A 57,671-nucleotide genomic window follows, 5' to 3' on the forward strand; every position below is an offset into this window, starting at 1 on the left:
CTCCCCCGGCGCTGGATCTTTGTCCCGCTACTTCCCCGGGGGGACGGGTTCCCCGGCGCGTGGTCAGGCGTGCCGGGTCACGGCTTGTTGATCGCGACAGCCTTGCGGCTCTCGAGGACCTGGTCCACGAGGCCGTACTCCTTCGCCTGCTCGGCGGTGAGGATCTTGTCGCGCTCGATGTCCTGGCGAACCTGCTCGACCGACTTGCCCGAGTGCAGCGCGAGGGTGTCCTCGAGCCACTCGCGCATGCGGATGAGCTCGTTCGCGTGGATCTCGATGTCGGACGCCTGCGCGTAGCCGCCGCCCTCCATCGCGGGCTGGTGGATGAGCACGCGCGCGTTCGGGAGCGCGAGCCGCTTGCCCGGCTGGCCCGCGGCGAGCAGCACGGCCGCGGCGGAGGCCGCCTGGCCGAGGCAGACCGTCTGGATCTGCGGCTTGATGTACTGCATCGTGTCGTAGAGCGCGGTCATCGCGGTGAACGACCCGCCCGGCGAGTTGATGTAGAGGATGACGTCGCGGTCCGGGTCCTGGCTCTCGAGCACGAGGAGCTGGGCCATGACGTCGTCCGCGGACGCGTCGTCGACCTGGACACCCAGGAAGATGATGCGGTCCTCGAACAGCTTGGTGTAGGGGTCCTGCCGCTTGAAGCCGTAGGCCGTGCGCTCCTCGAACTGCGGGAGCACGTAGCGGGCGGACGGCGCGCCGCCCGGCAGGGCGACGCCGCCGGGGCGGGCCGCGGGGCCGGCGAGGCGCTGGGCGGTGGACAGGTACTGGGACTCGGCGCTGAAGCTCACGGGTTCTCCTCGGTGAAGTCTGGTGTCCGGTGCGGGGTCAGGAACCCGTGGTGCCGCCGCCGCCGGTCACGGACGACGCGTTGGTGACGACGTGGTCGATGAAGCCGTACTCCAGCGCCTCCTGCGCGGTGAACCAGCTGTCCCGGTCGTTGTCCTTGAGGATCTGCTCGAGCGGCTTGCCGGTCTGCTCGGCCGTGAGCTCGGAGAGCACCTGCTTCATGTGCATGATGAGCTGCGCGTTGATGCGCACGTCCGTCGCGGTACCGCCGATGCCACCGGACGGCTGGTGCATCATGACGCGCGCGTGCGGCGTCGCGTACCGCTTGCCCTTGGTGCCGGACGACAGCAGGAACTGCCCCATCGAGGCCGCCATGCCCATGGCGATCGTCGCGACGTCGGGCTGGATGTACTGCATGGTGTCGTAGATCGCCATGCCCGCCGTGATCGAGCCGCCGGGCGAGTTGATGTACAGCCAGATGTCCTTGTCCGGGTCCTCCGCGGCGAGCAGCATCATCTGGGCGCAGATGGCGTTCGCGTTCTCGTCGCGCACCTCCGAGCCGAGCCAGATGATGCGCTCCTTGAGGAGCCGGTTGTAGATGGAGTCGTTGAGTCCGAGGCCCGGACCCTCGGCGCGGTTCACCGGGGCCGTCGCGTCGGACGGCAGGTACAGCTCGTTCACATCCATCTCCTTCGTCGCTCCCGCGGGTCGCCCCCGCCTGCGCTGCCCTGGCCGGCCGGGAGGGCGTCCCGGTCCAGCCGTGCTGCAGTGACCCTAACGCGGTCCGTGCCCGCCGTTCGTCCCGGCGGGCCGCGTTTTCGCTGACGGCGCACCAGGTGCGCCGACCCTCGCCGACGACGACGGCCCGCACCCTCGCGCGGAGGGTGCGGGCCGTCGTGGGGACCGTCCGGCCGGGGCCGTTGAGGCGTCAGGCCTTGGTCGCGTCCTTCTCGTCGTCCTCGACCGGGGCGTCGGCCGCAGGGGCGGCGGAGTCGTCCGCGAGCGCCTCCTCGACCGGCTCACCGGCGACGTCCCCGACGGGCTCGTCCGCGGCGGCGTCCTCGTCGTCCGAGCCGATGAACTCGGTCAGGTCCACCACGTTGCCGGCGGTGTCCTTGACCTCGATCTGGCGCAGCGCGACGGCGAGCGACTTGGAGCGCGCGACCTCGCCGACCATCGCGGGGATCTGCCCGCCCTGGTCGAGCGACTGGATGAACTGGTTCGGGTCCATCCCGTACTGGCGCGAGGCGCTCACGAGGTACTCGAGGAGCTCGTTCTGCGCGACCTTGATCTCGAGCTGCTCGGCGAGCGTGTCGAGCAGGATCTGGTTGCGCAGGGCGTCGGTCGCCTCGACCGTGACCTCGGCGCGGTGCGTGTCGTCCTCCAGGCGGCCCTCGGACTCGAGGTGGCGGTGCACCTCGGCCTCGACGGCGCCCGCGGGGACGGGGATCTCGACGGCGTCGTTGAGCGCCTTGAGCAGCTCGTCGCGCGCCGCGACGGCCTGGTTCGACGTCTTGATGCTCGCGACCTGCTCGCGCAGGTCCGCGGTGAGCTCCTCGAGCGTGTCGAACTCGGAGGCGAGCTGGGCGAAGTCGTCGTCGGCCTCGGGGAGGTCGCGCTGCTTCACGGAGGTGGCGGTGACGGTGACCGCGGCCTCCTTGCCCTCGTGCTCGCCGCCGGCCAGCGGCGCGTTGAACGTGGTCGTCTCCTCGGCGGACAGGCCGGTGAGCGCCTCGTCGAGGCCCTCGAGCATGTTGCCCGAGCCGATCTGGTAGCTGACGCCGGAGACGGAGTCGACCTCCTCGCCGTCGATCTCGGCCTTCAGGTCGAGCACGACGAAGTCGCCCTCGGCCGCGGGGCGGTCGACGCCGACGAGGGTGCCGAAGCGCTCGCGCAGCGCGTCGAGGCGCTCGGTGACGTCCTCGTCCGTGACCTCGGCAGGCTCGACGGTGATCGCGAGCGAGTCGAGCGCGGGCAGCGTGATCTCGGGGCGGACCTCGACCTCGGCGGTGAAGACCAGCTGACCCTCGCCGGCCTTCGCCGGGATCTCGGTGACCTCGACCTCGGGCTGGCCGAGGGGGCGCAGGTTCTCCTCGCTCGCGGCCTGGCGGTAGAAGCCGGAGAGCGCGTCGTTGACGGCGTGCTCGATCACGGCGCCCCAGCCGACGCGCTGGTCGATGACGCGGGGCGGGACCTTGCCCTTGCGGAAGCCGGGGATGTTCACCTGCTCCGCGATGTGCTTGTAGGCGTGGTCGATGCTCGGCTTGAGCTCGTCGTACTCCACCTCGACGGTCAGCTTGACCTTGGTGGGGTCCAGGGTCTCGACGGCGCTCTTCACTTCGATGATCTCCAACTGATCGGGGCGGGCCGGGGACGGCCGGGGACGGCACCGCACGCGGGCGTACGGGCAACCGTGCCATCGTACGCGAACGGTCAAGCGCGCTCGACGCGACGGCTCGGCCGTGGCGCCCGTCGCGGCACGGCGAGCAGCACCGCGAGCGCCACGACCGCCGTCGCCGCGACGGTCGGCCACCGCAGGCCGACCGCGCCGACCGCGTCGAGGAGCACCGCCATGACCATCTGCCCGCCGACGACGGTCAGCGTGAGGACGAACGTGCCGAGGTGCCGGACGGCGAACGCGGCCGCGACGGTGACGAGGGTCCCCAGGGGGCCGCCGAGGTAGAGCCACCACTGCGCCGGGAGGGTGACGCCGTCGAGCAGCCCGAGGGGGACGCCGAGCGTGCACACGAGCGTGATGCCGGCGAGGCCGCCGGTGACCGAGGTGAGGGTCGCCACGACGGGGTCGCCCGTGAGCTCCGTGACACGGCCGTTGCCGGCCTGCTGGCCGCACAGGACCGCCCCGCCGACGAAGAGCGCCGCACCGGCCGCGACCACCGCCCACCCGGGGCCGCCCGCGCTGCTGCCGAGCACCGCGATCCCGAGCCCCGCCACCGCGGCGAGGCCCGCTCCCGCGCGGCGCGGGGTGAGCCGCAGGGGCGCGGGCAGCCCGACGCCCCGCGCGTCGAGCGCGAGCCCGGCGACGGTCTGGCCGGCCACGGCGCAGACCGAGGCGACCGCGACCCCGACGAGCGGGATCCCCGCGGCCATCGCGACGACGATCGGCACGCTGCACAGCCCGACCGCGAACCACCACCACGAGGCGGTCGAGCGCACGACGGCGAGCGTCGACCGGGTACGGCGGCGGAGGACGATCACGAGCACGGTCCCCAGGAGGGTGCCCACGTAGGAGAGCCAGGCTGCGAGGACGGGTCCCGTGCCCGCGGCGCCGAGATCTCCGTTGAGGCGCCCCTGGAGCGAGAGCACCGCGCCGCTCCCGGCGGCGACGAGCGCGGCGGCGGTGACGCGGGCCGCCGGGCCGGCGGGCGCGAAGGCCTCGCTCAACGGGCACCTCCTGGGGACCGGGGCCGCCGCGACGGCCCGGACGTCGGCGACGTCCCGCGACGCCCCCGCAGGGCGCCGCGCGAAGGTCGGGGTGACAGGATTTGAACCTGCGACCTTCCGCTCCCAAAGCGGACGCGCTACCAACCTGCGCCACACCCCGTCGTCCGCCGCGGCGGGCGGACCAGGGGCAAGTGTACTGGCGGGACGGTGCGCCACCGACGGCGCCGGCCGCGCACGGACGCGCAGGGCGACGACGCGGGCACCGGCCGCCCGCCGACGTTTGCTAGGGTGGCGGCCGCAGGTCGGTGGCACGCCGTCCCGGGCGGCCGCACAGGCCGACCATCGGACGCATCGCACGGCCCGCGCGGGCGTAGCTCAATGGTAGAGCCCCAGTCTTCCAAACTGGCTACGCGGGTTCGATTCCCGTCGCCCGCTCCGATCGTCCTCGACACCACGGGCGCCCCGCCTCCACGGCCGGGCGCCCGTCGTCGTCCCGGGCCCCGCGGACGGCGTTGCAGGGCCGCGCCGCGGACCGATAGCCTCAGGGCACGCGCGCCGTCGGCACACCCGGAGCTCCGGGCGGCTCCCGGCGCGACCGACCAGGAGGAGCGAGGAATGACCGCGACGACCGCGCGTCCTGCATCGCTGCACCGCGCCACGCCGCGCACCTCCTGTTGTCGCTGTCTCGGCTGCCGCTGACGACGGCCGTCCCCGCGTGCCCTGCACGCCCGCGCACGTCCCTCGTCCCGCCCGAGCCCGTCCCGTCGTCCGCGCGCGCCCGCGCCGCCCCCGCGAGACGCTGGACCCCGGCCACCGGGCGCGCCCCGCTCCCCATCGGTACCCCCACCTGGCTCACCCCGAGCCGTCGACAGAAGAGGAAGACATGGCACGCATCTACGACGACGTCACGCAGCTCGTCGGCAACACCCCGCTGGTCCGGCTCAACAAGCTCACCGAGGGGCTCGGCGCCACCGTGGTGGGCAAGCTCGAGTTCTACAACCCCGCCAACTCGGTCAAGGACCGCATCGGCGTCGCGATCATCGACGCCGCCGAGGCGTCCGGCGAGCTGAAGCCCGGCGGGACGATCGTCGAGGCGACGTCGGGCAACACCGGCATCGCGCTCGCGATGGTGGGTGCGGCGCGCGGGTACGACGTCGTGCTGACGATGCCGGAGACGATGTCGAAGGAGCGCCGCGCGCTGCTGCGCGCGTTCGGTGCGGAGCTCATCCTCACGCCGGGCTCCGAGGGCATGAAGGGCGCCGTCAGCCGCGCCGACGAGATCGTCGCCGAGCGCGAGGGCGCGATCCTCGCCCGCCAGTTCGCCAACGAGGCGAACCCGGAGATCCACCGCCGCACGACGGCCGAGGAGATCTGGGCCGACACCGACGGCGCGGTGGACATCGTCGTCGCGGGCATCGGCACGGGCGGCACCATCACGGGCGTGGGTCAGGTGCTCAAGGAGCGCAAGCCCGACGTGCAGATCGTCGCGGTCGAGCCCGAGGAGTCGGCCATCCTCAACGGCGGCCAGCCCGGCCCGCACAAGATCCAGGGCATCGGCGCGAACTTCGTGCCGGAGATCCTCGACACCTCGGTCTACGACGAGGTGATCGACGTCAACGCCGAGACGGCCGTCGAGTACGCGCGCCGCGCCGCCAAGGAGGAGGGCCTGCTCGTCGGCATCTCGTCGGGCGCGGCGATCGCGGCGGCGCTGCAGCTCGCCGCGCGTCCCGAGAACGCGGGCAAGCTCATCGTGACGATCATCCCGTCGTTCGGCGAGCGCTACCTGTCCTCCGTCCTCTACGCCGACCTGCTGGACTGACGTGACCGACCCCCACCCCCGCGCACGGACGGCCGGCCACCGGCTGCGCCGGTTCGTGCGCGTGCTCGGCGAGGACCTCGAGGCGGCCCGACGGCGGGACCCCGCCGCGCGCAGCCGCCTCGAGGTCGCTCTCGCGTACCCCGGCGTGCACGCCGTGTGGGCCTACCGGCTCGCGCACCGCATGTGGCGCGAGCCGCTGCTGCGCCTGCCGGCACGCCTCGTGTCGCAGGCGGCGCGGGCGCTCACCGGCGTGGAGATCCACCCCGGGGCGCGCATCGGCCGACGGCTGTTCATCGACCACGGGATGGGCGTCGTCGTGGGCGAGACCGCCGTGGTCGGCGACGACGTCGTGCTGTTCCACACGTCGACGCTCGGCGGGCGCTCGATGAAGCGGGGCAAGCGCCACCCCACGCTCGGCGACCGCGTCGTCGTCGGAGCCGGGGCGAAGATCCTCGGCCCGGTGTGGGTCGGGGACGACGTCCAGGTCGGGGCCAACGCCGTCGTCGTCAAGGACGTGCCCGCGGGCGCCGTCGCCGTCGGCGTGCCGGCCACGGTCCGGATGCCGGCGGGCACGCCCGCCGCGCGCGAGACCGTCGAGGACCCGTCGCTCCTCATCGAGTACGTCATCTGAGGGGGCCGCGAGGGCGCGCCCGGATCGGCTAGTGTGGTCGCGGGCGGTACCTGAGACCGTGCGTACCGGATACCCCCCTGCCCGGTACGCCCTCGGGTGCCGCCCGCTCACCGCCGGCCGCGACCGCCCGTCCGCGGCAGCCCGGCCCGGCACCACGACCCTCGACGAGGAGGAGCGCGCATGCGCCTCGGCATCCACACCGGCTACTGGTCGGCCGGTCCCCCCGACGGCATCCAGGACGCGATCGTGGCGGCCGACCGCCTCGGCGTCGACTCGGTCTGGACCGCGGAGGCCTACGGCTCCGACGCGTTCACGCCGCTCGCGTGGTGGGGCTCGCGCACGTCCCGCATCCGTCTCGGGACGGCCGTCGCGCAGGTCTCCGCACGCACCCCGACCGCGACGGCGATGGCCGCGCTGACGATGGACCACCTCTCGGGCGGCCGGTTCGTCCTCGGCCTCGGCGTCTCCGGGCCGCAGGTGGTCGAGGGCTGGTACGGCCAGCCGTACGCGAAGCCGCTCGCGCGCACGCGCGAGTACGTGCAGGTCGTGCGCGACGTCCTGCGCCGGGAGTCGCCCGTGACGTCGTCCGGGCCGCACTACCCGCTCCCCCTGCCCGACGGCGTCGGGACGGGCCTGGGCAAGCCGCTGCGCTCGACCGTCCACCCGCTGCGCGCCGACCTCCCGATCCACCTCGCGGCCGAGGGGCCCAAGAACATCGCGCTCGCGGCCGAGATCGCGGACGGGTGGCTCCCGCTGTTCTACTCGCCGCGCATGGACGCCACGTTCCGCGAGCTCCTCGCCGACGGCTTCGCGCGGCGCGCGCCCGACCGCTCGCCCGAGTCGGCGTTCGAGGTGAGCGCGACCGTCCCCGTCGTCGTGCGCGAGCACGTCGAGCAGGCGGCGGACCAGGTGCGCCCGTTCCTCGCGCTGTACGTCGGCGGGATGGGCGCCAAGGGCGCGAACTTCCACCGCGACGCGCTCGACCGCCTCGGGTACGCCGAGGCGTGCGACGAGATCCAGGCGCACTACCTCGCGGGCCGCAAGGACCTCGCGGCCGCCGCGGTCCCGACGTCGATGGTCGAGGACGTCGCGCTCGTGGGGCCGCCCGAGAAGATCGCGCGCGACCTCGCGGCGTGGCGCGAGACGGCGGTGACGACGCTCCTCGTCCAGGGCGACGCGACGGCCGTGCAGACGCTCGCCCCGCTCCTCGCGGCCCCGACCCCGGGCTGATCCCGACCGCGGCGGTCAGTCGTCGGCGCCGGGGAACCAGACGGCGCGGCGCAGGTCCACACGACGCCCGTCGCGCGACAGCGGGCACCCCTCGGCGCGGAGCTCCGCGAGCGCCGCGTCGAGGTGGTGCGCGGGCGGCGACCCCGCCGCGTTGACGATCCGCCACCACGGGACCGGGGCGCCGTCGTCGTCCACCCCGGACGACCCGGCGAGCACCTGCCCGACCTGGCGCGGGCCGCCGCGCCCCAGCGACTCCGCGACGATCTCCGCGACGAGCCCGTAGGTCATGGCCCGCGCGGGCGGGACGCGCCGCACGAGGTCGAGCACCGCGGTCGCGTACTCCTGGGCGAGGGCCCGGGGGTCGGCGCGGTCGTCGTCGCCGCCGCGTCCGGGGGTGCGTCGTGCCATGGCGCCCGACCCTAGCCGTCGCGAATGTCCTGGCGCGCGCACGGCCCGGGACAGGAGGATCGGGGGCATGAACGACCACCGACCCGCCCGCCTCCCCGACGGCTACGAGATCGTCCCCCTCACGTCCGCCGACCTGCGCGACGTGCTCGACCTCGACACGACCACGTTCCCCTCCCCGGTCGAGGTCGACGAGCTCGTCGACCTCCCGTTCCCGCTCACGTGGGAGCGCGCGCTCGGCGTGACGGTCGAGCGCGAGGACGTCGACGCGCCGCCGGTCGACGGCGCGCGCCCCGTGCGGCACGAGCTCGTGGCGATGCACGCGTCGTACCCGTTCGCGCGCTTCCCGGTCCCCGGGGCGACCGCGCCGGTCGCGGGCCTCACCTGGGTGGGCGTCCACCCCGCGCACCGGCGGCGCGGCATCCTCAGCGCGATGATCGACACGCACCTCGCCCGGTGCCGCGAGCGGGGCGAGCCGGTCTCGGCGCTCTTCGCGGCGGAGGCGGCCATCTACGGCCGCTTCGGGTACGGCAAGGCGGCCGACGACGTGCGGCTCACCGTCCCGCGCGGCGTCGCGCTGCGCGACGTCCCGGGCGCGGAGCGGCACACCGTCCGGATCGAGCGCGCGGACCGCGCGCGGCACGGCGAGCTCGTCGCGACGATCCACGAGCGCGCGGGCGCCGACCCGACGGGCCAGGGCGCGGGCATCAACCGTCCGGGGTGGGCGACGCGCGAGACGCCCGAGCTCCAGGCGACGTTCTGGGACGACGCCAAGGTGTGGCGCAAGGACCGCGAGCCCACGCGCATCGCGGTCGTCGAGCTCGACGGCGAGCCGCGCGGGTACGCGCGCTTCCACCGCAAGCTCTCGTGGGAGGCGACGGGCCCGCGCGGCCCGGTGAGCACGGGCGAGGTCGTCGCGCTCGACGCCGCGGCCGCCCGCGCGCTGTGGGGCGTGCTCACCGACCTCGACCTCACGCACGAGGTGACGCCCTTCATGCTGCCCGTGGACGACGTCGTCACGAGCCTGCTCGTGGACCCGCGCTCCGCGTCGCCGCGCCTCGCGGACAACCTGTGGGTCCGGGTCGTGGACGTGCCCGGCGCGCTGGCCGCGCGCCGGTACGCCGCGGACGTCGACGTCGTCCTGCACGTGACCGACGCGCGCCTGCCCGACAACGCGGGACGCTGGCGCCTGCGGGCGGAGGCCTTCGGCGCGGTGGCGGCCGAGCGGACCGACGACGCGGCGGACGTCTCGCTCGACGTGCGCGAGCTCGGCGCGGCCTACCTGGGCGGGACGTCGCTCGCAGCCCTCGGCGCGGCGGGTCTCGTCACCGAGCACTCCCCCGGCGCGCTCGCACGCGCGAGCGCGGCCTTCGGCTGGCCCGTCGCGCCGGTGTGCAGCTGGGTGTTCTGACGCGGCGGGTGCACCCGGGTCCCGGGTGCACCCGCGGTCACGTCTGGCAGACGCCGCACCAGAAGAGGTTGCGCCCCGCGAGCTCCTTGAGCAGCACGGGCGTGCCGCACACCCGGCACGGCAGCCCGTCGCGGTGGTAGACGTAGAACGCCTCGTCCGCGGGCACGGCGCCCGGCGCGACGTCGGTGTTCTGCCGCACGCGCCGCCGCCCGGTCGCCGCGCCGTCGGGGGCGGCGCCGTCGGGGGCCAAGCCGTCGGGGGCCGTGCCGTCGTCGCGGTGCTCCGGGCGGGTCGAGACGATCGCGCCCGTGCGTGCGCCGTCGTGCATGAGCACGACGAGGTCGTCCCACAACCCGCGCAGGTCCTCCGCGGGCACGTCGCGGCCGGGCCGCATCGGGTCGAGCCCGGCCCGGAACAGCGCCTCCGCGCGGTAGATGTTCCCCACGCCCGCGACGACGTCCTGATTCATGAGGAGCAGCCCGACGGGGCTGCGCGAGCGCCGCACCGCGGCGACGAACGCGTCGCGCGCATCCGGCTCGCCGGGGCCCGGATCACGGATCGGGTCGGGCCCGAGCCGGTCCTCGACGGCACGCTTCTCGTCGGCCGTCACGACCTCGCACGCCGTCGGGCCCGTGAGGTCGGCGACCGCGTGCGCGCCGACGAGCCGGACGCGCACGGCGCCGCGCGGCGGCGGGGGCGACCAGGCGTCGTCGGGCGCGCCGGGTGCCTCCCCCGGGCCCGCCGGGACGGTCTCGCGCTCGCCGATCCGGCGCCGGGGCGCGCCGATCGCGTGCACGACGGCGGTGCTGCCGTCGCCCGCGAACGTCCACGCCCCGTAGAGACCGAGGTGCACGCGGAGCCAGCGGACGTCGTCGGACGCGGCACCCGGCGCGGCGAAGCCGAGGAACATCTGCTTGCCCCACGCCTCGCTCGCGACGAGCACGCGCCCGTCGAGCAGGGCCGCGCCGGGGGCGAACCGGCCCTGCGGGCTGCTCACCGCGAGCGGCTCGCCCGTGAAGAGCTCGCCGAAGGCGCGCGCGAGGCGGTGGACGGTGTGGCCCTCGGGCACGTCAGGCCGAGGTGCCGCGCGCCGCCTCGTACGCCGCGAGCTGGTCGATGCGGCGCTGGTGACGCGGGTCGCCGCTGAACGGCTCCGCGAGGAACGCGTCGACGAGCTCGACCGCCTCGTCCACCGAGTGCTGGCGCGCGCCCACCGCGACGACGTTCGCGTCGTTGTGCTGCCGCCCGAGGCGCGCGGTCTCCAGGTTCCAGGCGAGCGCGGCGCGCACGCCGACGACCTTGTTCGCCGCGATCTGCTCGCCGTTGCCGGAGCCGCCGATGACGACGCCCAGCGAACCGGGCTCCGCCGCCACCGCCTCGCCCGCCGCGAAGCAGAACGACGGGTAGTCGTCCTGCGCGTCGTACGTGTGGGCACCGTGGTCGACGACGTCGTGACCCGCCGCCCCCAGGTGCTCGACGAGATGGGTCTTGAGCTCGTAGCCGGCGTGGTCCGCGGCGATGTGAACGCGCATGGGCTCATCATGCCCCAGCGGGCCCCCTCGCCGCCGGGGTGAGGCCGTAGCCTGAGACGCATGACACAGACCTCCCCGACGTCCACGCCTCCGGCCTCGTCCGACACCCCCGACGCCGCGCGCTCCGGCATCGACCTCGACGCGCTGGACCCCGCCGTCCGCCCGCAGGACGACCTGTACCGCCACGTCAACGGCCGCTGGCTCGCGACGCACGAGATCCCCGCCGACCGCGCGATGGACGGCGCGTTCCGGGCGCTCTACGACCAGGCGGAGGTGCACGTCCGCGAGATCATCACGGACCTCGGGGAGCAGGTCGCGGCGGGCGGCGCGGACGTCGGGCCGGACGCCGCGAAGGTCGGGGCCCTCTACGCGAGCTTCATGGACACCGAGCGCATCGAGGCGCTCGGCACCACGCCGCTGCAGCCCGACCTCGCGCTGATCGCGTCCGCGACGACGCAGGCCGAGCTCACCGGCGCGCTCGGCGCCCTCCAGCGCACGGGCGGCGCCGGCGCCGTCGGGTTCTGGGTCGACAACGACGCGAAGGACCCCGAGCGCTACGTCGCCTACCTCTACCAGTCCGGGCTCGGCCTGCCGGACGAGGCGTACTACCGCGAGGACCAGTACGCGCCCGTGCGCGAGAAGTACGTGCCGCACGTCGCGCGCATGCTCGCGCTCGCGGGCGTGACGTCCGAGACGTGGGGCGCGACGCCCGAGGACGCCGCCGAGCGGATCATGGCGCTCGAGACGAGGCTCGCCGCGAAGCACTGGGACGTCGTGCGCGACCGCGACGCCGACCTCACCTACAACCCGCGCACGCTCACCGCGCTCGTGGAGGAGGCGCCCGGGTTCGACTGGCGTGCGTGGGTCCTCGCGCTCGGCGCGCCGCAGGGCTCGCTCGACGACGTCGTGGTGCGCGAGCCGGACTTCGCCGCCGGGTTCGCCGAGCTCTGGGCGAGCGAGCCGCTCGAGGACTGGAAGCTGTGGATGGTGTACCACCTCGTCACCGCCCGGGCGCCCTACCTCACCGACGACCTCGTCGAGGCGAACTTTGACTTCTACGGGCGCACGCTGTCGGGAGCGCAGGAGGTGCGCGAGCGCTGGAAGCGCGCCGTCTCCGTCGTCGAGGGCGCGCTCGGCGAGGCCGTCGGCGCCCAGTACGTCGCGCGGCACTTCCCGCCCGCGCACAAGGCGCGCATGGAGGAGCTCGTCGCGTCCCTCGTGGCCGCCTACCGCGAGTCGATCACGACGCTCGACTGGATGACCGACGAGACGAAGGAGAAGGCGCTCGCCAAGCTCGAGGCCTTCACGCCGAAGATCGGCTACCCCGTGCGGTGGCGCGACTACTCGGCGCTCGTCGTCGACGCGCACGACCTCGTCGGCAACGTGCGCCGCGCGCACGCGTTCGAGCAGGACCGCGAGCTCGGCAAGATCGGCCGGCCGCTCGACCGCGACGAGTGGTTCATGACGCCCCAGACGGTCAACGCCTACTACAACCCGGGCATGAACGAGATCGTCTTCCCCGCCGCGATTCTCCAGCCCCCGTTCTTCGACCCCGAGGCCGACGACGCCGTGAACTACGGCGGCATCGGCGCCGTGATCGGCCACGAGATCGGTCACGGGTTCGACGACCAGGGCTCCAAGTACGACGGCGCGGGCCGCCTCGAGGACTGGTGGACGGCGCGCGACCGCGAGGAGTTCGAGAAGCGCACGACGGCGCTCGTCGCCCAGTACGACGCGTACCGCCCCGCCCAGCTCGGCGAGGACGGCCCGCACGTCAACGGCGCGCTGACCATCGGCGAGAACATCGGCGACCTCGGCGGCCTGTCCATCGCGCTCAAGGCCTACCGCATCGCCCTCGGCCGCCCGCTGGACGAGGCGCCCGTCGTCGACGGGCTCACGGGCATCGAGCGCGTGTTCCTCGGCTGGGCCCAGGTGTGGCAGTCGAAGGGGCGGGACGAGGAGGTCGTGCGGCGCATCGCGACCGACCCGCACTCGCCCAACGAGTTCCGCTGCAACGGGGTCGTGCGCAACGTGGACGAGTTCTACCGCGCCTACGACGTGCAGCCGGGCGACGCGCTCTACCTCGCGCCCGAGGAGCGCGTGCGCATCTGGTGACGCCGGACGCACGAGGGCCCGCGGCGGGTCGTCCCGCCGCGGGCCCTCGTGCGTGGTGGTCGGTCCGGTCAGAGCGTCCGGATGCCCGCGCGCGCGATCGTGAAGCCCTTGCCCGTGGCGTCGTCGCGGCACGTCATGCCGGTCTCCGCGCTGTCGCACGTGAAGGGGCCGACCGTCTTGGACGTGCCGTAGTCGAGGATCGCGGTGTCCCCCGGCGCGGGCTGCGGCTGCTCGGCCGCGGGCACGCACGGCTGGTCGACGCTGCCGTCGGCGTCGAGGACGACCTTGTAGCCCACCGTGCCGTCGCACCCGTCCACCGGGGCGGGCTGCGCGCCGAGCTGGGCGATGACGCACGTCGCGCTGACGTCCGTCACCTCGCAGGTGATGTTCCGCGACTCGGACGCGAACGTCTCGGACACCGTGGGCTCGGCCGGCGCCGTCTCTCCCGCACCCTCCGTGGCGGACGCCGCCGGGGACGTGGGGGCCCCGCCGAGCGGTTCCTCGTCGCCGCCGCCGAGCAACGAGATCGCGAAGACGATCGCCCCGAGGACGAGCAGCGCGTCGACCACGATGAACGCGATCCACCCCGCACCCAGACGGTCCGAGCCGCGACCGCCGCCGCTCCCGCCGCGTCCGTCGCGCCCGCCGGTCGACGGGCCGGACGGCGCGCCCGTCGACGCCGCGCGCGGGGCGGCGGCGGGGGTCGCCGAGGCCGGGGGGTGGTACGCCGGCTGCTGCGACGGCGGCGTGGCCGCCGCGTAGGCGGGCTGGCCGGTCGGCTCGTACGCCGCGGGACCGCCCGCGTACGGGCCTGCCGCGGCGTACCCGGCCGACGTGTCGCCCGGCGCGTAGCCCGGACGGCCCGCGGCCGTCCCGACCGGGGCCGCGACGCCGAAGCCGTTCTGCTCGGTCGCGTAGCGCACGCGCTGCGGCGGCGCGGGGGACGGCGAGGGCACCGGGACCGCGGGCTGCGCCGCCGTCGGGAGCTGCGTGATCGGCGTGACGTGCTGGACCGTCGTCGCCTGGAAGGACGCCGCCGAGGCGACGACGGTCGGCTGGCCGTCCGCGGGCGTGGCGCGCGGTGCCTGGGCCGTGGGGCCGCTCGTCGCGGCGAAGGAGGGCAGCCCCGAGGACGCGTGCGCGGGCACGGGTGCGAACGCCGTGGTCGGCTGGGCGTCGTCACGACCGACCGCGGCCCCCGGGACGCCGCCGGGCGGCGGCGGCGGCGGTGGCACGGGTGCGTTCGGGGACATGCTCGGCTCCTCGCGGGCTTCCTCGGCGGACTCGCCCGGCGCGACCGGGCGGCGGGCGCTGCTCCTGACACCGCCCGCGAACTGACGAAGCATGGCACGAGCCACCCGCACCGGTCGAACCCCGGGAGCCCCGCGACGCCCCCGCCCCCGGGGTCTGCACGTCGTCGGCACGACGTCCGCACGAGGCGACGCCGTGCCCGTGCCGTCAGCCGAAGACCGGGCCCTGGGTGCGCGTGCGCTTGAGCTCGAAGAAGCCCGGCGTGCTCGCGACCAGCACGCACCCGTCCCACAGCCGCCCGGCGGCCTCGCCCTTCGGGGCGGGCGTCACCACGGGGCCGAAGAACGCCGTCCCGCCGAACGCGACGACGGGCGTCCCGACGTCCTCGCCGACGCGACCGATGCCCTCGGCGTGCGACGCGCGCAGCTGCTCGTCGTAGGCGTCGGAGCCCGCCGCCTCCGCGAGCGACGCGGGCAGGCCCACCTCGGCGAGCGCCTCGCGCACCACGGCGTCGTAGTCCGCGCGGCCGCCCGGGTGCAGGCGCGTCCCGATCGCGTCGTAGAGGGGCTTGACGACGTCCTCGCCGTGCTCGACGCGCGCGGCGGTGACCACGCGCACCGGGCCCCACGCCTTCTCCATGAGCTCGCGGTACTCCTCCGGCAGGTCCCGGCCCTCGTTGAGCACCGCGAGGCTCATCACGTGCCAGCGGACGGTGACGTCGCGCACCTGCTCGACCTCGCCCATCCAGCGGCTCGTCATCCACGCCCACGGGCACACGGGGTCGAACCAGAAGTCGGCGACGCGCAGGTCGTCCTCGGTCGCGGTCGGGTCGGTCGTCGCGGTGAGCGTCACGGGGCGGTCTCCTTCGTCGTGGGTCGCGCCCGGGGGTCCGGGTCGCCGGGGCGCGCGCGGCCGGGCCGACGGCGTCCCCACCCCGTTCCGACACCGCGCGACCGCAGCGTATTCCCGGGAGCGGGCGCGGGCACGCGTGGGATGATCGTCCGTGGCCCACAGGCCGCCGTCGAGGCCGACCGGCCCGACCACGAGACCGAGGAGATGCAGTGCCCGGAGAGAACCTCACCCGCGCCGAGGCGAGCGAGCGCGCGGCGATCGTCGACGTCCAGTCCTACGAGGTCGACCTCGACCTCACGACGGGGGCGACGACGTTCGCGTCGACGACCGTGGTGCGGTTCACCGCGACCGAGGGCGCGAGCACGTTCGTCGACCTCGTCGCGCCGACCTTGCGCGAGGTCGTGCTCAACGGCCGCCCGCTCGACCCGGCGCAGGTGTTCGCCGACTCGCGCATCGCGCTCGACGGCCTCGCGGCCGACAACGAGCTGCGCGTCGTCGCCGACTGCGCGTACACGAACACGGGCGAGGGCCTGCACCGGTTCGTCGACCCGGTCGACGGCGAGGTCTACCTCTACACGCAGTTCGAGGTCCCCGACTCGCGGCGCGTGTTCGCCGTGTTCGAGCAGCCCGACCTCAAGGCCACGTTCGCGTTCACGGTCACCGCGCCCGCGGCGTGGGAGGTCGTGAGCAACCAGCCGACGCCCGCACCCGAGGCGCTCGGCACGAAGGCCGACCCGACCGGCACCGGCGCCGGCGACGTCGAGGTCGCACGCTGGGCGTTCGAGCCGACGCCGCGCATCTCGTCGTACATCACCGCGCTCGTCGCGGGTCCCTACGTCGTGGAGCGCAGCGAGCTCACGTCGTCCGACGGCCGCACGATCCCGCTCGGGGTCTTCTGCCGCGCGTCGCTCGCCGACCACATGGACGCCGACTACGTGTTCGACAAGACGCGCGAGGGCTTCGCGTTCTTCGAGTCCGCGTTCGAGCACCCGTACCCGTTCGACAAGTACGACCAGCTCTTCGTGCCCGAGTACAACATGGGCGCGATGGAGAACGCCGGGTGCGTGACGTTCACCGAGACGTACGTCTTCCGGTCCAAGGTCACCGACGCGGTCAAGGAGCGTCGCGTCGTGACGATCCTCCACGAGCTCGCGCACATGTGGTTCGGCGACCTCGTGACCATGAAGTGGTGGAACGACCTGTGGCTCAACGAGTCGTTCGCGGAGTACGCGTCGACGCTCGCGACCGCCGAGGCGACCGAGTGGCGCGAGGCCTGGACGACGTTCGCCGCGATGGAGAAGTCCTGGGCCTACCGCCAGGACCAGCTGCCCTCGACGCACCCCATCGTCGCGACGATCAACGACCTCGAGGACGTGTTCGTCAACTTCGACGGCATCACCTACGCCAAGGGCGCGTCCGTGCTCAAGCAGCTCGTCGCGTGGGTCGGCAAGGAGCAGTTCCTCGCCGGCGTCGCGGCCTACTTCCGCAAGCACGCGTGGGGCAACACGGAGCTGCGCGACCTGCTCGTCGAGCTCGAGACCACGAGCGGCCGCGACCTCACCGCGTGGTCCGCGCTGTGGCTGGAGACCGCGGGCGTGAACACGCTGCGACCCGAGTTCGACCTCGACGCCCACGGCCGCTTCACCACCTTCTCCGTGGTGCAGACGGCGGCCGCCGACCACCCGACGCTGCGTCCGCACCGGCTCGGGATCGGCTTCTACGACGTGCAGGACGTCGACGGCGAACAGATCCTGACCCGCGTGCACCGCACCGAGGTCGACGTGGCCGGGCCGCGCACCGAGATCCCCGAGCTGCTCGGCCTCGACCGCCCGCAGCTGGTCCTGCTCAACGACGACGACCTCGCGTACGCGAAGATCCGTCTCGACCCCGCGTCGCTCCAGGTCGCGACCGAGCACCTCGCGGACCTCGCCGACCCGCTGGCCCGCTCGCTCGTCTGGGGCTCCGCGTGGGACGCGACGCGCGACGGCGAGACCCCGGCCAGCGACTACGTGCGCCTCGTGCTGGGCAACATCGCCCGCGAGACCGAGTCGACGACGATCCGTACGACGCTCAACCAGCTCGCGCTCGCCGCGAAGACGTACGTCGCGCCGGAGCGCCGCGAGGAGACGCTCGCGCACGTCGGCGACGTGCTCTGGTCGCTCGCGCAGGACGCCGCCCCGGGCTCGGACCTGCAGTTCCAGCTCGTGAAGTTCTTCGCGCACCTCGCGTCCACGCCCGCGCACGGCGAGGCGCTGCGGTCGCTGCTCGACGGCTCCGCGGCCCTCGACGGGCTCGAGATCGACACCGACCTGCGCTGGGAGATCCTCGAGGGGCTCGTCCTGCTCGACCTCGCGGACGACGCCGAGATCGAGGCGACGCTCGACGCCGACTCGACCGCGACGGGTCAGCAGTCCGCCGCGCGGGCCCGCGCGACCGTGCCCACCGCCGCGGCGAAGCGCGCCGCGTTCGACCGCCTCGTCGGCTCGGACGACGCCCCCAACGCGATCGTCCGCGCCACCACGCTCGGGTTCCAGCACGTCAACGACCCCGAGTCGCTCGCCCCGCTCGTCGGCGCGTACTTCGACGCGCTGCTCCCCCTGTGGGACCAGCGGTCGTACCACATCGCCGAGGCGCTCGTCACTGGCCTCTACCCCGCGCCGCTCGCGAGCACGGTGCTGCGCGACGCGACGCAGGAGTGGCTCGACGCGAACGCCGACGCCGCCCCCGCGCTGCGCCGGCTCGTCGTGGAGAACCTCGCCGGCGTCGAGCGCGCCCTCGCCGCCCAGGCCGCCGACGCCTGACCCGCCGGGCCGGCGCCCCTCACGATCCCGCGCCGGGTCGCTCCGTCCGACGGAGCGGCCCGGCGCTCGTCGTCCGGCGTGGGTCCGCGCGGGTCCTCGACCAGGCGGTACCGGCGCGTCGAGCAGGCGGTCCCGGCGCGTGCGGCGGCCAGGACGGGCCAGGACGGCCTGCTCGGGCGGCTCGGGCGGTCAGAGGGAGTCGTTCATCGCCTTGGCGAGCGAGCGCAGGCGGGCGGAGTCGAAGAGGTCCTCGAGCAGGACGAGGTTGCCCGACGAGTCGCCGAGCGGCACCTTCCAGTTCGGGTACTCCTGGTCCGTTCCGGGCTGGTTCTGCGAGCGGCGCTCCCCCACGGCGTCGGCCAGCGAGACGCCGAGCAGCACGGCGGGGGTGCTGCGGACGAGCCGGTGCAGAGCCTCGACGAGCTCGCGCTCGGACGGGTCCTCGCCCACGAGCGAGCGCTCGCGCAGGAACGCGATCATCGCATCCCGCTCGGCGCGCGCGGCACGCCGCACGTCGGCGACGTCCTCCGTGAGCACGCCCAGACGGTCACGCAGCTCGACGTGCTCGCCCGCGAGGTACCCGGCCGTGGGCGGCAGGTCGTGCGTCGTGACGGTCGCGAGCGCGAGGCGCCGGTAGTCCTCCGGGGGCAGCGGACGGCCGTCGTCGGTCTTCTCGAACCACAGGACGGACGTGCCGAGGACGCCGCGGTCCGCGAGGTAGTCGCGCACCCAGGGCTCGAACACGCCGAGGTCCTCGCCGATGACCATCGCGCCCGCGCGGTGCGCCTCGAGGCACAGGATGCCGACGAGGGCCTCGTGGTCGTAGCGGACGTACGCGCCCGCGTCGGCGCGCGCGCCGCCCGGTATCCACCACAGCCGGAACAGGCCGATGACGTGGTCGATCCGGATCGCGCCCGCGTGCCGCAGGACGGTGCGCAGCATGTCGCGGTACGGGGCGTACCCGGCCCGCGCGAGCGCGCGCGGGTGCCACGGCGGCTGGGACCAGTTCTGCCCCTGCTGGTTGTACATGTCCGGCGGCGCCCCGACGGACACCCCGGTGGCCAGCACGCCCCGGTGCGACCAGACGTCCGCGCCCTCGGGGTGCACGCCGACCGCGAGGTCGTGCATGATCCCCACCGACATCCCCGCCTCGCGCGCGGTGCGCTGGGCGACGCGCAGCTGCTCGTCGGCCACCCACTGGAGCCAGCAGTAGAACTCGACGCGGTCGGCGAGCTGCTCGCGCAGCGCCGCGACGGTCGGGCCGTTCGGGTCGGACGCGCCGGGCGGCCAGTCGCGGTCGCCGTAGTGGTCGGCGAGCGCGCACCACGTGGCGAAGTCCTCGAGCCCCTTGCCCTGCTCGGCGCGGAACGCGTCGAGCGACGCCTGCCGGGCGGTCGACCGGGGCGCGGTGAACACGACCTCGAGCGCCGCCTTCTTGGCCTCCCACGCGGCGTCGCGGTCGATGGGGCCGGGGTCGGTGTCGAGGTCGCGCACCGGGTCGAACGCCCACTCGACGAGCGAGCGGTCGGCCGCGGACAGGTACCCCGTCTCGCGGATGTCCTCGACCCGGATGTACAGCGGGTTGACGAAGCGCCGGCTCGTCGGGAGGTAGGGCGAGGGCGTCATGGGGGTGCGCGGCTCGGCGGCGTGCAGCGGGTTGACGAGGACGAAGTCCGCGCCGGCCTCGTGCGCGGCGAGCCAGGCGAGGTCCGCCAGGTCGGCCAGGTCGCCGACGCCCCAGGACGCGCGCGAGCGCACCGAGTACAGCTGGGCCATGAAGCCCCACGCGCGGCGTTCCGCGACGGCGGCGGGCAGCTCGAGCCGCTGCGGCGTCACGACGAGCGTCGCGCGCGCGTGGGCACCGTCGCTCTCGGCGTGGAGGTCGTGCCACCCGAGGGGCAGGTCGGCCGGGATCTCGAACGTCGCGCGGCCGACGCGCCGGCCGTCGACGGTGCGCGGCTCGACGAACAGGTCGAGCTGGCCGAGGTCGCGACGCTCGCGCGCAGGGCGGGCGGCGTGGTGGCCGCCCGCGCCGCCGGGGCGGCCCTGCTCGGCCTCGAGCTCGACCCAGACGTCGACGGCGGAGCCGTCCTGGACGTGCACGGGGACCGGCACCGCGTCCCCCTGCCGGACGACCACGGTCGGGGGCAGCATCTGCCGCCACGCGTCGTCGCGCGAGTGCTCGAGGCTGACGGCGACCTTCTCCGGGGACGACGCGGGGACGCCGAGGGCCTCCAGCACGGCGACGAGGGTGGAGGCCCGGACCTGGCGGCGCGTCCCGTCGAAGTCCCAGAAGTCGGACGCGACGCCGTGGGCGTCGGCCAGCTGCACCAACGGCTCGGGCAGGTCCGTCTGCGGGGGTTCGCTCACGCCTGCATCCTGCCAGACCAGGGCCTTGCGGGCAGGACGATCGCCCGGCGTGCCCGGGGCGCTCTCATGTGCCCCGGGTACCCTGCCCGCATGTCCCTCCCCCTTCTCGCTCCTGCCGTGCGCGCGCCCGCGGAGGTCACGGAAGAGCTCGCGAACGGCTTCGACGCGAGCAACCCCGACGACTGGTTCGAGTGGTTCGTCGGCCTCCCGCTGCGCGTCCTGCTCATCGTCGTGATCGGCGCGCTCGTCCTCGCGGTCGTGCGCCGGCTCATCCGCCGCGTCTCCGAGCACATCGCCGAGGGCACGCCCACGCTGCGGGGCAAGCGGCTCAAGGGCCTGGGCCAGTCCGAGGTCGGCACGGTGCTGCTGCGCGCGAACCCGCTCGCGAGCGCCCGTCGGGCGCAGCGGGCGCGGACCGTGGGCTCGGTGCTGCGCTCGACCGCGAACATCGTCATCGGCGCGACGATCGTGCTCATGGTCCTCACCGAGCTCGGCGTGAACATCGCGCCGTTCCTCGCGTCGGCCGGGATCGCGGGCGTCGCGCTGGGCTTCGGCGCGCAGAGCCTCGTGAAGGACTTCCTCTCGGGCACGTTCATGCTCCTCGAGGACCAGTACGGCGTGGGCGACACGGTCGACTTCGGCGAGGTCACGGGCACCGTCGAGGAGGTCGCGCTGCGCGTGACGAAGGTCCGCGACGGCAACGGCACGCTGTGGTTCGTCCGGAACGGCGAGATCCTGCGCACGGGCAACAAGACCCAGGAGTGGGGACGCGCGGTGGTGGACGTCCGCGTCGCGTACTGGGCCGATGTCGAGGCCGTGCGCGCGGCGCTGCTCGCGGCCGCCGAGGACGTCGGGAGCGACCCGGTGCTCGGCACGTACTTCCTCGAGCCGCCCGAGGTCACGGGCATCGAGGCCATGACGGCCGAGGCCCTGCAGCTCAAGGTGCAGGTGAAGACGCAGGCCGCGATGCAGTGGGAGGTGGCGCGCGCGCTGCGCTCGCGCGTCCGGCAGGCGCTGTCCGACGCGCGCATCCCGCTCGCCGGGGCGCAGCAGGTGGTCGTCCTCGACCACTCCCCGTCCCTGCCCGACGACCGGGCAGACGCGCGGCCCGAGGACCCGGACGACAGGTCCGCGCAGGCGGCCCGCGAGAGGCGCGGCGCCGCCGCGGCGACCGTGGTGCAGGACACGGCGGGGGGCCCGGCGTCCTGAGCCGCGCGGCGCCGTCGGGCACGACCACGACGGCGCCGGTCCCTCCGTGGGGAGGGACCCGGTGGAGGCTCAGCGCAGGCCGTCGAGCTCCGCGGCGAGGTTGTCGGCCTCCGGGCCGACGATGACCTGGACGACGCGGCCCGAGCGCACGACGCCGAACGCGCCCGTCGCCTTGAGCCGCGCCTCGTCGACGAGCTGGGGGTCCGTGACCTCGACGCGCAGGCGCGTGATGCACGGCTCGAGGTCGACCACGTTGCCCTGACCCCCGAGGGCGTCGAGGATGTTCTGTGCCTTCTGGTCCGAGGGGGTGCTCATCGAAAGTGTCTCCTGAGGCGAGTCGCGGGTGGGGATCCGCGCGGGGGATCCGGGGTGTCGGGGTGCCGAGCACCTGGGAACAGCCTAGTCTCCTGGCGAGGTTGTCACCGGATCGACGCGGCCCCGCAACGCCCCCGCAACAGGGACGTGCGCGGCGGCCTGGCGGTCGGACCGTGACGGGCACGCGTGCGCACCGGCCCGGGCACCCGGGTCGCACGCCCGAGGCGGACAGGAGCGAGGGTCGTGACGGGCGGAACCGAGGACGAGGCACGGCAGGTCATCACGGGCATCGGCGTGTGCCCCGGCACGGTCGTCGGGCCGGTGGTGCTCATGCCGGAGGCGATCGACGAGCCGGCACCCGGGCTGCGGATGGGCCCGCGCGAGGACCACGAGGCGCAGGCCCGGCGTGTCGACGCCGCGGCGGAGCAGGTCGCGGGCGACCTCCAGCGCGCGGCCGACGCCGCCGACGGCGACGCGCGCGACGTGCTCGAGGCGACGGCGGCCATGGCGGCCGACCCCACGCTCGCGGCCGACGCGCGGCGCCGCGTGCTCGACGAACACCTGGTGCCCGAGCGCGCGGTGTGGGAGGCCGCGGAGGAGGTCGTGCGGCAGTTCACCGAGCTCGGCGGGTACTTCGCCGAGCGCGCCCGCGACGTCGCGGACGTCCGCGACCGGCTCGTCGCGGCCCTCACCGACCGCCCCGCGCCCGGGGTGCCCGAGCACGCCGAGCCGTTCGTCCTCGTCGCGTACGACCTCGCGCCGTCGGCCACGGCCGCGCTCGACCCCGCGCGCGTGCTCGCGATCGTCACCGACGGCGCCGGGCCGACGTCGCACACCGCGATCGTCGCGAACGCCAAGGGCATCCCCGCCGTCGTCGCGGCCACGGGAGCGAGCGCGGCGCTCGCCCCCGAGGACGTCGTCCTCGTCGACGGCGCGGCGGGGACCGTCGTCGTGCACCCGTCGCCCGAGCAGGTGGCCGCGGCGCGGGCCCGCTCGCAGCAGGTGCGCACGTTCGACGGCACGGGGCGCACGCGCGACGGGCACCGCGTGCAGCTCCTCGCGAACGTCGGCGACCCGGCGGGTGCCGCGGCGGCGGCCGCGTCCGGCGCGGAGGGCGTCGGGCTGTTCCGGTCCGAGTTCTGCTTCCTGGACCGCGAGCAGCCGCCGACCGTCGAGGAGCAGGTCGCCGCCTACCGCACCGTCTTCCACGAGTTCGGCGGGCGCAAGGTCGTGATCCGCACCCTCGACTCCGGCGCGGACAAGCCGCTGCACTTCCTCACGGTCGACGACGAGGAGAACCCGGCGCTCGGCGTGCGCGGGCTGCGCACCGCCGCCCGCTGGCCCGAGCTCCTCGAGCAGCAGCTCGACGCGATCGCGCAGGCGGCCGCGGCCGAGGAGGCCGAGGTGTGGGTCATGGCGCCCATGGTCTCGACCGTCGGGGAGACCGAGTGGTTCGTCGAGCGCTGCCGCGCGCACGGGCTCGACGTGGCGGGCGTCATGGTCGAGGTCCCGAGCGCGGCCCTGCTCTCCGGGCCGATCCTCGCGCGCGCGGCCTTCGCGTCCATCGGCACGAACGACCTCACGCAGTACACGATGGCCGCGGACCGGCTCCTCGGGTCGCTCGCCGAGCTGAGCGACCCGTGGCAGCCTGCCGTCCTCCGGCTCGTCGAGGCGACGTGCGCGGGCGGGGCCCAGCAGGGCCGGCCCGTGGGGGTGTGCGGCGAGGCGGCGTCCCAGCCGGTGCTCGCCGTCGTGCTCGTCGGGCTCGGGGTGTCGTCGCTGTCCATGACGGCCCGCGCCATCCCCGACGTCGCGGCGCTCCTGCGCGAGGTCGACGTCGACGAGTGCCGACGGCTCGCGCGCCTCGCGGTCGAGGCGGAGAGCGCGGCCCAGGCGCGCGCCGTCGTCCGCGAGAACCTGCCGGTGCTCGCCGAGCTCGGGCTGTGACGTGCGCCCGGACCACCCCGGGCGACGGCTCCGGGCTCGGGAGCGCGCCGCGGCCGGTGCGATGATGGGCCGGTGACGACCGAGCCCACCCCCCGCCCGACGCTGCCCGTCGCCGGTCTCTCGAACGGCGCACCGGCCGGCCCCGCGGACGCGGCCGCGCCGGTCCGCCCGAGCCGCACGTTCTACGACGAGGTCGGCGGCCACGAGACGTTCGTGCGGCTCGTCGACGCGTTCTACGAGGGCGTCGCGGACGACCCGGTCATGCGGCCCATGTACCCGGAGGAGGACCTCGGCCCGGCGCGATGGCGGCTCACCGCGTTCCTCGAGCAGTACTGGGGCGGCCCGACGACGTACAGCGAGCAGCGCGGGCACCCCCGCCTGCGCATGCGGCACGCGCCCTTCAAGGTCAACCCCGACGCGCGCGACCGCTGGCTCGCGCACATGCGCGCCGCCGTCGACACCCTGGACCTGCCGCCGATCCAGGAGGCGACGCTGTGGGACTATCTGGAGCGCGCGGCGCACTCCCTCCTCAACACCTTCGAGGACTGACCGACCCGCCGCCCGAGCGAAGGAGCCCCCACCCGTGACCCCCGAGCCCACCCCGCCGTCGACCTCGTCGGCCTCCCCCGGCCCGACGTCGGACGCCGCCCCGCGCGAGCAGGTCCCGAACCCGCTGAACCACCTCCTCGACGTGCTGCGCCTCGAGCGGGTCGGCGACGGCGACGGGTCGGCCGCCGACCCGGAGCACTTCCGCGGGGTCTCCGTGCACCAGCCGACGGGCCGCGTCTACGGCGGGCAGGTGCTCGCGCAGGCGGTCCTCGCCGCGGGCCGCACGGTCCCCGAGGGCCGGCTCCCCCACTCGCTGCACGGGTACTTCCTGCGACCCGGCGGCCTCGACGTGCCCATCGACTTCGCGGTCGAGCGGCTGCGCGACGGGCGCTCGTTCAGCGCCCGCCGGACGCACGCGATCCAGCACGGCAAGCCGATCCTGTCGATGATCTCCTCGTTCCAGGAGGAGCAGGGCGGCATCGAGCACTCGTCCGAGATGCCCGACGCCCCGGCCCCCGAGGACGTGCCGTCCGCGCTCGACGTGCTCGGCGGCATCGACCACCCCATCGCCCGGTTCTGGTCGCACCACTCGGCGTTCGAGCTGCGGCACGTGGGCGGGTCGCTCTACCTGCACCCGGACCACGAGCCCAAGGACCACCAGATGGTGTGGATGCGGGCGCGGGGCGACGTCGGTGACGACCAGCTGCTGCACCGCGCGCTCATGGCGTACGCGTGCGACCAGGTGATGCTCGAGCCGATCCTGCGGCAGGCGGGCACGAGCTGGGTCACGCCCGACATGTCGATCGCGAGCCTCGACCACGCGATGTGGTGGCACCGCGACGCACGCGTGGACGAGTGGCTGCTCTACGTCCAGTCGGCCCCGAGCGCCCAGGGCGGCCGCGGTCTCGGCGCGGCGCGGGTGTTCGCGCAGGACGGCACGCTCGTCGCGTCGATCGCCCAGGAGGGCATGGTCCGCCTCCCCGCGCTCTGACGGGCGACGGACGCGCGTCGGCCCGACACTGTCCTGGTGCGACTGCGCCGCGTGACCGTGACCTCGCCGGGGTACACCCGCCGCCCGAAGGGCGACGCGTGGGTGTTCCTCGACGTCGAGGGCCTGCCCCTGGCCGACGAGGAGGAGGTCGTGCGGTGCGAGCGCCTCGCGGTCCCGCCCGCGTGGTCCGACGTCTGGATCTGCCGGTACCCCAACGGGCACATCCAGGCGTTCGGCCGGGACGTCGCCGGGCGCGGCCAGTACCTCTACCACGAGCAGTGGCAGGTGCGGCGGGCGCGCCGCAAGCACGACCACGTGCTCGACGTCGGCCGTCGGCTGCCCGCCGCCCGGCGCCGGGTCGCGCGCGAGCTCGAGCTGCCCGGGATGCCGCGCGACAAGGTGCTGGCGCTCGCGTTCCGGCTGCTCGACCTCGCGTACTTCCGGGCGGGCGGCGAGATCTACGCGAAGCAGAACAACAGCTACGGCCTCGCCACGATCCGCAAGGAGCACGCGCGCGTCCGCCGCGACGGGAGCGTGCACTTCCACTACCCGGCGAAGTCGGGCCAGGTGCGCGACGTGGTCGTCGACGACCCGGTCGTCGCCGAGCTCGTGACGACCCTCAAGCGGCGCCGCGGCGGCGTCGAGCTGCTCGCGTGGCGCGACGTTGACGCGACCGGCAGCGCCGTGTGGCACGACGTCACGAGCGCCGACGTGCAGGCCGGCATCAAGGAGCGGCTGGGCGACGACGCGACGCCCAAGGACTTCCGCACGTGGCACGCGACGGTGCTCGCGGCGCGCGCGCTGGCCGACGCCGGCACGGCGCCCGCGTCCGAGCGCGCCCGGCGCCGGGTCGTCACGGGGATCGTCAAGGACGTCGCGGAGGAGCTCGGGAACACGCCCGCCGTGGCGCGGTCGTCGTACATCGACCCGCGGCTGTTCGACCTGTGGGAGCGCGGCGAGACCATCGGGTCGACGCGCTCGCAGACGCGCGCCGAGCGCGAGGTCCTGGAGCTGCTCGGATGAGGGCCGCGGTCACCGGGGTCACCGGGTACGTCGGAGGGCGGCTCGTGCCCGAGCTGCTCCGCGCCGGCTTCGAGGTCCGTGCGCTCGCCCGGCACCCCGAACGGCTCGCGGGCCGCGAGTGGGCGGACGACGTCGAGCTCGTCGAGGCGGACGCGAGCGACCTGGACCAGATCCGGGCGGCGCTCGAGGGCGCCGACGTGGCGTACTACCTCGTGCACTCGCTCGGCACCGGGCGCACGTTCGAGGTCCGCGACCGGCGCACCGCGCTGACGTTCGCCCGCGCGGCGCGCGAGGCCGGCGTGCGGCGCATCGTCTACCTCGGCGGGCTGTTCCCCGACGTGCCGGAGGGCGAGCTGTCGCCGCACCTCGCGTCGCGCAAGGAGGTCGGGGAGATCCTGCTCGCGTCGGGCGTCCCGACGACGGTCCTGCGCGCCGCGGTGATCCTCGGGTCGGGCTCGGCGTCGTTCGAGATGATGCGCTACCTCACCGAGCGGCTCCCGGCCATGACGACCCCGAAGTGGGTCGACAACCGCATCCAGCCGATCGCGGTCCGCGACGTCCTGCGCTACCTCGTGGGCTCGGCCTCGATGCCCGACGACGTCTCGCGCGGCTTCGACATCGGCGGTCCCGACGTGCTCACCTACCGCGACATGATGCAGCGCTACGCGCGCGTGGCGAACCTCCCCCGGCGGCGCATCGTCAGCGTGCCGGTGCTCACGCCCCGGCTGTCGTCGCACTGGGTGGGGCTCGTGACGCCCGTGCCGAGCGGCATCGCGCGGCCTCTCGTCGAGTCGCTCCAGCACGAGGTCGTGTGCCACGAGCACGACATCGCGCAGTACGTGCCCGACCCGCCCGAAGGGCTCATCGGGTTCGACCGGGCCGTCGAGCTCGCGCTCGAGCGCATCCACGACGGCGAGGTCACGACGCGCTGGTCGTCGGCGTCGGTGCCGGGTGCGCCGTCGGACCCGCTGCCGAGCGACCCCGACTGGGCGGGCGGCTCGCTCTACGTGGACGAGCGCCGCACCGTCGTGGACGCGCCGCGCGAGGTGCTCTGGCGCGTGATCGAGGAGATCGGCGGGCAGGGCGGCTGGTACTCGTGGTCGCTCGCGTGGCGCGTGCGCGGCCTCATGGACCGGGTCGTCGGCGGGCCGGGCCTGCGCCGCGGCCGGCGCGACGAGCGCTACCTCCGCGTGGACGACGAGCTCGACTGGTGGCGCGTCGAGGCGATCGAGCCCGACCGCCGGCTGCTGCTGCGTGCCGAGATGCGGCTCCCGGGCCTCGCCTGGCTCGAGCTGCGCGTCGACGAGGCCGCGGCCGAGCTCCCGGACGCGACCGACCCCGACGCGCCGGGGCCCTCCCCCGAGGACGCCAGCGGGCCGGGCCGCACGTACTTCGCGCAGCGCGCGCTGTTCCACCCCCACGGGCTCGCGGGCCAGCTCTACTGGTGGGCGGTCAAGCCGTTCCACGGCGTGGTGTTCGGCGGGATGCAGCGCAACGTCGCCGAGGCCGCCGAGCGCGCCGCCCGCAGCGGCCGCCCCTCCGCGGACCGGCCGCGCGACGACCGAGAGTCGGGCTGACCGGGGCGGCGGCGCGCGCCGCCGCCCCGAGGGCTCAGCGGCGCCGACGGAACGTCAGCGGCTCCTCGACGAACGGCTCCCACGCGGCGCGCTCGGCCTCGCTGATGCGCCGGGGCGAGCCCGTCGCGGCGTCGACCACGACGATCGTCGTCGCCGCCTTCGCGTACGGCGCCCCGCCCGAGGTGGGGCCGGTGCGCTCGAAGCGCGCGGCGCCGTCGTGCACCTCGTAGCAGACCTCGAGGCTGGCCCCGCCGAGGTGCCCGATCCACAGCTCGACGCGGACGGGCGTGCGCGTGAAGCCGAGCGGGCGCAGGTACTCGATCTCCTGGCGCGCGACGAGCGTGTGGCTCGTCGCGTGGGGGCCGGTCTCCAGCACGGCCGTCGGCCAGGCGTCCTCGCCCGCGTCCGGGTGCGTCCAGAACGCGGTGATGCGGGCGTCCTCCAGCAGGCGGAACATCTCGACGTTGTTGACGTGCGCGTACGCGTCGAGGTCCGACCACCGCAGGGAGACGGGGACGTGCAGACGGGTCATGGAGGGTCCTCTCGCTCGACGGGCGGCCCGGCGCGACCGGCAGGACGGATGCCCCGGTCACCGGACCGGGTCCATTCTCCACCGGCCCGCCGACCACGAGGTCCCTCCGCGCCGAGCACGAGGTTCTCGTCGTCCTGGCGCCCAGGACGACGAGAACCGCGTGCTCGGCGTCAGGAGGGGTGCAGCTCAGGACGCGGCGACGAGGGCGGCGGCGCGGCAGCTCGCGAGCGCGGAGAGCTCCTCGCCCACGGGGAGCCGCACCCGGCGGTCGGCCACCTGGCCGACGGCGTCGCGCAGGCGCCGTCGGGCGCGCGCGGCCCGCCGACGTCCGCCCACCGCGGCCGCGGCGCGGGACACGAGCGCGACGAGCACGCCCACGACGATCCCGCCGAGCGCGAGCAGCGTCGGCCACGGGAGCTCCGGGGCCCCCGGCCCGCCGAGCGTGAGGACCGGCGTCGGCGGCTCCGGCAGGCGCAGGTAGGTGAAACCCCACAGCGCGGCGAGCCACAGCAGGCCCACGACGAGCGCCGCGAGCACGAGCCACTGGAACGCGCCGACGACGCGCCACCACACCGGACGGCGGGCCGCCTCGAGCTCCGTCCCCGCGACGGCCTGGTCGAGCGCGTCGGCGAGGTCGGCCGCGCCCTCGGACGCCCGACGGCGCACGGCGAGCGCCCAGTCGTCCGGCACGCCCGCGGTGGCCTCGGCCGCGTAGTCGCGCACGGCCGTCTGGGCTCCGGCGCGCAGCGCGGCACCGACCGCCGGGAGCGAGGTCCGCGCGAGCTCGGGCCGGCTCGCGGTGTCGGCCGTGCCCAGCTCCTTCGCCGCCCGCGCGCGCGACGAGCCCGGCGCGGGGCCGGTGCGCAGCCCGATGCGGCGCAGGGGGTCGGGCCGGAACCGGCCGACCCAGCGCGTCACGGGCCAGCCCGTCGCGGCGCGCGCGTCCCGCACGGCCGAGCCGCGCACGGCGGCGACGACCGTCGGGACGCCCGCCGCGGCCTCGAGGGCGTCGACCAGGCCGTCACGCGCGCGGCGCGCCGCCCGCTCCGGGACGGGCTCGCCGCACGCCGCGGCGACGCGACGCGCGACCGCCCGCACGTCGGCCGCGAGCCGGTCGTTCGACGCACGACGCCGGGCCGCGGCGTCCGCGAGCAGACCGCGCAGCTCGTCCAGGCCCTGGCCGGTGCGGGCCGAGACGCCGAGCACGCGCGCGTCGGCGAGCCCGTCCTCCGCCGCGAGCCGGCGCAGGTCGGCGAGGCACGCGTCGGCGTCGGCGGGCGTGAGCCGGTCCACCTGGTTGAGCACGAGGACGACGACGGACCCGTGGCCCGCGAGCGGGCGCAGGTAGCGCTCGTGCAGCGCGGCGTCGGCGTACTTCTGCGGGTCGACGACCCACACGAGCAGGTCGGCCCGCTCGACGAGACGTTCCGCGCGCACGCGGTGCTCGACGACGACCGAGTCGTGGTCGGGCAGGTCGAGCAGCACGAGGCCGCTCGTCAGCTCGCCTGCGCGGCGACCGCGCAGCAGCGCGCGCAGGCCGCCGCCCGCGCGCGCGTCGGCGGGGTCGCCCGACGTGAGGGGCGTCCCCATCTCGTGCCGCCGCCGCACCTCCAGCCAGTCGAGGAGCGCGGCCGGTCCCGCCGGACCCGCGGCGGGCCCGGACGCGCCCCACACCGCGGCGAGCGGGTGGGACGTGGTGGGCCGCTGCACCCCGACCGTCGCGAGCTCCGTGCCGGCGAGCGCGTTGAACACCGACGACTTCCCGGAGCCCGTCGCACCCGCGAGAGCGACGACGGTGTGGTCGGCCGAGAGCCCGGCACGCTCGCGCGCCCGGGCGACGACGGTCCGCGCGTCCGCGAGCAGGTCGGCGTCGACGCGCCCCTCCCCCGCGCGCACGGCGGTCTCCAGCGCGGTCGTGCGGGCCGCGAGGTCGATCGTCATGCCTGCTCACCGCCCAGCAGGCGGCGCCAGAACCCCGGCCGCCGGGCCGGCTCGGTCGCCTCGCCCTCCGGCGCGGCCGCGGGCTCGTCCGGGGGCGGCGGGGTCCACCCCGCGCCGCGCAGGAGGCGCGCGGCGTGCCGGCCCACGGCGGACCGGCCGCCGTCCCCACCGGCCGCGCGGTCCGGGCGCGCGGACCGCTCGACCCGGGCCGCCGCCTCGACCGCGCGCGCCGCCTCGAGCACCGAGCGGGCGGTCTCGTCGGCGTCGGCCGTCCCGAGCGCGTCGAGCTGCGCGGTGTAGCGCAGCGCCTCGTCGTCGAGCACGACCCGCACACGCTCCGCGAGCCGCTCGCGGGCGGTCCGGGTGAGACGCCGCACGGCGTCGTCGCCGAACACGGCCTCCAGGAGCTTCTGCGCGAGGATCGCCGTCCCGCCCGCGATCCCGACCTCGGCGCCCGTCAGGCCGCCGGTCGAGGCGAACACCACGACCATGAGGCTCAGCCCCAGCCCGTTGATCCCGAAGGACAGCGCCCGCGCAGCGCCACGCTTGCCCGCGCCCTGCTCGCGCACGAGGTCGAGCACGTCGGACTGCCAGCCCCGGATCTCCTCCGCGACGCGCGCCCGCACGCCCGCGGACGACCGCGCCAGATCCAGACCGTCGAGCAGCGCCGACCCCGCCGGGTCCGCGCGCCACCCGCCGTACGCCCGCTCGGCCGCGGCGTCCGTCGCGTCGAGGACCACCGCCTCCAGGCCGTGCGCGATTGCCTGCTCGACCTGCGGCGCCTGCGCCGGACGCCCGCGGAAGAACGCCGCGAGCGCGTCGCGCACCCGGCCGACGCCCTGCTCGACCGAGCGGAACAGCTCGCTCGTGCCCACGAAGTCCTGCCAGCGCGCGAGCACCTCGCCACGCAGCAGCACACCGTCGCTCGTCGCGGCGTCCACGGTCGTCGCCGCCTCGTCGTACGCGCGCTCGACGACGGCGCGCAGCCGCGCGTCCGACGCCGCCTGCGCGTCGGACGCACCCGCCACGAGGACCGCCCGGCGCACGAGGTCGTCCACGACCCCGTCGCGCGTCGCGGTCGCGACCCGGTCCCGCTCGTCGCCGTCCGCCCCGAGCGCGGACAGCCACGACGCCACCTTGGCCACCGCCTGCTCGGGGAGGAAGCCGTCGACCAGCTCGGACTCCCCCACGACGAAGAGCGACGCGGCGTCGAGGCCGTTCTCGTCCATCATTCGGCGCAGGTCGTCCGCCACGGCCTCGGCGCCCGGGTCCACCCGGTCGAGCACCATCGCGACCTGGGCGCGGCGCTCGGCGGCGCGGTGCAGGAGGTCCCACGGGACGGCGTCGGCGTAACGGGCGGCCGTCGTGACGAACAGCCACAGGTCGGCCGCGGCGAGGAGCTGCGCCGCGAGCTCGCGGTTCGCGGTCTCCACGGAGTCGACGTCGGGCGCGTCCACGAGCGCGAGGCCCTGCGGCAGCGCGTCGCTCGCCACGAGGCGCAGCGTGCGCGTCGGGTCCGCCGGGGTGGCCGGCTGCCCGGTCCTGCTCCCGGTCGAGGCGCCGGTCGATGTGCCGGTCGAGGCGCCGGTCGACGTGCCGGTCGACGTGCCGACGGCAGCGGACCGCGCGCCGTGCTCGCTCACGCGCGCGAGCCCGGGCAGCACGCGGTCGGTCGAGAACCAGCGCTCGTCGAGCGGGTGGTGCACGAGGACGGGCGCGCGCGTCGTCGGGCGCAGCACGCCCGGTGCCGAGACGTGCTCGCCGAGCAGGGAGTTCACGAGCGTCGACTTGCCGGCTCCGGTCGACCCGCCGACGACGACGAGCAGCGGCGCTGCGTGCGAGCGCAGCCGCGGCAGCAGGTAGTCGTCGAGCTGGTGGACCGCGAGGCCGAGGTCCTCGCGCGCGAGCGCGGCACCGGGCAGGTCCAGCGGGAGCCGCGTCGCGGCGAGCCGCCCCCGCAGGATCTCCAGCGCCTCGACGAGCTCGGTGGTCGCCGCGGCGCCCGCCGCGACCCCACCGGCGCGCGTGCCCTCGGGACGCAGGTCGTCGGGACGCGGGCCGTCGGGACGCGGGCCGTCGGGGGCCGACGCGTCCGGGTGGACCGCGTCGTCTCCGGAGTCACCGCTGGCCGTCATCCCGCCAGTCTGCCGGAACGCCGCTGGCCAGGCCCGATATGACACAACAGCGGCGCGCACCACGCCCGCCGAGACCGACGCGCACGGGTCGAGCTCGCCTCCGCGACGGTCGAGCCCGACCGCACGAGCCGATCTCGCGGAGGGTCACTCCCCCACGCGATGCCGGAGCCACGCCACCCCGACCTCCGCCTGCGTCCGCTGGAACGCGCGCAGGTGCGGGATGCCCGGCGGCGCCGGGTCGAGCGAGGACGTGAGGAAGTAGCCGGTCAGCGCAGCGAGGTAGGAGGTCACGGCGTCGGGCTCGACGTCGCGCGGCAGGGGGTGGCGCCGCAGCACCTCCTCGGGCGGCGGGCCGCCCTCGACCTGCACCGCCGGGAGCATGCCGACCACGTCGCAGAACGCGGCGCCCCGCGCGGCGCACGGCCAGTCGACCGCGACGGCGCCGCGGTCGACGAGCACCGCGTTGTCGCCCCGCAGGTCGCCGTGGACGAGCCGGCTCCCCGCCGTGGCCTCGGGCCACGGCGCAGCGAGCGCAGCGAGCGCGTCGAGCCGGGTCGCGACCCAGGGGTCGTACGTGCTCAGGCCCGCCGGACGACGGTCCGCGAGGTCCTCCCACTCGCGCCACTCCACGGTGTCCGCGAAGCGCGGGAGCGGGGAGTCGGCAGGGACCTCGACCTCGCCGATGCGGCGCGCGAGGTCCGCGACCGCCGCGAGCTCGTCGTCCCGCCAGGGCGTGGCGACGGCCCGGCCGGGCACCGCGTCGAACGCCAGGGCGACCCAGGCGCCCGCGCCGTCGAGGTCGTCGTCGAGCACCCACCGGAGCGCGGGCGCCGGCGTCGCGTCGGGCAGGGCCCGGGCGGTCCGCGCCTCGCGCCGGTACAGGTCGGCGGTGAAGGGGTGCTCGGGCCCGACCGCCTTGACGAACACGTCGCCCGCGTCGGTCCGGAGCGTCGACGCGAGCCCCTGCGAGTAGCCGCCGTCGTGGCTCCTCCACCCCGAGACCCTGGCGCCCAGCCGCGTCTCGACGGCGGCGCGGACCACCGCCGGGAGGTCGGGCCAGGAGGGGCGCACGCGTGCGGGGGCGAGGTCGAGGATCATGCCGAGGGATCCTCGCGACCTCCGACGGGCGGCGTCAACGCCTTTCCGCGTCGCCGAGCCGCCACGGACGGCGGGGACGGTCCCGCCCGGCTGGACCCCCGAGGTCCTGACGGCGGGGACGCCTGGAGGTCTGGACGGGCCGACGGCTCGCGTTCCCGACGGCACAACCTTCCCGCGGGCTCGGCCGGCCAGGACGGGCCCGGACGCGCCGACGCCGGGCGGGAACGGGTCCCGCCCGGCGTCGGAGCCGTGCGACGAGGGTCGCTCAGTCGCGCGTGAGCTTGCGGTACGTCACGCGGTGCGGGCGGGCCGCCTCCGCGCCGAGGCGCTCCACCTTGTTCTCCTCGTAGGAGGCGAAGTTCCCCTCGAACCAGTACCAGCTCGCCGGGTTCTCCTCGGTGCCCTCGTACGCGAGGATGTGGGTCGCGACCCGGTCGAGGAACCACCGGTCGTGGGACACCACGACGGCGCAGCCGGGGAACTCGAGCAGCGCGTTCTCGAGCGAGCCCAGGGTCTCGACGTCGAGGTCGTTCGTCGGCTCGTCGAGCAGCAGGAGGTTGCCGCCCTGCTTGAGCGTGAGCGCGAGGTTGAGGCGGTTGCGCTCACCACCGGACAGGACGCCCGCGGGCTTCTGCTGGTCCGGTCCCTTGAACCCGAACGACGCGACGTACGCGCGCGACGGGATCTCGACGTTGCCGACCTTGATGAAGTCGAGGCCGTCGGACACGACCTCCCACAGCGTCTTCTTCGGGTCGATGCCGCCGCGCGACTGGTCGACGTAGGAGATCGACACCGTCTCGCCGACCTTGAGCTCGCCGCCGTCGAGCGGCTCGAGCCCGACGATCGTCTTGAACAGCGTCGTCTTGCCGACCCCGTTCGGGCCGATGACGCCGACGATGCCGTTGCGCGGCAGCGTGAAGCTCAGGCCGTCGATGAGCTGGCGGCCGTCGAAGCCCTTCTGCAGGTTCGACGCCTCGAGGACCAGGTTGCCCAGGCGCGGGCCCGGCGGGATCTGGATCTCCTCGAAGTCGAGCTTCCTCGTGCGCTCGGCCTCGGCAGCCATCTCCTCGTAGCGGGCGAGACGCGCCTTCGACTTGGTCTGGCGGCCCTTCGCGTTCGAGCGGACCCACTCGAGCTCGTCCTTGAGGCGCTTGGCGAGCTTCGCGTCCTTCTTGCCCTGGACCTGCAGGCGCTCCTGCTTCTTCTCCAGGTACGTCGAGTAGTTGCCCTCGTACGGGTAGAGGCGACCGCGGTCGACCTCGCAGATCCACTCCGCGACGTGGTCGAGGAAGTAGCGGTCGTGCGTGACGGCGAGGATCGCGCCCGGGTACGTCGCGAGGTGCTGCTCGAGCCAGAGCACGGACTCGGCGTCCAGGTGGTTCGTGGGCTCGTCGAGCAGCAGCAGGTCCGGCTTCTCGAGCAGGAGCTTGCACAGTGCGACGCGGCGTCGCTCACCACCGGAGAGCACCGACACGTCAGCGTCCGGCGGCGGGCAGCGCAGCGCGTCCATCGCCTGCTCGAGCTGCGAGTCGAGGTCCCACGCGTCGGCGGCGTCGATGGCCTCCTGGAGCGTGCCCATCTCGGCGAGGAGCGCGTCGAAGTCCGCGTCGGGCTCCGCCATGAGCGCGGAGATCTCGTCGAAGCGCTGCTTCTTGGCGAGGATGTCGGCCACGGCCTCCTGGACGTTGCCGAGCACCGTCTTCTCCTCGTTGAGCGGCGGCTCCTGGAGCAGGATGCCGACGCTGTACCCCGGGGAGAGGCGCGCCTCGCCGTTCGACGGCGTGTCCAGGCCGGCCATGATCTTGAGGATCGTGGACTTCCCGGCGCCGTTGGGGCCCACGACGCCGATCTTGGCGCCGGGCAGGAAGTTCAGGGAGACGTCGTCGAGGATGACCTTGTCTCCGTGCGCCTTGCGCGCCTTGTACATGGAGTAGATGAACTCAGCCACAGCCTGTCGTTCCACCGTTTCGGTCGGGAGAGGTACGAGATTCGTCGACCACTCAGCCTACGCGGTCGGGCCGCCGGGACGCGCCCGACGGCGCCGCGACCGGTCGAAGGTCACGGCGCCGCCCCGTCCCGCGGCTCAGGCGGCCGCCGTCGCGCTCCCCTTCCGGGCGGTGCGAGCACGCGGCGCACGAGCGCCCGCCGCGTCGGGCTCCCCGCCCAGCGCCGCTGCGACGTCCGCCGTCGCCCAGGGGTCGTCGGCCGGAGGCTCCTCGCGCACGGGCTCACCCGGAGCGGGCTCACCGTGACCGGCGCCCGGCCCCGTGCCCGCATCTCCCCCACCCGCGACGTCGGACTCCCCGGTCGGGTCGAGCGTGCCGGCCGGGACGCCGTCGACCGCGTCGGCGGGGCCGCCCTCGGTGCGGCGCGCGGCGTCGTCGTCGCGCCGGTGCACCGTGCGCGTGAACCGCGCCTCGCCGAGCGTGAGGTCCGGGCCGAGCGCCGTCGCCTCGACGACGAGGCTCGTGCGCGGGCCGTCCGGGCCGTCCCACTCGTCGAGCGAGAGCCGGCCCGTGACGACGACCGGGTCGCCCTTGTGGAGGGAGAGCGCGACGTTGCGCGCGGTGTTCTTCCACGCCTTGACCGTGAACCACAGGGTGCGGCCGTCGACCCACTCGCCGCGCTCGCGGTCGAGGTAGCGCCGGGTCTGGGCGATCCGGAAGCTCGTGAAGTCGTTGCCCGACTGCGAGCGGAACAGCGTGGGCGTGGTCGCGACGAAGCCGGACAGCGTGACCGTGACGTCACCGGGCATGGTTCCTCCTGAGGTCGACGGCCGGGCAGGTCCCGGCCACCGCCTCAGGGTGCGGTGGGAGCGGCGGTGCCGTCCGGCGTCGGACCCTCGCCTGTGGACGGGCCTGCGCCGTCCATGCCTGGGGGTAGCCGTAGCGCCCCGGTGAGCGGCGCGGCGGGCGTCTTGTCCCGCGCCGACTGCGCCAGCTCGCGCACCTGCCGGTGCAGGTCGAGGAGCTCCTGGGTGGGCCGGCCCATCGCGTCCTGCACGACCCGCTCGATCGCCCCGCGCCCCGAGGCGAGGACCTGCTGCTCGCGGCGCCGGGCGAGCGTGCGCCGCACCTGGAGCGCGACGAGGAACGCGACCACGGCGCCCAGGACGGCGACCGCCGCCACGACCGCGCACACCGTGACGAGCGTGCGCCCCAGGTCGAGCACGCGCAGCGACCCGAGCACCGCCAGGACCCCCGCCACGACCCCGACCGCGAGCGCCGACCAGGCGGCGCGACGCGTGGGGCGCGCGGACGACGGCCCCCGCGTGTCGAGCGGGATCTTCGCGAGCGCGGACCGCGTCGCCTCGGCGACGCGCGTGGACGGCGCGACGGCCTCGTCGAGCGCCTTCTGCCACCCGGACCGCAGCGAGCGCCCGGCACGCGCGAGCCAGCGCGAGCGCGACAGGGCGACGGCGTCGGGCTGCGGCGGCGAGAACTCGGGCCGCCCGTAGCCGTTGCGCACGGCCGCGCCGACCTGGCCCGCGACCGCGGCGAGGCCCGTCGCGTCGGCGAGCGCGTCGACCTCCTCCTCGACGGCCGTGCTCATCGTCCACGGGACGTCGCCCGGGAGCTGCTCCAGCAGGAGCGCCCCGGCGCGGTCGAGCTCTCCCGCGACGCGGCTCGCCGCGACGCTGCGCCGCGCGACCGCCTGCTCGAGCAGGGAGCGCAGCTCGTCGAGGCCCTCGCCGGTGCGCGCCGAGACGGTGGTGACGTAGACGCCGTCGAGCCCGTCCTCCTGGAGGAGGCGGTCCATGTCCTCGACGAGCGACGCGCGGCGCGCCTCGGGGACGGTGTCGATCTGGTTGAGCGCGACCACCATGGAGCCCTCGAGCCCCGTCGACTTCTGCAGGTAGCCCGAGTGCAGCGCGTCGTCGGCGTACTTCTGCGGGTCCACGACCCACACGAGCAGGTCCACGAGCGGCAGCACCCGGTCGACGACCGCGCGGTGCGCGGGCTCGATCGAGTCGTGGTCCGGGAGGTCGAGCAGGACGAGACCGCCGAGCGCCGACTCGTCCTCGGCGTCGAGCTCGCCGTCGCGCGTGATGCGACGCTCGGGGTCGACGTCGAGCCAGTCGAGCAGCGCCGTCGCGGCGTCGCTCCACGAGCACGCCGTGACCCGGGCCGTCGTGGGCCGCTTGACGCCGACGTCCGCGAAGTCGAGGCGCGACACCCGGTTGAAGAGGCTCGACTTGCCCGACCCGGTGCCGCCCGCGAGCGCGACGACGGTGTGGTCGACGCCGAGCGCGAGCCGTTCGCGCACGCCGCCGATCGCGTCGCGCACCTGGGCCGCGACGACGGGGTCGAGGCGGTCGCCCGCGAGGTCCACCGCGCGCGCGAGGTCGTCGACCCGGGCGCGCAGCTGGGCGTCGTGGGACGTCACATGAGCCTCCTCAGCTCGGCGAGTCGTAGGCGCAGGCCGACGGCGGCGTCCGCGGCCAGCGCGGGGTCGGCGAGCGTCGTGAGGACGGGCTCCGCCTCTCGCTCGACCATGGTCGCGGCCCGGTCGGCGAGGTCGTCGCGCAGCGCGGCGACCGCCTCGTCGCCCTCGTCGGCCAGCACGGTCCGCACGAGCCGGGCGGCGTCGTCGTTCCCCGCCGCGCCGGCGAGGAGCAGCGCCGCGACGCCCGTCTCCCCGAAGGCCTTCACCGCGGCACGGCCCGCCTCCGACGCCGACGGCGCCCCGAGCGCGGCCACCACGTGCTCGGCGCGCGTCGCCCACTGCTGCACCTGGGTCGTGGCCGACGCCTCCCGGCGCGCGGCGGCGGCGTCCTCGGCGGGCAGGACGTCGGCCCCACCGGGCAGCGGGCGGTCGCCGTCGAGCGCCGCCCGCAGCGCCTCGTACGCGAGGACACCGTCCGCGGCGAGCGTGCGGCGCGCCGCGTCGCGCGTCTCGTCGAGCAGCGGGGCGAGCACCAGGTCGCGTGCGCGGCCCCGGCGGCGCGACGACCGCACGACGCCGCCGCGCACCTTGACGCGGTCGACCCGCCCGGCGCCCGTCACCTGGGACCAGCGCGCCTCGAGCGACCCGTGCGCGACGGCGCCGTCCAGCGCGGCGCGGCGCACGGCCTCCTGCACCGGCGGCAGCGCCCGCTCGACGGCGGAACGCAGGTCCGCCGCGGCCTCGACCTGCTCCTCCACCGCGTCCGAGACGCCGGTGACCCAGTCGGGCAGGGCCGCGAGCGACCCCTTGAGCGTGCGCACGATCACCGCGCGGGAGCGGTCCGGGCCCGCGAGCATCGTCAACCAGCGCGCGACCGGCGCGACGACCGAGCGGTCGAGCAGGCCCTCGTGGGGGCCGACGTCGGGCACGACGAACAGCGGCACGCCGTCCATGCCGTGGTCGCGCAGCCGCTGCAGCAGGTCGCCGCGGATCGTCGTGAGCGTCTCGCGCGGGACGCGGTTGAGGACCATCGCGACGCTCGCCCCGCGCTCCTTCGCGCGCGACAGCGCCTGCCACGGCAGCGCGTCGCCGTAGCGCGACGCCGTCGTGACGAACAGCCACAGGTCCGCCGCCTCGAGGAGCAGGCTCGCGGTGTCCCGGTTCTCCGACAGCAGCGAGTCGAGGTCCGGGGCGTCGAGCAGGCCCGTGCCGCGCGGCACGCCGTCGTGGTCGATCACGCGCGCCACGCGCGTCACCGGGCCCTCGACGATGACGTCCGCGTCGAGCGGGTTGAACGCGAGCACCGGCTCGCGCGTCGTGGGCCGCAGCACGCCCGCCTGCGACACCTCCTCGCCGAGCAGCGAGTTGTACAGCGTCGACTTGCCCGCGCCCGTCGACCCCGCGATGACCACGATCGCGGGGGACGACAGCTCCCGCAGCCGCGGCAGCAGGTGCTCGTCGAGCTGGGTGAGCAGACGGCGGCGCGAGGCGTCGGCCTCGGTCGCGCCGTCGATCGCGAGCGGGAGGCGCACGTCCGCCACGTCGCGGCGCAGGTCGCGCGCGACGTCGAAGACCGTGACACCGAGCTCCTCGGTCGCCTGAGCGGGGCGCCACGAGCCCGGCGACCGGCCGGCCGAGGTGGCGCTCGCGTCGCTCGTGGCGGCGTCTGGGGTTCTCACTGGTTCATAGTGACCGCTGTCGAGGGCCCCGCCAAACGCACGCGCCGGACGACGCACGACCACCCGACCTGCGGCTCCACCGCCGCGGCCCCACCTCCCGAGCACGCCCGGCTCCCACTACGATGGGCGCGCGCCTCGATAGCTCAATGGATAGAGCAACGGCCTTCTAATCCGTAGGTTGCAGGTTCGAGTCCTGCTCGGGGCACCACGCACGACCCCCACGCGACGCGCATCACGCCCGGGCCAGCCTGGTAGTGCCCGGCGGCACGAAAGTCCACACGCTCGTGTTGGCCGAGGCGGGCCTCTTCGTCACCCAGGTATCAGGAACGGCGCATTCTCCTCTCTCCGGTACGTGAGTCGCTGGGGGCACGCTCGCCGTCGCGCGCTCTGCGCTGCCCTCCTCCTCGCCGTCCCCGCCACGCTCGTCGGCTCGACCGCGAGCGCCGACCGGCCCGCGACCGTCCCGTCCCCGCGCTTCGCCGCCTACTCCCCCGTGACGCCCGGGACGTCGTGCGTGCCCGACGACGTGGCGGGCGTCGTCAACGCGATCGCGTGGGAGGAGATCGAGCGGCTCGGGGCCCGTGGGCTGCCGGTGTGCGACGTGCGGTGGCGGTTCGTCCCGGGCGGCGTCGGGTGGTGGGGCTTCGCCGACGCGGCGGTGCGGCCCGGGGAGGCGCCGCGGGTCTGGATCGTCGAGGACGTCGCCGCCTATGGTGACGACGGCGACGCGGTCGACGGAGAGCTGCTCGAGCAGCACGTCCGCACCACGGTGCGGCACGAGCTCGGGCACGTGCTCGACGCGCTGCTGGGCCTCTCGGAGGACGACCTCCGGGACCTGGTCGTCGTCGAGCTCGACCGCGAGCGGCCGACCCTCCGTCCCGCGCGGGAGGCGTTCGCGGAGGCGGTGACCGTCGCGCTCACCCCCGACGGCGAAGGGCGCACCTGGTTCTACGACGTGCACGTGCCCGAGGAGAACGTGCGCGCGGCGGAGCTCGTGATCGAGGCCTTCACGTCCGATCGGCACGAGCGGGAGCGTCGTGCCGTCGACGGAGCGCAAGGACCTCGTCACCGACCGTGAGCGGCCGACGGGCGCAGGCGGGCGGCGACCAGGGCTCGCCAGCCGTCCGGGCCCCGCTCACGTCCGGCACCCCCGGGCGTCCCCGGAACGTGCCCGCGCGAGCCGACGGCGGAACTCGCGGACGGCCCGAACGTTGGTCTGACATGGGGAGTTCTCACCCTCCCGATCCCCGGAAAGGGTAAAGATCCGGCCACCGGTCGTAGATATACTCGCCCGACCGGCGCAGGCCGGTTCCACCCGGTTCGCCCGGGTCGAGGGGGAGCCCGCGAGGGCGTCCTCCACCCGCCACCGACGGCGTCCGACGGCACGCACGAGCGAAGGACCGACATGACCGAGGCAGCACCGCTCCAGCCCCCCGCCCCGACGGAGACGCTCACGCTCAGCGCCCCGGAGCCCGTCAAGCCCGTCGCGGCGACCCAGGCCCCGGCGCTCGCGCCCCGCATCGACGAGGCGGCCATCCCGGGTCTCGAGTCGAAGGTGTCGTCCTACCTCGACCAGCTCCTGACCACGGACACCCGCTCGCCCGAGTTCGGCGCGAAGGCGGACGACGTCCGCAAGATGGGCGACAAGGACATCCGCGCCGCGGCCGACGTCTCCAACCGCATGCTGGAGATGCCGGTCAAGGAGCTGCGCGAGGGCGGCGTGTCCGACAGCTCGAAGGTGAGCAAGTCGCTGCTCGAGCTGCGCCGCACCGTGGAGGACCTCGACCCGAGCGAGGCGAGCGTCGGGAAGAAGTTCCTGGGCCTCATCCCGTTCGGCGGGAAGCTCCAGGACTACTTCCGCCGCTACGAGAGCTCGCAGAAGCAGCTCAACGCGATCGTCCAGTCGCTGTACAACGGCCAGGACGAGCTCCGCAAGGACAACGCCGCGCTCAACCTGGAGAAGCAGAACCTCTGGGACACGATGGCGCGGCTCAACCAGTACATCTTCATCGCCGAGCGCCTCGACACCGAGCTGTCCACGAAGATCGCGGAGATCGAGGCGAGCGACCCGGAGCGGGCCCAGGCGTTGCGCGAGGACGTGCTGTTCTACGTGCGCCAGAAGCACCAGGACCTGCTCACGCAGCTCGCGGTGTCCATCCAGGGCTACCTCGCGATGGACATCATCATGAAGAACAACCTCGAGCTCATCAAGGGCGTCGACCGCGCGACGACCACGACGATCTCGGCGCTGCGCACCGCCGTCATCGTGGCGCAGGCGCTCGCGAACCAGAAGCTCGTGCTCGACCAGATCACGGCGCTCAACACGACGACGTCGAACATGATCGCGTCGACCTCGAAGATGCTGGCGGACCAGTCGGCGAGCATCCAGCAGCAGGCCGCGAGCGCGACCGTCGGGCTCCCGCAGCTCCAGCAGGCGTTCGCCAACATCTACGCGACGCTCGACTCGATCTCGACGTTCAAGACGCAGGCCCTCGACTCCATGGCGCAGACCATCGGCGTCCTGGAGACCGAGACGACGAAGGCGAACGAGTACCTGGACCGCGCACGCCGCTCCGACCAGTCGCAGGCGGGCAGCGGCTCGCTCGACATCGGCCGGCTGTGACGCGCCGTCCCCCGACCACCCCTCCCCGCACCACAGATCGGACCCCGAGCTAGATGGGCTGGTTCTCCGACGTGATCGGCCGCCTCGGCGGCCGGTCCTCCGCGCCCGAGCCCGAGCACGAGCTGCCGGCCCCGCCGACGTCGACCGACATCCTCGCGTCGGTCGAGCGGGTCGAGCAGCAGATCGAGGGGCGTGTGCCGCCCGCCGTGACGGCGCGCGTGCACCGCATCACCGGCACGGTCGAGGAGATGGTCCCGCGCCTCGACCGCCTCGGCGGTGGGTCGCAGCAGGCGCACACGGTCGTCGCGACGGCGACGAGCTACCTGCCCGAGGCCGTCGGCGCGTACCTGCGCCTGCCGCGCGACTTCGCCGACCGGCGGGTCGTCGCGCAGGGCAAGACGTCGCTCATGCTGCTGTGCGACCAGCTCGACCTGCTCGGCGTGACGCTCGACAAGATCTCCGACGCCGTCTCGCGGGCCGACGCCGCGGCCCTCGTCGCGCACGGCGCGTTCCTCGCGGAGAAGTTCCGCGACTCGTCGATCGCGCTCGACCCCGACGCGGGCCGGGGCACGCCGCAGCCGGGCCCGCCGTCGGAGCCCGGACGGCTGGAGGCACCGTGACCACCCCGGACACCCCGACCCTCGCGGCGGCGCTCGACGCCCTGGACGCCGCCGCGCGCGCCGCGGGCGTCGACGAGGAGGCCGCCCGCGACGAGGGCGCGCGCCTCGCCGCGGCCGTCGCCGAGTCCTCCCCCGGCGCCCCGGCGGCGTGGCTCGCCGCGCTGGGTCACGACCCGGCGGCGACGGGCGCGTTCTTCACCGCGGCGTCGAGCGCCCGGCGCTGGCGCACATCCCAGACCGACGTCCTCGCCGCCCTCGGGGCAGCGCGCTCGAAGCACGCGAGCGCGTACGGGCAGGCGCTCGCCGACGTCGCCCGCGCGGCCGCGCGCCTCGGCTCCCCCGGCCCGCACGTCGCCGGGGCCGCCGCCGCGACGGCCGCGGTCCAGCAGGCCGGCGCCGGCCCGGTGGCCGCTCCCGCTGCGAGCCGCGCGCCGTCGGGCCCGACGACGGTGCCCGCCGCGGGCGGCCCGCTCGCCGCACCCCGCACGACGGGCGGCGCGGACCCGTTCGACCTCGGTGACCTGCTCGCCGCGCAGGGCTCGCTCGACGCGCTGCGCCGCCCGGCCCCCGAGGTCCCGTCCGTCGCGTCGATCCTCGACGCGCTCGGCGCGCGCGGGACCGGGGGCGGGACCGCGCCGTCGGGCACGACGCCCGCCCCGGCGTCGGGCACGACGGCGGACGCGACCGCCGGGAGCGCGGAGACGGCCACCGCCACGGAGATCGCTGCGGACACGGCCGTCGAGGAAGAGCCCGCGCGCTCGATCGAGGAGCTGCTCGCCGAGCTCGACGCGCTCACCGGCCTCACGCGCGTCAAGGACGAGATCCACCGCCAGACCGAGCTGCTGCGCGTCGAGAAGCTGCGCACCGAGGCGGGCCTGACCCGCCCCACGCTCACGCGGCACCTCGTGTTCCTCGGCAACCCGGGCACCGGCAAGACGACGGTCGCGCGGCTCGTCGCGGGCATCTACCGCGCGCTCGGGCTGCTCGAGAAGGGCCACCTCGTCGAGGTCGACCGCTCGGAGCTCGTCGCGGGCTACCTCGGGCAGACGGCCGTGAAGACGTCGGAGGTCGTCGCGACCGCGCTCGGCGGCGTCCTGTTCGTCGACGAGGCGTACGGGCTCGCGGAGGACCAGTACGGCGCCGAGGCGATCAACACGCTCGTCAAGGACATGGAGGACCACCGCGACGAGCTCGTCGTCATCGTGGCGGGCTACCCCGGCCCGATGGCCGACTTCCTCGCGACCAACCCCGGGCTCGAGTCGCGGTTCTCCACGACCATCACGTTCGAGGACTACGCCGACGCCGAGCTGCGCGACATCTTCGCGAGCATGGCCTCCCGGGCGGACTTCGAGCCGACCCCCGAGGCGCTCGACGTCTTCGCCCGGCTCGCCGCGGCGCAGCCGCGCACCGAGGGGTTCGGCAACGCCCGCTGGGCCCGCAACGTGCTCGACGCCGCGATCGCGCGCCACGCGTGGCGGCTCAAGGACGTCGACGCCCCGACGATCGACGAGCTGCGCCTGCTCCTGCCCGTCGACCTCGTGGACGGCGAGGGCGCTCCCGCGCTCCTCGCGACGCTCGACCCGCCCGCACCCGAGGACGCGCAGGCCGAGCCCGCCGAGGTCGAGCCGGCCGGATCCGCAGCGGAGGGCACGGACGGCACAGACCGCCCCGCCACCGACGACGCACCAGAGACCGCACCCTCCAGCGCCGAGGAGAACGCATGACGACCACCCCGGTCCGCCCGGCGGGCCAGCAGATCGTCCCGGCCGGCGGCCCCGCGCCGGGTGGTGCCCTGACCGCCCCGGGCGGCGGCGCCGTCGTCCCGCAGGGGTCGCAGAGCGCCGCCGTGTCCCGCGCGCGCGGCGCGCTGCGACGCACGCCCGGCAAGCTGCGCCTCGTCATGGCGCTGTGCGTGCTCGCCGCGCTCGCGCTCGGTGCCCTCGGGTTCCAGGCCGGCAGCCTCCAGTCGCGCGCGCTCGCCGCGGCGAGCGAGGACGCGGCCCAGCTCGTCGGGGTCCAGGAGGTCCGCAACGCGCTCGTCGCCGCGGACGCGACGGCGACCGGGGCGTTCCTCGTCGGGGGCCTCGAGCCCGCCGACCAGCGCGCGCGGTACGACGATCTCGTCGACCAGGCCGCGAACCGCCTCGCCACGCTCTCGGGCAGCAACGAGGCGGACGCCGCGCTGCTGGGCCAGGTGGCCGCCGACCTCACGGTCTACACGGGCCTCGTCGAGCAGGCGCGCGCCACCAACCGGCAGGGCTTCCCCGTCGGGTCCGCGTACCTCGACCAGGCCTCGACGATCCTGCGCGAGCAGATGCTCCCCGCGCTCGACGAGGTCGTGCTCGACGACGCCGACCGCGTCGCCGCGGACTTCTCGGGCGTGCGCAACGCGCTCTGGGTGCTCGCGGCCGGCCTCCTCGCGCTCGCCGTGCTGCTCGCGAGCCAGGTCTGGCTCGCGCGGCGCACCCACCGCGTGCTCAACGTGGGGCTGGCCGTCGCGACGGCCGTGGTGCTCGTCGTGGGCGTCGTCTCGACGGTCCTGCTGTCCCAGGCGAGCGCCCGCGCGCACGACGTGCGGACCGGTCCGTACGCCGCGACCCTCGCCGCGTCGCAGGCCTACTCACTCGCGAACGACGCGAAGTCCATGGAGGCGTTCACGCTCATCAAGCGCGGCTCGGGCCAGACGTACGAGGAGTCGTTCGTCGCCGCGACGGACGACGCGGCGGCGCGCCTCGACACCGCCGCGACCGAGGGCAACCTCGACGGGACGACGGCGCAGGCGCTCGACGCCTGGGTCGCGCGGCACGCCGAGATCCGCACGCTCGACGACGCGGGCCAGTGGGACGACGCGGTCGCCCTCGCGACCGCGACCGACCCCGAGAGCCCGAACGCCGCGTTCGACGCGTTCTCGGCCGCGGCGCGCGACGACATCGAGACCAACGCCGCCGCGACGAGCGACCGCCTCGACGGCGCGGCGACGACGGCCACCGTCGCGGGCTGGCTGCTGCTCGCGGCAGGGCTCGTCGCGGCGCTGCTCGCGTGGCGCGGCGTGACGGCACGACTGGAGGAGTACCGGTGACCACGACGCCCGCCCCCCACGCCCGGCCCGCCCGGACCCGCCGCACCGGCACGCGCGCACGCCGGGCCGGCGCCGTCACGACCGGGGTCGCCTCGGCGCTCGCCGCGCTGCTCGTGCTCGGCGCGTGCTCGGGGCCGTCCGGTGCGGAGGACCTGCGCCTGACGACCACCCCGCAGGACGAGGCGACCGAGGAGTCCCCCGCGGCGCCCGCCGCGCCCGCCGCGCCCGCCGAGTGCGCCGACCCGCTCGCCTCGTACGCGCCCGAGGGCGCCCTGCCCGGCCCGGACGCCCTCCCGGGCGGCAGCACCATGGCCACGATCCGCGACCGCGGCGCGCTCGTCGTCGGCGTCTCGGCGGACACGCTGCTCATGGGCGCGCGCAACCCGCTGTCGGGCCAGATCGAGGGCTTCGACATCGACGTGCTGCACGAGGTCTCGCGCGCGATCTTCGGCGACCCCGACCGCCTGCAGTTCCGCGTCATCACGTCGGGGCAGCGGCTCGAGGTGCTCGAGAACGGCGAGGTCGACCTCGTCGCCCGTGCGTTCACCATCAACTGCGAGCGCTGGGAGTCCATCGCGTTCTCCGCGGAGTACTACCACGCGGGGCAGAAGGTGCTCGTCACGCGCGACTCGACCGCGAACGGGATCGCGGACCTCGAGGGTCAGCGCGTGTGCGCGCCCGAGGGCACGACGACGCTCACGCGCCTCGAGCAGTTCTCCGGCATCGAGCCCGTCCCCGCGACCACGCACACGCAGTGCCTCGTGCTGTTCCAGCAGGGCAAGGTCGACGCGATCACGGGCGACGACACGATCCTCGCGGGCTTCGCCGCCCAGGACCCGTACGCGAAGGTCGTCGGCGAGGCGATCAGCGACGAGCCCTACGGCATCGGCGTCCCGGCGCAGAACGTCGACATGGTGCGGTTCGTCAACGGGGTCCTGGAGCAGATGAAGGCCGACGGGCGCTGGGCCGCGATCTACGGCGAGTGGCTCGGCGGCCTCGGCCCGGCCCCGACCCCGCCGGCCGCGGTGTACGGCCGCACGCCGTGACGCGCACCCCCGCACCCGAGGCGCCGGGACGGCTCGGCGAGGCGATCCCCGCCGCCGACCTCCTGGCGTACCTCGGCGCGCTCGAGACCTGGCTCGACGAGCGCCGCACCGAGCTCGACCGGCTCGACGCCGCCGCGCAGGCCGCCGCGACGCCCGACGCCTACACCGCCGACCTCGTGCTCGCGCTGTCGCTGTGGCAGGCGATCCGCTCGCGCGCCGACGAGATCCGGCCCGTGTGGGACTCGGGCCGGGCCGACGCCGTCGCGCGCGAGAGGATCTCCCAGCTCCTGTGGGGCCGGCTCGACTCGGGCTCGGGCGCCGCGCTCGTCTCGCTCGTCGAGGCGGTCAAGCTGTGCGACGCGCTCGTCGTGCAGCTGCGCACGCGCCTGTCCTTCGACCCGCACACGGCCGACCAGGTCGCGCGGCTGCGCGGCGTGCGCGCCGAGCTCGTGCGCTGCGAGGACCTCGCGGGCTCGGACGCCGACGCGCGCGGCCGCGTCGAGACCCTCCGGGGGCGCCTCGACCACCTCGTCGCGCAGGCGGCGCGCGGCGCCGACGTGTCGGGCCCGCTCGCCGAGCTCGAGACCGAGGTCGCGCGCGCCGAGCGCGACCTCATCGTCGCGTCCGCGCAACGCCGCGAGCTGCGCCGCGACCGCGCCCGCACCGAGGAGCAGCGCGCCGCGCTCGAGGCGCGCGAGCCCGCCCTGCGCGAGCTCGTCGCGCGCTGCCGCCGCGAGATCGCGCACCCGCCGCGGCTCGCCGTCCCGGACGTCTCGCGCCTCGGCCCCGTGCCCGACTCGCGGTTCGAGCTCGACGCCTACGCGGCCCGGCTCGCGACCGTGGCCCGCGCCGTCGAGACCGTCGAGGACGCCTACACCCGCCCCCTGCGCGCCCGCGCCGAGCTGCGGTACAGCCTGGAGCGGCTCGCCGCGCGGGCCGACGCCAACGGCCGGTCGGCGTCCCCCACGGTGCGCTCCGGCCTCGCCGAGGCGCGCGAGGCCGTCGAGACGACACCGTGCGACGTGACGCTCGCGCGGTTCCTCGTCGAGCAGTACCAGTTCCTCACCCGCGACCTGCCCACCCCGGAAGGAGCGTCGTCGTGACGACCACCGCGACCGTCCCGTGCTCGGAGCCCGGCTGCCCGGGCACCATCGAGGACGGCTACTGCAACGTCTGCGGCGCGCCCGCGGGCGGCTCCGGCGCCGCCCCGACGCCCACCGCGAGCGGCACCACCGGCGTGCCCGCGCCCGGCAGCGCGGCCGCCGCCTCGCCGTCCGCCATGCTCGGCACCGGGTTCGTGCAGGGCCGCCCGGGCACCGCCGGGGCTGGCGACCCCGACGCCGAGCGCTCGACGCGCACCGGCCGCACGAGCTCGAGCCGCCTCGCGTCGACCGCGCTCGGCTCGGCGCGCACCGCCGCGACCGGCTCCAAGGCGACCCGTCGCGTCGGGACGTCCTCGACACGGCTGCGCGGGCGCGGCCTCGGCGCGGGGCTCACGACGGTCCCGTCGGTGCCCGTCCGCGACCCGCTGCAGTCCGTCATGGCCGTGCCCGAGGTCGCCGAGCGCAAGCGCTTCTGCCCCGCGTGCGGCGAGAAGGTGGGCCGCGGGCGCGACGGGCAGCCCGGCCGCACCTCCGGGTTCTGCCCCCACTGCGGCAACCGCTTCGACTTCACGCCGCAGCTGAAGCCGGGCGACCTCGTGGGCGGGCAGTACGAGGTCGTGGGCTGCCTCGCGCACGGCGGCCTCGGCTGGATCTACCTCGCGCGCGACCAGAACGTGTCCGGCCGGTGGGTCGTGCTCAAGGGCCTGCTCAACTCGGGCGACCCCGACGCGTACGCGGCGGCGATCTCGGAGCGCCAGTTCCTCGCGGAGGTCGAGCACCCGCTCATCGTCGAGATCTACAACTTCGCGATGCACGACGGCGCGGGCTACACCGTCATGGAGTACGTCGGCGGCGAGTCGCTCAAGGAGATCCTCCAGCAGCGCCGGGAGGACAACAACGGGGTCATCGCCCCGATGCCCGTGGACCAGGCCCTGGCCTACGTCCTCGCGATCCTCCCCGCGTTCGCCTACCTGCACGACCACAACCTGCTGTTCTGCGACTTCAAGCCGGAGAACGTCATCCAGCAGGGCGACGGCGTGAAGCTCATCGACCTCGGCGGCGTGCGCCGCACCGACGACCTCACGTCCGCGATCTTCGGCACGGTCGGCTACCAGGCGCCCGAGGTCGCGGAGGTCGGGCCGTCCGTCGCGTCCGACATCTACACGATCGGCCGCACCCTCGCGACGCTCGTCCTCGACTTCCGCGGGAACACGACGACGTACGTCGCCTCGCTCCCGCCCGTCGCGGACACCCCGGTGTTCCAGCAGTACGACTCGTTCTACCGCCTGCTCGCCAAGGCGTGCGCGCTCGACCCGGCCGACCGGTTCGCGACCGCGGACGAGATGCGCACGCAGCTCCTCGGCGTCCTGCGCGAGGTCGTGGCGGCCGACGCCGGCCCGGGCAACCCGGCGCTGCACTCCGCGGCCTCGGTCCTGTTCGAGGCGCCGGTCGCGGACGTCGCGTCCCGCCCGCTCGCGTGGGACGAGCTGCCGACGCTGCGGCGCGACGACCACGACCCCATGGCGAGCTGGCTCGCCGGGGTCAACGTCGTGGACCCGGACGCGCGCCTCGCGGCGCTCGCCGACGCGCCCGAGGACACGGTCGAGGTGCGTCTCGCCCGAGCCCGCGCCGCGATCGAGGCGGAGCGGTTCGACGTGCTGCGCGACACGATCGCGACGATCCTCGCGGACGACCCGTGGGAGTGGCGCGCCGCGTGGATCGGTGGCCTGGGCGAGCTCGCGCAGGGCGACCCGGTCGCGGCACGCGCCTCGTTCAACGCCGTCTACGGGCAGGTGCCGGGCGAGCTCGCGCCCAAGCTCGCGCTCGCCGCGGCCTGCGAGCTGAGCGGCGAGCCCGACATCGCCGAGTCCCTCTACGTGATCTGCGCGCGCACCGACGCGAACTACACCGCGCCGGCCGCGTTCGGGCTCATGCGCGTGCGCGAGGCGCGCGGCGACCTCGACGGCGCGCTGCACGCGCTCGACCTCGTCGGCCCGACGCGCGGGTCGTACGTCGAGTCCCGCACGCTCCGTGCGCACCTGCTCGCGGCGTCGGGCCGCGGACTCCCGGCGCTCGCCGACGCCATGGCGAGCGTGTCGACCGTCGCGATCGCGCCGCGCGAGCGGGCCGAGCTCGCGGTGGGCGTCCTGCGCTCCGCGCTCGACACCGTGACGGCCTCCGGCCCGGAGCCGACCACGCGCATCGCCGGCGTGCCCGCCGACGAGCCCGCGCTGCGCGACGCGCTCGAGGGCGCGTACCGCGAGCTCGCGTCGCTCACCGACTCGCGGGACGAGCGCATCACGCTCGTGGACCGCGCGAACGAGGTGCGCCGGTGGACGATCCGATGAGCGAGTCAGCGGCGCCCGCACCGGTGCCGGGCGGCACGGTCGCGGAGCCGAGCGGCGTGCTCGCGTGCCCGGCGTGCGGGGAGCCGTCGCCTGAGGGCGCCCGGTTCTGCGAGGCGTGCGGCACCCCGCTCGCCCCGCTCCCCGCGGCGCCGGACCTGGTCGCCGGGACCGGACCTGCCGCGGACCCCGCGACCGAGGCCGTGACGGACCCCGCAGCGGCCGGGACCGGCGACGGCTGGCCCGGTCCCGACGCCGGGACCGACGCCGGGACCGCCGCGTCGGCGGGCGAGGCCTCCGCCAAGACCGACGGAACCGAGACCGGCGCGCGCCCGTGCGTGCGGTGCGGTGGCCGGGTCGCCGAGGACGGGTACTGCACCGAGTGCGGCGAGCCCGCCGCGTCCGAGCGCGACCACTGGGCCGAGCGGCCCGCGAGCTGGGTCGCCGGCGTGTGCGACCGGGGCGTGCGGCACTCGCGCAACGAGGACGCCATGGCCCTCGCGGCGAGCCCGTCCGCGACGGCCGAGCGGGCGTTCGCGGCGCTCGTCGTGTGCGACGGCGTCTCCTCCGCGCCCGACTCCGACGTCGCGAGCCTCGCCGCGGCCCGCGCCGCGCGCGACGTGCTCGCGGCCGGCGCCCCCGACGGGCCCGACCCCGTGACCGGCGAGGCCTCGGCGCGCATGGGCGCGTGGTCCGCGCTCCTCGGCGACGCGTCGCGCGCCGCGCAGGACGCGATCCTCGCGACCGTGGGCACGATGGCCGACCGCGAGAACCCGCCGTCGTGCACGTTCGTGGCGGCCGTCCTCGACGGGCCGCTCGTCGTGGCGGGCTGGGTGGGCGACTCGCGCGCCTACTGGATCCCGGACGACGGCGACGCGCACCAGCTCAGCGTCGACGACTCGTGGGCGCAGGAGATGATCGCGCAGGGCGTCCCGCGCGCCCAGGCGGAGACGTCGCCGCAGGCGCACGCGATCACGCGCTGGCTCGGCCCCGACGCCCCCGACCCGGTGGCCCGCACGGCCGCGACGCTGCCCGACCGCGACGGCTGGCTGCTCGTGTGCTCGGACGGCCTGTGGAACTACTGCTCCCCCGCGCCCGACCTGGCGGCCCTCGTGCGCAGCACGCAGGACCGTGTCGGCGACGACCCGCAGACGCTCGCGGGCGCGCTCGTCGACTGGGCGAACGCCCAGGGCGGCCGGGACAACATCACGGCGACGCTCGCCCGGTTCTCCCGGGCGTCGTCCACGACCCCGCCGCCGCCCCCGGCGGACCCCGCCACCACCTGACGCGCACCGCGCGTCGGGCCCCGACGACCCGATAGCCTGCACGAACACCCGCACCACCGAAGGAGCCCCCATGGCCGAGTTCGCCGCCGAGGTCTACCAGAACGAGTTCCTGTCCGAGGGCGCGACGGACGTCCACGCGATCGTCACCGTGACGTGCCGCGGCGCCGGGAGCGCGGGGAGCGCCGGCGGCGCGGGCGGGGTGGCCGAGATCATCATGGTCGACACGTCGGGGTCGATGTCGGGGCGCAACATCGAGGCCGCGAAGCACGCAGCCCAGGTCGCGGTCGACCAGATCCTCGACGGCACGTGGTTCGCGATCGTCGGCGGCAGCCACGTCGCGAACCGCGCGTTCCCCTACCCGAACGCCCGCATGGCCATGGTGCAGATGGAGCCGGGCGCGCGCGCCGAGGCGAAGCGCGCGATCTCGATGCTTACGCCCGGCGGCGGCACGGCGATGAGCACGTGGCTGCGCCTCGCGGACCAGCTCTTCGCGACGGTGCCGCAGGCGACGCAGCGGCACGCGATCCTGCTCACCGACGGCAAGAACGAGTCGGAGCCCCGCGCCAACCTCTCGGCCGCGGTCCGGGACGTCACGGGCCACTTCCAGTGCGACGCCCGCGGCGTCGGCTCGCGCTGGCAGGTCGACGAGCTGCGCGAGATCTCCACCGCGCTGCTCGGCACGGTGGACCTCATCGCGGACCCGAACGAGATCGCCGCCGACTTCGAGAAGCTCATGCAGGCCTCGATGGCGCGCGGCGTCGCCTCGGCCGACCTGCGCGTGTGGGCCCCGCAGGGCTCGCAGGTGCTCTTCGTGCGCCAGGTCGCGCCGACGGTCGAGGACCTCACGCACCGCCGGGCCGAGGTCAACCCCCTCACGGGCGCGTACCCGACCGGGTCGTGGGGCGACGAGTCGCGCGACTACCACGTCGCGGTCCGCGTGGCCTCGAAGCCCGTCGGCTCCGAGCAGCTCGCGGCGCGCGTCCAGCTCGCCGTGAACGGCGAGGTCGTGTCCTCGGGCCTGGTCAAGGCGAAGTGGTCCGACGACGAGTCGCTCACCACCCGCATCAACCCCGAGGTCGCGCACTACACCGGCCAGACCGAGCTCGCCGCGGCGATCCAGGAGGGCCTCGCGGCCAAGGCCTCGGGCGACGAGGCGACGGCGACCGTCAAGCTCGGGCGCGCCGTCCAGCTCGCGCAGCAGACCGGGAACGAGGAGGCGACGTCGCGCCTGCGCAAGGTCGTCGAGATCGACGACGTGGAGCACGGCACCGTGCGGCTCAAGCGCAACACGTCGACGCTCGACGAGATGGCGCTCGACACCGCCTCGACGAAGACGACGCGGGTGCGTCGGTGAGCGCCGTCGTCTGCCCCAACGGGCACCCCTCGGAGTCGACCGACTACTGCGACGTGTGCGGCGAGCCCATCGCCGCGGCGTCGGCACCCGCGGCGCCCCCGGCGGGCGCGTCGTCCCCGGCACCGGGCGCGCCGTCCGGCACCCCGGCGCAGGCCCTCGAGTGCCCGAACTGCGGCTCGCCCGCTCCGGCCGGTGCGCTGTTCTGCGAGAACTGCGGCTACGACTTCACCACCGGCGCCCTGCCCGACCCGGTGGAGCCCGCGTCCGCGCTCTCGCTCGATCCGCCGTCGCGCCCCACGCCGGCGACCCCGGCCGCACCCGCCGCCGCACCGGCCGCACCCGCCGCACCGGAGGCAGGCGTCGCGTCGGGCGCGACGCCGCCGCCGCTCCCGGCCCCGGCTCCGGCCGCGTCGCCCGCGTCCGCGGCCAGCCCGCCGCCGGGCGCCTCCGCACCGCCCGAGGCTCCGGCGTCGACCCCGCCCCCCGGGACCGCCGCGGGTGCGCAGCCTGGCGGTGAGCCCGCCGACCCGGCCTCTCTCGCGCCGTCGGGCGCGCACCTGCCGACGCCGCCCGTGCCCGGGCCGGACCAGTGGGTCGTCGAGATCTGGATCGACCCCGACTGGTACGCGGCCCAGCAGCCCGAGGACCCCATGCCGTCTGCGGGCCTGCCGGGGCTCGTGGTGCTGCGCGAGCGCAGCGTGCTCGTGGGGCGCCCGTCGGTCTCGCGCGGCATCCACCCGCAGGTCGACTGCGGCGCGGACACCGGGGTCTCGCGACGGCACTGCCAGCTCAGCACGGACGGCCAGCGCTGGTGGGTCGAGGACCTGCAGTCCTCGAACGGCACCTACGTGAGCCCCGCGGGCGAGCCGCTCCCGACGGACCCGATCCCCGCCGGCCAGCGACGCGAGCTGGCCGACGGGGACCGCGTGTACCTCGGGGCGTGGACGCGCCTCGTCGTCCGCAAGGCGCTCCCCGGCGAGGCGTGAGCCCGGCTCAGCCCTCCGACGCCTGAGGCTCGGCCTCGGCCGTGATCTGGGTCGCCGCGCCGCCCGCGCGGTGCGCGACCTCGATCCGGCGGGGCCGGGCCTCCTCGGCGACCGGGATCGTCAGCGTCAGCACGCCGTCCTCGTACGACGCCGTGATCTTGTCGAGCGCCAGGCCGCGCCCCACCGTGAGCTGGCGCGCGTACGTGCCGGACGGCCGCTCGCGCGCGAGCCACTGGACGTCCGGGTCGGTCCGCGGGCTCCGCTCGGCGCGGATGGTCAGCGTGCGGTCCTCGACGGACACGTCGATCGTGCCCGGGTCGACGCCCGGGAGGTCCATCGTCAGCACGTAGTGGTCCCCGGCGCGGAACAGGTCGAGCGGCATGCCGCCCGAGGCCGCCGAGGCCGCGGTCGCGCGGGCGCCGGACGCGAGCTGGCCCACCAGGCGGTCCATCGCGTCGAAGGTGCTCGTGAAGGGGTCGGTCATCGCAGCCACACCTCTCACCTCCTCGTCGCACGGTCCCGGGCGGTCCGGGACCGGTCGGTGCTCCCGCGAGGCAGGCACCCCGCGGGCGGCTACAGCTCCTGTTTTAGCACTCTCCCCCCGAGAGTGCCAAGAGGTGCGACGGGGCGTGTCGACCGGCCACGCAGGCCGCGTTGTGCGGCTCCCACACCCGCCCCGCACCCGCGCCCGGGAGCGGTTGGAGGTTCCCTCCAACGGGTTGTGGGATCCGTGCACGGCGGGCCGCCGAGGTGGTCGCGAGCGCCGTCGCCCGACGACCGCCGTCCCGGCCAGAGTGGACACGCCCGACCACCGACAGCAGGGAGCCCGCGATGACCGACGCCCGCACGGAGACGCCCACCGCCACCCCGTCCGCCCCGGCGCCCACGGCCCCGGAGGTGCTGCGCGACGCACCGCGGGACGTACCCGACCGTCGCCGCGGCCGGTTCGCGCTCGACGCCGGCGACGCGGCGCGGGTCGCGACGTTCGCCGCGCTCCTCGCCGCACTCGGCCTGCCCGGCTCGATCGCCCTGTTCGGCAACGCGGTGCCCGTGACGCTCCAGACGCTCGGCGTGATGCTCGCGGGGGCGGTCCTCGGCGCGTGGCGCGGCTCGCTCGCCGTCGCGACCTTCCTCGCGCTCGCCGCGGCCGGGCTCCCCGTCCTCGCGGGCGGGCGCGGCGGGCTCGGGGCGTTCGTCGGGCCGTCCGCCGGCTACCTCGTCGGGTTCCTCGCCGGCGCGGCCGTCGTCGGCCTGCTCGTCGACCGGCTCCGGCGCGTCACGTTCGCACCCGTGCTCGTCGCGTGCCTCGTCGGCGGGATCGCGGTCGTCTACGCCGTCGGCGTCCCCGTGCAGGCGCTCGTCACGGGCGTGCCGCTGCCCACAACCGCACAGCTCTCGCTCGTGTTCCTGCCCGGCGACGTGCTCAAGGCGCTCGCCGCCGCCGCGATCACGGTGGGCGTCGTGCGCGCCTACCCCGCGGCCCGCCCGGCCCGGCGCCCGACCGGCGCCAACCGTGCCGCGGCCGACAGCCACCCCGCCTCCTGAACCTGCGAGAGTGTCCGCGTGCCCGTCGCCCACCAGGTCCTGACGCACGCCGCCGACCCGGCGGTGCGCGACCGTCCCGCCCTGCGCACGCCCGAGCGGTCGCGCACCTACGCCGCGCTCGCCACGGACGTGCGCGCGGGCGCGACGCACCTGCGCGCGTCGGGCACGCGACCGGGCGACCTCGTCGCCGTCTCGCTGCCGGACCCGCTGGACCTGCTCACCGCCGTGCTCGCCGTCGACCACCTGGGCGCGACGCCGCTCGTGTGCGACGCCGCCTGGCCGCGCGCCCACCGCGCCGAGGTCCTGCGCACGCTCGCGCCGCGCACGTTCGTCGAGGTGCCGCTACCGCGCGGGACCGGCACCACCGACGGTGCGGGGCCCGTCCCGCCGCACGTCCCCGACCCCGACGACCTCGCATGGGCCGGGTTCTCGTCCGGGAGCACCGGCCGCCCGCGCGCGGTGGTGCGCACGCGCGCGTCGTGGGCGGGGTCGTTCGACGCCGTCACGCGGCTGCTCGGGCTCCGACCCACGGACGCCGTCCTCGTCCCCGGCCCGCTCGCGTCGTCGCTGTACTGCTTCGCCGCCGTGCACACGCTCGCGGTGGGCGCGTGCGCCGTCCTCACGCGCACGCCGGCCGCGACGACGGCGGCCCTCGCGACGAGCGACGTCGTGCACCTCGTCCCGCAGGTCCTCGACGACGTGCTCGACGCCGTCGCCGCGGGCGCGCCGTCGCGGCTGCGGCACGCGGTCGTCGGCGGGGCGTCGCTCGCCCCCGGAGCACGGGAGCGGGCGCGGGGCCTCGGCGTCGACGTGCTCGCGTACTACGGCGCCGTCGAGCTCTCGTTCGTCGCCTACGACCCCGACGGGTCGGGGCTGCGCGCGTTCCCCGGCGTGGACCTGGCGGTCCGTCCCCTGCCGTCGGCGAGCGTCGGCGAGGTGTGGGTGCGCTCGCCGTGGGTGTCGCGCGGCTACCTCGCGCGCGCCACGGGCCCGCTGCGGCGCGACGGCGCGTGGCACACCGTCGGAGACCTCGCCGACCCGGGGTCGGAGCCGCTCGTGCTGCGCGGCCGGGGCGACGGCGCGATCCTCTCGGGCGGGTCGACGGTCGTGCCCGAGGACGTCGAGGTCGTGCTGCGGGCCGTGCCCGGGGTGCGCGACGTCGTCGTGCTCGGCACGGCGCACCGCCGCCTCGGGGCGGTCGTGACGGCCGTCGTGGAGTGCGACGACCGGTCGGGGCTGCGGGCGCACCTCGAGCGGGTCGCCCGCGCGGCGCTCGCGCCGGCCCAGCGTCCGCGGCGCTGGTACGGCACGCGGGCGCTGCCGCGGACGCCGTCGGGCAAGCCCGCGCGCGGCGCGGTGAGCGAGGCCCTCGGCGGGACGGACCTCGCGCGCTCGGGCCTGGAGCCGCTGCGGTGAGCCCACGGGAGCTCGGCGCGACGGACGGCGCGCCCGACGCGACGCCCGTGGTGGTGGCCGCGCGCCGCACGTGGGTCGGCACGGCGGGCCACGGGCACCGGGCGCTCACCGAGGTGGACCTCGCGGCCGCGGCGCTGCGCGCGAGCCTCGACGACGCGCGGGCGCACGGCGTCGCGGCCGACGTGGCGGACGTCGTGCTCGGGTGCTGCACGGGCCCCGGCGGGGACGTCGCGCGCGTCGCGGCGCTCGCCGCCGGAGCGGGCGTCGGCGTGCCG

General features: G+C 75.6%; 46 protein-coding genes and 3 tRNA genes (1 of these 49 running past the window's edge). 28 read left to right on the top strand and 21 right to left on the bottom strand.

Annotated elements, in window-relative coordinates:
- Positions 1 to 77: 77 nt before the first annotated feature.
- The 5 genes from AC3WT4_RS12245 to AC3WT4_RS12265 form a co-directional block, all read right to left on the bottom strand.
- A complete protein-coding gene (locus AC3WT4_RS12245) occupies positions 78 to 794 on the bottom strand; it encodes an ATP-dependent Clp protease proteolytic subunit (protein WP_074810524.1) in 717 nt (238 codons plus the stop codon).
- A 37-nt stretch (positions 795 to 831) separates the two neighbouring features.
- Entirely contained in the window at positions 832 to 1,479 is a 648-nt protein-coding gene (locus AC3WT4_RS12250) for an ATP-dependent Clp protease proteolytic subunit (RefSeq protein WP_044144211.1), read from the bottom strand.
- Between the two features lie 241 nt (positions 1,480 to 1,720).
- Complete coding sequence (gene tig, locus AC3WT4_RS12255; protein ID WP_492315556.1) at positions 1,721 to 3,130, bottom strand: trigger factor; 1,410 nt, start codon at positions 3,128 to 3,130, stop codon at positions 1,721 to 1,723.
- Positions 3,131 to 3,225: 95 nt separating this feature from the next.
- Positions 3,226 to 4,194 (bottom strand): DMT family transporter, encoded by a 969-nt coding sequence (locus AC3WT4_RS12260; protein WP_492315557.1) that lies wholly within the window; start codon positions 4,192 to 4,194, stop codon positions 3,226 to 3,228.
- Positions 4,195 to 4,280: 86 nt separating this feature from the next.
- Positions 4,281 to 4,354: transfer RNA gene (locus AC3WT4_RS12265), tRNA-Pro, on the bottom strand.
- 204 nt (positions 4,355 to 4,558) lie between these two features.
- Here AC3WT4_RS12265 and AC3WT4_RS12270 point away from each other — a divergent pair.
- From AC3WT4_RS12270 to AC3WT4_RS12285, 4 genes are all read left to right on the top strand, one after another.
- Positions 4,559 to 4,629: transfer RNA gene (locus AC3WT4_RS12270), tRNA-Gly, on the top strand.
- Positions 4,630 to 5,077: 448 nt separating this feature from the next.
- Positions 5,078 to 6,013, top strand: a complete 936-nt coding sequence (gene cysK, locus AC3WT4_RS12275) for a cysteine synthase A (protein WP_492315558.1) — start codon at positions 5,078 to 5,080, stop codon at positions 6,011 to 6,013.
- Position 6,014: 1 nt separating this feature from the next.
- The gene (gene epsC / locus AC3WT4_RS12280) at positions 6,015 to 6,644 is read left to right on the top strand and encodes a serine O-acetyltransferase EpsC (RefSeq protein ID WP_255180981.1); all 630 of its coding nucleotides are present in this window, start codon (positions 6,015 to 6,017) and stop codon (positions 6,642 to 6,644) included.
- A gap of 180 nt (positions 6,645 to 6,824) precedes the next feature.
- Positions 6,825 to 7,874 carry an LLM class F420-dependent oxidoreductase gene (locus tag AC3WT4_RS12285; protein WP_492315559.1) on the top strand — a complete coding sequence of 350 codons (1,050 nt, stop codon included), beginning with the start codon at positions 6,825 to 6,827 and terminating at the stop codon, positions 7,872 to 7,874.
- A gap of 15 nt (positions 7,875 to 7,889) precedes the next feature.
- On the opposite strand, the gene AC3WT4_RS12290 is transcribed toward AC3WT4_RS12285, so the two are convergent.
- On the bottom strand, positions 7,890 to 8,282 hold the full coding sequence (locus AC3WT4_RS12290) for an MGMT family protein (protein ID WP_492315560.1): 393 nt from the start codon (positions 8,280 to 8,282) through the stop codon (positions 7,890 to 7,892).
- 67 nt (positions 8,283 to 8,349) lie between these two features.
- Here AC3WT4_RS12290 and AC3WT4_RS12295 point away from each other — a divergent pair, with 67 nt between their 5' ends.
- Positions 8,350 to 9,690 carry a GNAT family N-acetyltransferase gene (locus tag AC3WT4_RS12295; RefSeq protein WP_492315561.1) on the top strand — a complete coding sequence of 447 codons (1,341 nt, stop codon included), beginning with the start codon at positions 8,350 to 8,352 and terminating at the stop codon, positions 9,688 to 9,690.
- A 37-nt stretch (positions 9,691 to 9,727) separates the two neighbouring features.
- On the opposite strand, the gene AC3WT4_RS12300 is transcribed toward AC3WT4_RS12295, so the two are convergent.
- Complete coding sequence (locus AC3WT4_RS12300; protein ID WP_492315562.1) at positions 9,728 to 10,759, bottom strand: Fpg/Nei family DNA glycosylase; 1,032 nt, start codon at positions 10,757 to 10,759, stop codon at positions 9,728 to 9,730.
- Between the two features lies 1 nt (position 10,760).
- Positions 10,761 to 11,222: a ribose-5-phosphate isomerase gene (locus AC3WT4_RS12305; protein ID WP_074810546.1), complete on the bottom strand. Its 462-nt coding sequence runs from the start codon at positions 11,220 to 11,222 to the stop codon at positions 10,761 to 10,763.
- A gap of 60 nt (positions 11,223 to 11,282) precedes the next feature.
- On the opposite strand from AC3WT4_RS12305, the gene AC3WT4_RS12310 reads away from it, so the two are divergent.
- Positions 11,283 to 13,337 (top strand): M13 family metallopeptidase, encoded by a 2,055-nt coding sequence (locus tag AC3WT4_RS12310; RefSeq protein ID WP_492315563.1) that lies wholly within the window; start codon positions 11,283 to 11,285, stop codon positions 13,335 to 13,337.
- 68 nt (positions 13,338 to 13,405) lie between these two features.
- Here the strand turns inward: AC3WT4_RS12310 and AC3WT4_RS12315 are convergent, their stop codons facing one another.
- Both AC3WT4_RS12315 and AC3WT4_RS12320 read right to left on the bottom strand, forming a co-directional pair.
- Positions 13,406 to 14,590, bottom strand: coding sequence for a hypothetical protein (locus AC3WT4_RS12315; protein WP_492315564.1), 1,185 nt, complete (start codon positions 14,588 to 14,590; stop codon positions 13,406 to 13,408).
- 205 nt (positions 14,591 to 14,795) lie between these two features.
- Complete coding sequence (locus AC3WT4_RS12320) at positions 14,796 to 15,440, bottom strand: mycothiol-dependent nitroreductase Rv2466c family protein (protein WP_492315565.1); 645 nt, start codon at positions 15,438 to 15,440, stop codon at positions 14,796 to 14,798.
- 209 nt (positions 15,441 to 15,649) lie between these two features.
- Here AC3WT4_RS12320 and pepN point away from each other — a divergent pair, with 209 nt between their 5' ends.
- Positions 15,650 to 18,241 (top strand): aminopeptidase N, encoded by a 2,592-nt coding sequence (gene pepN / locus AC3WT4_RS12325; protein ID WP_492315566.1) that lies wholly within the window; start codon positions 15,650 to 15,652, stop codon positions 18,239 to 18,241.
- A gap of 189 nt (positions 18,242 to 18,430) precedes the next feature.
- On the opposite strand, the gene malQ is transcribed toward pepN, so the two are convergent.
- A complete protein-coding gene (malQ, locus tag AC3WT4_RS12330; RefSeq protein WP_108051292.1) occupies positions 18,431 to 20,611 on the bottom strand; it encodes a 4-alpha-glucanotransferase in 2,181 nt (726 codons plus the stop codon).
- A 90-nt stretch (positions 20,612 to 20,701) separates the two neighbouring features.
- On the opposite strand from malQ, the gene AC3WT4_RS12335 reads away from it, so the two are divergent.
- Entirely contained in the window at positions 20,702 to 21,820 is a 1,119-nt protein-coding gene (locus AC3WT4_RS12335) for a mechanosensitive ion channel family protein (RefSeq protein WP_492315567.1), read from the top strand.
- Between the two features lie 69 nt (positions 21,821 to 21,889).
- Here AC3WT4_RS12335 and AC3WT4_RS12340 read toward each other — a convergent pair whose 3' ends face one another.
- Positions 21,890 to 22,171 carry a PTS sugar transporter subunit IIB gene (locus AC3WT4_RS12340; RefSeq protein WP_255181276.1) on the bottom strand — a complete coding sequence of 94 codons (282 nt, stop codon included), beginning with the start codon at positions 22,169 to 22,171 and terminating at the stop codon, positions 21,890 to 21,892.
- 207 nt (positions 22,172 to 22,378) lie between these two features.
- Between AC3WT4_RS12340 and ptsP the strand changes: the two genes are divergently transcribed.
- The 5 genes from ptsP to AC3WT4_RS12365 all read left to right on the top strand — a co-directional run bounded on the left by ptsP (position 22,379) and on the right by AC3WT4_RS12365 (position 28,222).
- On the top strand, positions 22,379 to 24,082 hold the full coding sequence (gene ptsP / locus AC3WT4_RS12345) for a phosphoenolpyruvate--protein phosphotransferase (protein WP_074810565.1): 1,704 nt from the start codon (positions 22,379 to 22,381) through the stop codon (positions 24,080 to 24,082).
- A gap of 102 nt (positions 24,083 to 24,184) precedes the next feature.
- Complete coding sequence (locus tag AC3WT4_RS12350) at positions 24,185 to 24,631, top strand: globin (protein WP_074810727.1); 447 nt, start codon at positions 24,185 to 24,187, stop codon at positions 24,629 to 24,631.
- A 142-nt stretch (positions 24,632 to 24,773) separates the two neighbouring features.
- Positions 24,774 to 25,622, top strand: a complete 849-nt coding sequence (locus AC3WT4_RS12355; RefSeq protein ID WP_255437056.1) for an acyl-CoA thioesterase — start codon at positions 24,774 to 24,776, stop codon at positions 25,620 to 25,622.
- A 33-nt stretch (positions 25,623 to 25,655) separates the two neighbouring features.
- Entirely contained in the window at positions 25,656 to 26,645 is a 990-nt protein-coding gene (locus AC3WT4_RS12360; protein ID WP_074810569.1) for a DNA topoisomerase IB, read from the top strand.
- Positions 26,642 to 28,222, top strand: a complete 1,581-nt coding sequence (locus tag AC3WT4_RS12365; RefSeq protein ID WP_108051288.1) for an SDR family oxidoreductase — start codon at positions 26,642 to 26,644, stop codon at positions 28,220 to 28,222. The genes AC3WT4_RS12360 and AC3WT4_RS12365 overlap by 4 nt, the downstream gene beginning before the upstream one ends.
- Before the next feature lie 34 nt (positions 28,223 to 28,256).
- Here the strand turns inward: AC3WT4_RS12365 and AC3WT4_RS12370 are convergent, their stop codons facing one another.
- The 8 genes from AC3WT4_RS12370 to AC3WT4_RS12405 form a co-directional block, all read right to left on the bottom strand.
- Positions 28,257 to 28,754, bottom strand: a complete 498-nt coding sequence (locus AC3WT4_RS12370) for an acyl-CoA thioesterase (protein WP_043658693.1) — start codon at positions 28,752 to 28,754, stop codon at positions 28,257 to 28,259.
- Between the two features lie 186 nt (positions 28,755 to 28,940).
- Complete coding sequence (locus AC3WT4_RS12375; RefSeq protein WP_492315568.1) at positions 28,941 to 30,695, bottom strand: GTPase; 1,755 nt, start codon at positions 30,693 to 30,695, stop codon at positions 28,941 to 28,943.
- Positions 30,692 to 32,830 (bottom strand): dynamin family protein, encoded by a 2,139-nt coding sequence (locus AC3WT4_RS12380; RefSeq protein ID WP_492315569.1) that lies wholly within the window; start codon positions 32,828 to 32,830, stop codon positions 30,692 to 30,694. The genes AC3WT4_RS12375 and AC3WT4_RS12380 overlap by 4 nt, the downstream gene beginning before the upstream one ends.
- A gap of 144 nt (positions 32,831 to 32,974) precedes the next feature.
- Entirely contained in the window at positions 32,975 to 33,928 is a 954-nt protein-coding gene (locus tag AC3WT4_RS12385; protein ID WP_492315570.1) for a phosphotransferase family protein, read from the bottom strand.
- 265 nt (positions 33,929 to 34,193) lie between these two features.
- Positions 34,194 to 35,876 (bottom strand): energy-dependent translational throttle protein EttA, encoded by a 1,683-nt coding sequence (gene ettA / locus AC3WT4_RS12390; protein WP_021483138.1) that lies wholly within the window; start codon positions 35,874 to 35,876, stop codon positions 34,194 to 34,196.
- 135 nt (positions 35,877 to 36,011) lie between these two features.
- Positions 36,012 to 36,683, bottom strand: a complete 672-nt coding sequence (locus tag AC3WT4_RS12395) for a single-stranded DNA-binding protein (RefSeq protein WP_492315571.1) — start codon at positions 36,681 to 36,683, stop codon at positions 36,012 to 36,014.
- Positions 36,684 to 36,727: 44 nt separating this feature from the next.
- A complete protein-coding gene (locus tag AC3WT4_RS12400) occupies positions 36,728 to 38,314 on the bottom strand; it encodes a P-loop NTPase family protein (protein ID WP_492315572.1) in 1,587 nt (528 codons plus the stop codon).
- A complete protein-coding gene (locus tag AC3WT4_RS12405; RefSeq protein ID WP_492315573.1) occupies positions 38,311 to 39,993 on the bottom strand; it encodes a GTPase in 1,683 nt (560 codons plus the stop codon). Before AC3WT4_RS12405 ends, AC3WT4_RS12400 begins: the two co-directional genes overlap by 4 nt.
- Positions 39,994 to 40,125: 132 nt before the next feature.
- Between AC3WT4_RS12405 and AC3WT4_RS12410 the strand changes: the two genes are divergently transcribed.
- From AC3WT4_RS12410 to AC3WT4_RS12465, 12 genes are all read left to right on the top strand, one after another.
- Positions 40,126 to 40,201: transfer RNA gene (locus AC3WT4_RS12410), tRNA-Arg, on the top strand.
- Positions 40,202 to 40,345: 144 nt separating this feature from the next.
- Complete coding sequence (locus tag AC3WT4_RS12415; protein ID WP_492315574.1) at positions 40,346 to 41,071, top strand: hypothetical protein; 726 nt, start codon at positions 40,346 to 40,348, stop codon at positions 41,069 to 41,071.
- 327 nt (positions 41,072 to 41,398) lie between these two features.
- Entirely contained in the window at positions 41,399 to 42,616 is a 1,218-nt protein-coding gene (locus tag AC3WT4_RS12420; RefSeq protein WP_021482025.1) for a toxic anion resistance protein, read from the top strand.
- Between the two features lie 53 nt (positions 42,617 to 42,669).
- Entirely contained in the window at positions 42,670 to 43,236 is a 567-nt protein-coding gene (locus tag AC3WT4_RS12425; RefSeq protein WP_074810597.1) for a hypothetical protein, read from the top strand.
- Positions 43,233 to 44,960, top strand: a complete 1,728-nt coding sequence (locus tag AC3WT4_RS12430) for an AAA family ATPase (RefSeq protein WP_492315575.1) — start codon at positions 43,233 to 43,235, stop codon at positions 44,958 to 44,960. Before AC3WT4_RS12425 ends, AC3WT4_RS12430 begins: the two co-directional genes overlap by 4 nt.
- A complete protein-coding gene (locus AC3WT4_RS12435; RefSeq protein ID WP_492315576.1) occupies positions 44,957 to 46,315 on the top strand; it encodes a GlnX family signal transduction membrane protein in 1,359 nt (452 codons plus the stop codon). The genes AC3WT4_RS12430 and AC3WT4_RS12435 overlap by 4 nt, the downstream gene beginning before the upstream one ends.
- Positions 46,312 to 47,361 carry a glutamate ABC transporter substrate-binding protein gene (locus AC3WT4_RS12440; RefSeq protein WP_492315577.1) on the top strand — a complete coding sequence of 350 codons (1,050 nt, stop codon included), beginning with the start codon at positions 46,312 to 46,314 and terminating at the stop codon, positions 47,359 to 47,361. Before AC3WT4_RS12435 ends, AC3WT4_RS12440 begins: the two co-directional genes overlap by 4 nt.
- Positions 47,358 to 48,464, top strand: coding sequence for a hypothetical protein (locus AC3WT4_RS12445; RefSeq protein ID WP_074810737.1), 1,107 nt, complete (start codon positions 47,358 to 47,360; stop codon positions 48,462 to 48,464). Before AC3WT4_RS12440 ends, AC3WT4_RS12445 begins: the two co-directional genes overlap by 4 nt.
- The gene (locus tag AC3WT4_RS12450; RefSeq protein ID WP_074810607.1) at positions 48,461 to 50,812 is read left to right on the top strand and encodes a serine/threonine-protein kinase; all 2,352 of its coding nucleotides are present in this window, start codon (positions 48,461 to 48,463) and stop codon (positions 50,810 to 50,812) included. The genes AC3WT4_RS12445 and AC3WT4_RS12450 overlap by 4 nt, the downstream gene beginning before the upstream one ends.
- Positions 50,809 to 52,095, top strand: coding sequence for a PP2C family protein-serine/threonine phosphatase (locus AC3WT4_RS12455; protein ID WP_492315578.1), 1,287 nt, complete (start codon positions 50,809 to 50,811; stop codon positions 52,093 to 52,095). The genes AC3WT4_RS12450 and AC3WT4_RS12455 overlap by 4 nt, the downstream gene beginning before the upstream one ends.
- Positions 52,096 to 52,165: 70 nt before the next feature.
- Positions 52,166 to 53,449, top strand: a complete 1,284-nt coding sequence (locus tag AC3WT4_RS12460) for a VWA domain-containing protein (protein WP_492315579.1) — start codon at positions 52,166 to 52,168, stop codon at positions 53,447 to 53,449.
- Entirely contained in the window at positions 53,446 to 54,435 is a 990-nt protein-coding gene (locus tag AC3WT4_RS12465; protein ID WP_492315580.1) for a double zinc ribbon and FHA domain-containing protein, read from the top strand. The genes AC3WT4_RS12460 and AC3WT4_RS12465 overlap by 4 nt, the downstream gene beginning before the upstream one ends.
- A 7-nt stretch (positions 54,436 to 54,442) precedes the next feature.
- Here the strand turns inward: AC3WT4_RS12465 and AC3WT4_RS12470 are convergent, their stop codons facing one another.
- A complete protein-coding gene (locus tag AC3WT4_RS12470; RefSeq protein WP_400109857.1) occupies positions 54,443 to 54,928 on the bottom strand; it encodes an Hsp20/alpha crystallin family protein in 486 nt (161 codons plus the stop codon).
- Between the two features lie 338 nt (positions 54,929 to 55,266).
- On the opposite strand from AC3WT4_RS12470, the gene AC3WT4_RS12475 reads away from it, so the two are divergent.
- The 3 genes in view from AC3WT4_RS12475 to AC3WT4_RS12485 are tightly spaced (at most 18 nt apart) and all read left to right on the top strand, a layout consistent with a single transcriptional unit that may run on beyond the window.
- Positions 55,267 to 55,980, top strand: coding sequence for a biotin transporter BioY (locus AC3WT4_RS12475; protein WP_108051754.1), 714 nt, complete (start codon positions 55,267 to 55,269; stop codon positions 55,978 to 55,980).
- 18 nt (positions 55,981 to 55,998) lie between these two features.
- Complete coding sequence (locus AC3WT4_RS12480; RefSeq protein ID WP_492315581.1) at positions 55,999 to 57,396, top strand: class I adenylate-forming enzyme family protein; 1,398 nt, start codon at positions 55,999 to 56,001, stop codon at positions 57,394 to 57,396.
- Positions 57,393 to 57,671, top strand: partial view of a thiolase family protein gene (locus AC3WT4_RS12485; RefSeq protein WP_492315582.1) — the beginning only. 933 nt of this gene lie beyond the right edge of the window; only the first 279 of its 1,212 coding nucleotides appear in the window; the start codon lies at positions 57,393 to 57,395; its stop codon lies beyond the right edge, outside the window. Before AC3WT4_RS12480 ends, AC3WT4_RS12485 begins: the two co-directional genes overlap by 4 nt.

The organism is Cellulosimicrobium sp. EB106-03-01-XG111 (genome assembly GCF_058792115.1).

Excerpts from the sequence above, each read along its gene's own strand:
- AC3WT4_RS12250 (WP_044144211.1), bottom strand. The coding sequence starts at position 1,479 with ATGGATGTGAACGAGCTGTACCTGCCGTCCGACGCGACGGCCCCGGTG.
- cysK (WP_492315558.1), top strand. The coding sequence starts at position 5,078 with ATGGCACGCATCTACGACGACGTCACGCAGCTCGTCGGCAACACCCCG.
- AC3WT4_RS12285 (WP_492315559.1), top strand. The coding sequence starts at position 6,825 with ATGCGCCTCGGCATCCACACCGGCTACTGGTCGGCCGGTCCCCCCGAC.
- AC3WT4_RS12290 (WP_492315560.1), bottom strand. The coding sequence starts at position 8,282 with ATGGCACGACGCACCCCCGGACGCGGCGGCGACGACGACCGCGCCGAC.
- AC3WT4_RS12295 (WP_492315561.1), top strand. The coding sequence starts at position 8,350 with ATGAACGACCACCGACCCGCCCGCCTCCCCGACGGCTACGAGATCGTC.
- AC3WT4_RS12305 (WP_074810546.1), bottom strand. The coding sequence starts at position 11,222 with ATGCGCGTTCACATCGCCGCGGACCACGCCGGCTACGAGCTCAAGACC.
- AC3WT4_RS12310 (WP_492315563.1), top strand. The coding sequence starts at position 11,283 with ATGACACAGACCTCCCCGACGTCCACGCCTCCGGCCTCGTCCGACACC.
- AC3WT4_RS12315 (WP_492315564.1), bottom strand. The coding sequence starts at position 14,590 with ATGTCCCCGAACGCACCCGTGCCACCGCCGCCGCCGCCGCCCGGCGGC.
- AC3WT4_RS12335 (WP_492315567.1), top strand. The coding sequence starts at position 20,702 with ATGTCCCTCCCCCTTCTCGCTCCTGCCGTGCGCGCGCCCGCGGAGGTC.
- AC3WT4_RS12365 (WP_108051288.1), top strand. The coding sequence starts at position 26,642 with ATGAGGGCCGCGGTCACCGGGGTCACCGGGTACGTCGGAGGGCGGCTC.
- AC3WT4_RS12370 (WP_043658693.1), bottom strand. The coding sequence starts at position 28,754 with ATGACCCGTCTGCACGTCCCCGTCTCCCTGCGGTGGTCGGACCTCGAC.
- AC3WT4_RS12375 (WP_492315568.1), bottom strand. The coding sequence starts at position 30,695 with ATGACGATCGACCTCGCGGCCCGCACGACCGCGCTGGAGACCGCCGTG.
- AC3WT4_RS12380 (WP_492315569.1), bottom strand. The coding sequence starts at position 32,830 with ATGACGGCCAGCGGTGACTCCGGAGACGACGCGGTCCACCCGGACGCG.
- AC3WT4_RS12385 (WP_492315570.1), bottom strand. The coding sequence starts at position 33,928 with ATGATCCTCGACCTCGCCCCCGCACGCGTGCGCCCCTCCTGGCCCGAC.
- AC3WT4_RS12395 (WP_492315571.1), bottom strand. The coding sequence starts at position 36,683 with ATGCCCGGTGACGTCACGGTCACGCTGTCCGGCTTCGTCGCGACCACG.
- AC3WT4_RS12420 (WP_021482025.1), top strand. The coding sequence starts at position 41,399 with ATGACCGAGGCAGCACCGCTCCAGCCCCCCGCCCCGACGGAGACGCTC.
- AC3WT4_RS12425 (WP_074810597.1), top strand. The coding sequence starts at position 42,670 with ATGGGCTGGTTCTCCGACGTGATCGGCCGCCTCGGCGGCCGGTCCTCC.
- AC3WT4_RS12435 (WP_492315576.1), top strand. The coding sequence starts at position 44,957 with ATGACGACCACCCCGGTCCGCCCGGCGGGCCAGCAGATCGTCCCGGCC.
- AC3WT4_RS12455 (WP_492315578.1), top strand. The coding sequence starts at position 50,809 with ATGAGCGAGTCAGCGGCGCCCGCACCGGTGCCGGGCGGCACGGTCGCG.
- AC3WT4_RS12460 (WP_492315579.1), top strand. The coding sequence starts at position 52,166 with ATGGCCGAGTTCGCCGCCGAGGTCTACCAGAACGAGTTCCTGTCCGAG.
- AC3WT4_RS12475 (WP_108051754.1), top strand. The coding sequence starts at position 55,267 with ATGACCGACGCCCGCACGGAGACGCCCACCGCCACCCCGTCCGCCCCG.